This window comes from Halomonas sp. B23F22_20 (genome assembly GCF_043496985.1).
Lineage (GTDB): Bacteria > Pseudomonadota > Gammaproteobacteria > Pseudomonadales > Halomonadaceae > Halomonas.
Genome location: NZ_JBIEKH010000018.1, coordinates 1 through 54728 on the forward strand (window position 1 = coordinate 1; position 54728 = coordinate 54728).

The 54728-nt window shown below is 68.7% G+C and carries 54 protein-coding genes (1 of these 54 running past the window's edge); 29 read left to right on the plus strand and 25 right to left on the minus strand.

The annotated features are described in order from the left end of the window. Nucleotides 1-165 precede the first annotated feature (165 nt). Complete coding sequence (gene fabB / locus ACGTN6_RS15060; protein ID WP_394593000.1) at nucleotides 166-1380, minus strand: beta-ketoacyl-ACP synthase I; 1215 nt, start codon at nucleotides 1378-1380, stop codon at nucleotides 166-168. 13 nt (nucleotides 1381-1393) lie between these two features. Continuing rightward, on the minus strand, nucleotides 1394-1909 hold the full coding sequence (gene fabA / locus ACGTN6_RS15065) for a 3-hydroxyacyl-[acyl-carrier-protein] dehydratase FabA (RefSeq protein ID WP_394593003.1): 516 nt from the start codon (nucleotides 1907-1909) through the stop codon (nucleotides 1394-1396). Between the two features lie 235 nt (nucleotides 1910-2144). Between fabA and ACGTN6_RS15070 the strand changes: the two genes are divergently transcribed. Next, nucleotides 2145-4022, plus strand: coding sequence for a putative bifunctional diguanylate cyclase/phosphodiesterase (locus ACGTN6_RS15070; protein WP_394593005.1), 1878 nt, complete (start codon nucleotides 2145-2147; stop codon nucleotides 4020-4022). Here the strand turns inward: ACGTN6_RS15070 and ACGTN6_RS15075 are convergent. The 9 genes from ACGTN6_RS15075 to ACGTN6_RS15115 form a co-directional block, all read right to left on the minus strand. Continuing rightward, nucleotides 3963-4478 (minus strand): DUF2878 domain-containing protein, encoded by a 516-nt coding sequence (locus ACGTN6_RS15075; protein WP_394593008.1) that lies wholly within the window; start codon nucleotides 4476-4478, stop codon nucleotides 3963-3965. The genes ACGTN6_RS15070 and ACGTN6_RS15075 overlap by 60 nt on opposite strands. Next, the gene (locus ACGTN6_RS15080; RefSeq protein ID WP_394593011.1) at nucleotides 4475-5740 is read right to left on the minus strand and encodes a class I SAM-dependent methyltransferase; all 1266 of its coding nucleotides are present in this window, start codon (nucleotides 5738-5740) and stop codon (nucleotides 4475-4477) included. Before ACGTN6_RS15080 ends, ACGTN6_RS15075 begins: the two co-directional genes overlap by 4 nt. Further along, nucleotides 5737-6501 (minus strand): DUF1365 domain-containing protein, encoded by a 765-nt coding sequence (locus ACGTN6_RS15085; protein ID WP_394593014.1) that lies wholly within the window; start codon nucleotides 6499-6501, stop codon nucleotides 5737-5739. The genes ACGTN6_RS15080 and ACGTN6_RS15085 overlap by 4 nt, the downstream gene beginning before the upstream one ends. Beyond that, a complete protein-coding gene (locus ACGTN6_RS15090) occupies nucleotides 6498-7832 on the minus strand; it encodes an NAD(P)/FAD-dependent oxidoreductase (protein WP_394593017.1) in 1335 nt (444 codons plus the stop codon). The genes ACGTN6_RS15085 and ACGTN6_RS15090 overlap by 4 nt, the downstream gene beginning before the upstream one ends. Continuing rightward, nucleotides 7829-8623, minus strand: coding sequence for an SDR family NAD(P)-dependent oxidoreductase (locus ACGTN6_RS15095; protein ID WP_394593019.1), 795 nt, complete (start codon nucleotides 8621-8623; stop codon nucleotides 7829-7831). The genes ACGTN6_RS15090 and ACGTN6_RS15095 overlap by 4 nt, the downstream gene beginning before the upstream one ends. Nucleotides 8624-8688: 65 nt before the next feature. Beyond that, nucleotides 8689-9132, minus strand: coding sequence for a nuclear transport factor 2 family protein (locus ACGTN6_RS15100; RefSeq protein WP_394593021.1), 444 nt, complete (start codon nucleotides 9130-9132; stop codon nucleotides 8689-8691). A 47-nt stretch (nucleotides 9133-9179) separates the two neighbouring features. Continuing rightward, complete coding sequence (gene phrB / locus ACGTN6_RS15105) at nucleotides 9180-10595, minus strand: deoxyribodipyrimidine photo-lyase (RefSeq protein ID WP_394593023.1); 1416 nt, start codon at nucleotides 10593-10595, stop codon at nucleotides 9180-9182. A 12-nt stretch (nucleotides 10596-10607) separates the two neighbouring features. After that, the gene (locus ACGTN6_RS15110) at nucleotides 10608-11519 is read right to left on the minus strand and encodes a MerR family transcriptional regulator (protein ID WP_394593024.1); all 912 of its coding nucleotides are present in this window, start codon (nucleotides 11517-11519) and stop codon (nucleotides 10608-10610) included. A gap of 94 nt (nucleotides 11520-11613) precedes the next feature. Further along, on the minus strand, nucleotides 11614-11988 hold the full coding sequence (locus ACGTN6_RS15115) for a sirohydrochlorin chelatase (protein ID WP_394593026.1): 375 nt from the start codon (nucleotides 11986-11988) through the stop codon (nucleotides 11614-11616). Nucleotides 11989-12115: 127 nt separating this feature from the next. Between ACGTN6_RS15115 and ACGTN6_RS15120 the strand changes: the two genes are divergently transcribed. Beyond that, nucleotides 12116-13021, plus strand: coding sequence for a TIGR01777 family oxidoreductase (locus ACGTN6_RS15120; protein WP_394593028.1), 906 nt, complete (start codon nucleotides 12116-12118; stop codon nucleotides 13019-13021). A gap of 99 nt (nucleotides 13022-13120) precedes the next feature. Here the strand turns inward: ACGTN6_RS15120 and rapA are convergent, their stop codons facing one another. After that, nucleotides 13121-16060 carry an RNA polymerase-associated protein RapA gene (gene rapA / locus ACGTN6_RS15125; protein ID WP_394593031.1) on the minus strand — a complete coding sequence of 980 codons (2940 nt, stop codon included), beginning with the start codon at nucleotides 16058-16060 and terminating at the stop codon, nucleotides 13121-13123. A 164-nt stretch (nucleotides 16061-16224) separates the two neighbouring features. Further along, nucleotides 16225-17031, minus strand: coding sequence for a redoxin family protein (locus ACGTN6_RS15130; protein WP_394593034.1), 807 nt, complete (start codon nucleotides 17029-17031; stop codon nucleotides 16225-16227). Between the two features lie 130 nt (nucleotides 17032-17161). Here ACGTN6_RS15130 and ACGTN6_RS15135 point away from each other — a divergent pair, with 130 nt between their 5' ends. From ACGTN6_RS15135 to ACGTN6_RS15235, 21 genes are all read left to right on the plus strand, one after another. Continuing rightward, entirely contained in the window at nucleotides 17162-17395 is a 234-nt protein-coding gene (locus ACGTN6_RS15135; protein ID WP_394593036.1) for a hypothetical protein, read from the plus strand. Between the two features lie 113 nt (nucleotides 17396-17508). After that, the gene (locus ACGTN6_RS15140; RefSeq protein ID WP_394593038.1) at nucleotides 17509-17961 is read left to right on the plus strand and encodes a universal stress protein; all 453 of its coding nucleotides are present in this window, start codon (nucleotides 17509-17511) and stop codon (nucleotides 17959-17961) included. A 209-nt stretch (nucleotides 17962-18170) separates the two neighbouring features. Further along, entirely contained in the window at nucleotides 18171-18998 is an 828-nt protein-coding gene (gene phnC / locus ACGTN6_RS15145) for a phosphonate ABC transporter ATP-binding protein (protein ID WP_394593040.1), read from the plus strand. 35 nt (nucleotides 18999-19033) lie between these two features. Continuing rightward, a complete protein-coding gene (gene phnD, locus ACGTN6_RS15150) occupies nucleotides 19034-20068 on the plus strand; it encodes a phosphonate ABC transporter substrate-binding protein (protein ID WP_394593042.1) in 1035 nt (344 codons plus the stop codon). A gap of 55 nt (nucleotides 20069-20123) precedes the next feature. Then, nucleotides 20124-20915, plus strand: a complete 792-nt coding sequence (phnE, locus tag ACGTN6_RS15155) for a phosphonate ABC transporter, permease protein PhnE (protein WP_394593045.1) — start codon at nucleotides 20124-20126, stop codon at nucleotides 20913-20915. Nucleotides 20916-20961: 46 nt separating this feature from the next. Beyond that, on the plus strand, nucleotides 20962-21723 hold the full coding sequence (gene phnF, locus ACGTN6_RS15160) for a phosphonate metabolism transcriptional regulator PhnF (protein WP_394593047.1): 762 nt from the start codon (nucleotides 20962-20964) through the stop codon (nucleotides 21721-21723). Next, on the plus strand, nucleotides 21720-22187 hold the full coding sequence (phnG, locus tag ACGTN6_RS15165) for a phosphonate C-P lyase system protein PhnG (protein ID WP_394593050.1): 468 nt from the start codon (nucleotides 21720-21722) through the stop codon (nucleotides 22185-22187). The genes phnF and phnG overlap by 4 nt, the downstream gene beginning before the upstream one ends. Further along, on the plus strand, nucleotides 22187-22828 hold the full coding sequence (gene phnH, locus ACGTN6_RS15170) for a phosphonate C-P lyase system protein PhnH (protein WP_394593052.1): 642 nt from the start codon (nucleotides 22187-22189) through the stop codon (nucleotides 22826-22828). Before phnG ends, phnH begins: the two co-directional genes overlap by 1 nt. After that, entirely contained in the window at nucleotides 22813-23976 is a 1164-nt protein-coding gene (locus ACGTN6_RS15175; protein WP_394593054.1) for a carbon-phosphorus lyase complex subunit, read from the plus strand. The genes phnH and ACGTN6_RS15175 overlap by 16 nt, the downstream gene beginning before the upstream one ends. Then, nucleotides 23973-24806, plus strand: coding sequence for an alpha-D-ribose 1-methylphosphonate 5-phosphate C-P-lyase PhnJ (locus ACGTN6_RS15180; protein WP_394593057.1), 834 nt, complete (start codon nucleotides 23973-23975; stop codon nucleotides 24804-24806). Before ACGTN6_RS15175 ends, ACGTN6_RS15180 begins: the two co-directional genes overlap by 4 nt. After that, nucleotides 24803-25621 (plus strand): phosphonate C-P lyase system protein PhnK, encoded by an 819-nt coding sequence (gene phnK, locus ACGTN6_RS15185; RefSeq protein WP_394593059.1) that lies wholly within the window; start codon nucleotides 24803-24805, stop codon nucleotides 25619-25621. Before ACGTN6_RS15180 ends, phnK begins: the two co-directional genes overlap by 4 nt. Nucleotides 25622-25631: 10 nt before the next feature. Then, entirely contained in the window at nucleotides 25632-26372 is a 741-nt protein-coding gene (gene phnL, locus ACGTN6_RS15190; RefSeq protein ID WP_394593062.1) for a phosphonate C-P lyase system protein PhnL, read from the plus strand. Then, nucleotides 26372-27520, plus strand: a complete 1149-nt coding sequence (locus tag ACGTN6_RS15195; protein WP_394593064.1) for an alpha-D-ribose 1-methylphosphonate 5-triphosphate diphosphatase — start codon at nucleotides 26372-26374, stop codon at nucleotides 27518-27520. The genes phnL and ACGTN6_RS15195 overlap by 1 nt, the downstream gene beginning before the upstream one ends. After that, entirely contained in the window at nucleotides 27520-28062 is a 543-nt protein-coding gene (phnN, locus tag ACGTN6_RS15200) for a ribose 1,5-bisphosphokinase (protein WP_394593067.1), read from the plus strand. Before ACGTN6_RS15195 ends, phnN begins: the two co-directional genes overlap by 1 nt. Continuing rightward, nucleotides 28059-28856 carry a phosphonate metabolism protein PhnP gene (phnP, locus tag ACGTN6_RS15205; protein ID WP_394593070.1) on the plus strand — a complete coding sequence of 266 codons (798 nt, stop codon included), beginning with the start codon at nucleotides 28059-28061 and terminating at the stop codon, nucleotides 28854-28856. The genes phnN and phnP overlap by 4 nt, the downstream gene beginning before the upstream one ends. A gap of 502 nt (nucleotides 28857-29358) precedes the next feature. After that, nucleotides 29359-30231, plus strand: a complete 873-nt coding sequence (locus ACGTN6_RS15210; protein ID WP_394593072.1) for a nitrilase-related carbon-nitrogen hydrolase — start codon at nucleotides 29359-29361, stop codon at nucleotides 30229-30231. 78 nt (nucleotides 30232-30309) lie between these two features. Beyond that, nucleotides 30310-31821, plus strand: a complete 1512-nt coding sequence (locus ACGTN6_RS15215; protein ID WP_394593074.1) for an NCS1 family nucleobase:cation symporter-1 — start codon at nucleotides 30310-30312, stop codon at nucleotides 31819-31821. Between the two features lie 40 nt (nucleotides 31822-31861). Next, entirely contained in the window at nucleotides 31862-33301 is a 1440-nt protein-coding gene (gene hydA, locus ACGTN6_RS15220) for a dihydropyrimidinase (RefSeq protein WP_394593076.1), read from the plus strand. Between the two features lie 135 nt (nucleotides 33302-33436). After that, nucleotides 33437-34696, plus strand: coding sequence for a cytosine permease (gene codB / locus ACGTN6_RS15225; RefSeq protein ID WP_394593079.1), 1260 nt, complete (start codon nucleotides 33437-33439; stop codon nucleotides 34694-34696). Between the two features lie 65 nt (nucleotides 34697-34761). Beyond that, a complete protein-coding gene (gene codA / locus ACGTN6_RS15230; RefSeq protein ID WP_394593081.1) occupies nucleotides 34762-36009 on the plus strand; it encodes a cytosine deaminase in 1248 nt (415 codons plus the stop codon). Between the two features lie 195 nt (nucleotides 36010-36204). After that, the gene (locus ACGTN6_RS15235) at nucleotides 36205-36855 is read left to right on the plus strand and encodes a TetR/AcrR family transcriptional regulator (RefSeq protein WP_394593084.1); all 651 of its coding nucleotides are present in this window, start codon (nucleotides 36205-36207) and stop codon (nucleotides 36853-36855) included. A gap of 197 nt (nucleotides 36856-37052) precedes the next feature. On the opposite strand, the gene ACGTN6_RS15240 is transcribed toward ACGTN6_RS15235, so the two are convergent. From ACGTN6_RS15240 to ACGTN6_RS15295, 12 genes are all read right to left on the minus strand, one after another. Continuing rightward, a complete protein-coding gene (locus tag ACGTN6_RS15240; protein ID WP_394593086.1) occupies nucleotides 37053-38447 on the minus strand; it encodes an NAD(P)(+) transhydrogenase (Re/Si-specific) subunit beta in 1395 nt (464 codons plus the stop codon). Nucleotides 38448-38450: 3 nt separating this feature from the next. Further along, nucleotides 38451-38738 carry an NAD(P) transhydrogenase subunit alpha part 2 gene (locus ACGTN6_RS15245; RefSeq protein WP_394593089.1) on the minus strand — a complete coding sequence of 96 codons (288 nt, stop codon included), beginning with the start codon at nucleotides 38736-38738 and terminating at the stop codon, nucleotides 38451-38453. Continuing rightward, complete coding sequence (locus tag ACGTN6_RS15250; protein ID WP_394593091.1) at nucleotides 38738-39901, minus strand: Re/Si-specific NAD(P)(+) transhydrogenase subunit alpha; 1164 nt, start codon at nucleotides 39899-39901, stop codon at nucleotides 38738-38740. The genes ACGTN6_RS15245 and ACGTN6_RS15250 overlap by 1 nt, the downstream gene beginning before the upstream one ends. Nucleotides 39902-39930: 29 nt before the next feature. Beyond that, the gene (locus tag ACGTN6_RS15255) at nucleotides 39931-41163 is read right to left on the minus strand and encodes a Zn-dependent hydrolase (protein WP_394593093.1); all 1233 of its coding nucleotides are present in this window, start codon (nucleotides 41161-41163) and stop codon (nucleotides 39931-39933) included. 147 nt (nucleotides 41164-41310) lie between these two features. Continuing rightward, nucleotides 41311-42315, minus strand: a complete 1005-nt coding sequence (locus ACGTN6_RS15260) for a TIGR03842 family LLM class F420-dependent oxidoreductase (RefSeq protein WP_394593095.1) — start codon at nucleotides 42313-42315, stop codon at nucleotides 41311-41313. 53 nt (nucleotides 42316-42368) lie between these two features. Next, the gene (gene npdG, locus ACGTN6_RS15265; protein ID WP_394593098.1) at nucleotides 42369-43034 is read right to left on the minus strand and encodes an NADPH-dependent F420 reductase; all 666 of its coding nucleotides are present in this window, start codon (nucleotides 43032-43034) and stop codon (nucleotides 42369-42371) included. Further along, on the minus strand, nucleotides 43031-43870 hold the full coding sequence (cofE, locus tag ACGTN6_RS15270) for a coenzyme F420-0:L-glutamate ligase (protein WP_394593100.1): 840 nt from the start codon (nucleotides 43868-43870) through the stop codon (nucleotides 43031-43033). Before cofE ends, npdG begins: the two co-directional genes overlap by 4 nt. After that, on the minus strand, nucleotides 43807-44508 hold the full coding sequence (gene cofC / locus ACGTN6_RS15275) for a 2-phospho-L-lactate guanylyltransferase (protein WP_394593103.1): 702 nt from the start codon (nucleotides 44506-44508) through the stop codon (nucleotides 43807-43809). The genes cofE and cofC overlap by 64 nt, the downstream gene beginning before the upstream one ends. Further along, a complete protein-coding gene (gene cofD, locus ACGTN6_RS15280) occupies nucleotides 44499-45470 on the minus strand; it encodes a 2-phospho-L-lactate transferase (protein ID WP_394593106.1) in 972 nt (323 codons plus the stop codon). The genes cofC and cofD overlap by 10 nt, the downstream gene beginning before the upstream one ends. Further along, a complete protein-coding gene (cofH, locus tag ACGTN6_RS15285; protein ID WP_394593109.1) occupies nucleotides 45467-46672 on the minus strand; it encodes a 5-amino-6-(D-ribitylamino)uracil--L-tyrosine 4-hydroxyphenyl transferase CofH in 1206 nt (401 codons plus the stop codon). Before cofH ends, cofD begins: the two co-directional genes overlap by 4 nt. Before the next feature lie 29 nt (nucleotides 46673-46701). Next, entirely contained in the window at nucleotides 46702-47829 is a 1128-nt protein-coding gene (cofG, locus tag ACGTN6_RS15290; protein ID WP_394593111.1) for a 7,8-didemethyl-8-hydroxy-5-deazariboflavin synthase CofG, read from the minus strand. Nucleotides 47830-48096: 267 nt separating this feature from the next. Continuing rightward, the gene (locus ACGTN6_RS15295; protein ID WP_394593113.1) at nucleotides 48097-49290 is read right to left on the minus strand and encodes a GAK system CofD-like protein; all 1194 of its coding nucleotides are present in this window, start codon (nucleotides 49288-49290) and stop codon (nucleotides 48097-48099) included. A 152-nt stretch (nucleotides 49291-49442) separates the two neighbouring features. On the opposite strand from ACGTN6_RS15295, the gene ACGTN6_RS15300 reads away from it, so the two are divergent. The 6 genes in view from ACGTN6_RS15300 to ACGTN6_RS15325 are tightly spaced (at most 5 nt apart) and all read left to right on the plus strand, a layout consistent with a single transcriptional unit that may run on beyond the window. Beyond that, nucleotides 49443-49928, plus strand: a complete 486-nt coding sequence (locus ACGTN6_RS15300) for an NUDIX domain-containing protein (protein ID WP_394593116.1) — start codon at nucleotides 49443-49445, stop codon at nucleotides 49926-49928. After that, nucleotides 49909-51549, plus strand: a complete 1641-nt coding sequence (locus ACGTN6_RS15305; protein ID WP_394593118.1) for a phosphotransferase — start codon at nucleotides 49909-49911, stop codon at nucleotides 51547-51549. The genes ACGTN6_RS15300 and ACGTN6_RS15305 overlap by 20 nt, the downstream gene beginning before the upstream one ends. Continuing rightward, complete coding sequence (locus ACGTN6_RS15310) at nucleotides 51542-52435, plus strand: GAK system ATP-grasp enzyme (RefSeq protein ID WP_394593120.1); 894 nt, start codon at nucleotides 51542-51544, stop codon at nucleotides 52433-52435. Before ACGTN6_RS15305 ends, ACGTN6_RS15310 begins: the two co-directional genes overlap by 8 nt. A 5-nt stretch (nucleotides 52436-52440) precedes the next feature. After that, nucleotides 52441-53532, plus strand: a complete 1092-nt coding sequence (locus ACGTN6_RS15315) for an HprK-related kinase B (protein ID WP_394593123.1) — start codon at nucleotides 52441-52443, stop codon at nucleotides 53530-53532. A 2-nt stretch (nucleotides 53533-53534) separates the two neighbouring features. Then, nucleotides 53535-54512, plus strand: a complete 978-nt coding sequence (locus ACGTN6_RS15320) for an NUDIX domain-containing protein (RefSeq protein WP_394593125.1) — start codon at nucleotides 53535-53537, stop codon at nucleotides 54510-54512. Further along, nucleotides 54509-54728, plus strand: partial view of a histidine phosphatase family protein gene (locus ACGTN6_RS15325; protein WP_394593128.1) — the start only. Its footprint extends 512 nt past the window's final position; only the first 220 of its 732 coding nucleotides appear in the window; its start codon is at nucleotides 54509-54511; the stop codon falls past the right edge of the window. Before ACGTN6_RS15320 ends, ACGTN6_RS15325 begins: the two co-directional genes overlap by 4 nt.

Sequence of the window (54728 nt, forward strand, 5' to 3'; positions counted from 1 at the left end):
GAAGGGGGCAGCAGATCGAGCTGCTCGCGAGACGCGCCGGTGATATAGCGTGCCATGATGAAAACTGCCCATCAGGAAACCTGATGGGCAGTGTGCCAGCCGAGGTTGTGTTTTGACACGGCCTGCGCGGGGCGCCTCTTCGTTTTCCAGCGTCGCGTCGGGCGATCAGTCGCGATACTTCTGCAGCACCAGGCAGGCGTTGGTGCCGCCGAAGCCGAAGCTGTTGGACAGCACGCGCTCGATGCTGGCGTCGCGGGTCTCGGTGACGATGTCGAAGCCGTCGGCCTGCTCGTCGAGCTGTTCCACGTTGGCGGAGGCGGTGATGAAGTCGTTCTCCATCATCAGCAGCGAGTAGATCGCTTCCTGCACGCCGGTGGCACCCAGAGAGTGGCCGGTCAGCGACTTGGTGGAGCTCATCGCCGGTGTGGAGTTGCCGAATACCTCGCGAACCGCCTTGAGCTCGGCGACGTCGCCCACCGGCGTGGAGGTGCCGTGGGTATTGATGTAGTCGATGTCGCCGTCGACCGTGGCCATGGCCTGACGCATGCAGCGCACCGCCCCCTCGCCGGACGGCGCGACCATGTCGTAGCCGTCCGAGGTGGCGCCGTAACCCACCAGCTCGGCGTAGATCCTGGCGCCGCGGGCCTTGGCATGTTCCAGTTCCTCGAGCACCAGCATGCCGCCGCCGCCAGCAATGACGAAGCCGTCGCGGGCCTGGTCATAGGGGCGTGACGCCTTCTCCGGCGTCTCGTTGTAATGGGTCGACAGCGCGCCCATGGCGTCGAACAGGCAGGACAGCGTCCAGTGTTCTTCCTCGCCGCCGCCGGCGAAGACCACGTCCTGCTTGCCGAGCTGAATCTGCTCCATGGCGCTGCCGATGCAGTGGGCCGAGGTGGCGCAGGCCGAGGAAATGGAGTAGTTGACGCCCTTGATCTTGAACGGCGTGGCCAGGCAGGCGGAGACGGTGCTGCCCATGGTCCGTGTGACCCGATAGGGGCCTACGCGGCGCAGGCCCTTCTCGCGCATCACGTCGGCGGCTTCTACCTGGTTGGCGCTGGAGGCGCCGCCGGAGCCGGCGATCAGGCCGGTGCGCTCGTTGGAGACCTGTTCCGGCGTGAGGCCGGAGTCCTCGATGGCCTGGGCCATGCTGACATAGGCGTAGGCCGCGGCATCGCCCATGAAGCGACGCAGCTTGCGGTCGACCAGGGTCTCCAGGTCGATATCGACGACGCCGGCTACCTGGCTGCGGAAGCCCCGCTCGGCGTAGTCATCCTTGAAGCGAATGCCTGAGCGCCCTGACCGCAGGGCGTCGAGAACCTGTTGTGCGTCGTTGCCCAGGCAGGACACGATGCCCAGGCCGGTGACTACCACTCGTCGCATGGGAGCCTCCTGATCAGAAATTCGCGGTGGAGGTGAACAGGCCGACCCGCAGGTCGTTGGCCTGATAGATGTCGCGGCCGTCCACGGACACGGTGCCGTCGGCGATGCCCAGGATCAGGCGCCGGGTGATGATGCGCTTGATGTTGATGCGATAGGTCACCTTCTCGGCATCCGGCAGGATCTGACCGCTGAACTTGACCTCGCCGCAGCCCAGGGCGCGGCCACGGCCGGGATGCCCCAGCCAGCCCAGGTAGAAGCCGACCAGCTGCCACATGGCATCGAGGCCCAGGCAGCCGGGCATCACCGGATCGCCGGGGAAGTGGCAATCGAAGAACCACAGGTCCGGGCGGATATCCAGCTCGGCGATCAGTTCGCCCTTGCCGTGTTCGCCACCCTCTTCATGGATGTGCCTGATGCGGTCGAGCATCAGCATGTTGGGTGCCGGCAGTTGGGCGTTGCCGGGGCCGAACAGCTCGCCACGGCTGCATGCCAGCAGTGCTTCGCGATCAAAGGAATGTTGCTTGGTCACTGAATCGTTCCGAGTGTCGAGGTGATGGTATGCCGTGAGCGAACGGCATGCGGCCGCCCAGGCGGCCCCGCCTAGTCTACTGTTCGCGTCCCGCGAATGCACCCCAGGCAAGGCGTTGGACGCTTTCGGTCGCCCATCGGGGTACAGTTCCGTCAGTATCGGCCGATATAAGTTCGGCGGCATCTCCCTCGCGCAGGGGGATATCATCCATGTTCACCATGCCGAGGCCGAAGCCATGTGGCCCGTCTTTTCGCTCAATCGCCCGTTGATGTGGGGCGCCCTGGCTGTCCTGTCGGCCAGCGTCTGGCTGCCCGACCTCGGGCTGCGACTGGCTGCCGTGCTCATTGCGGCGGTAGGCCTGTGGGATGCCTGGCGACAGGTCCGTCAGGAGCACCTGCGGGCGCGCCTGGGCCAAGAGGCGCTGACCCTGACCGAGGAAGGCGTGATCGTGACCGATGCGGCCAATCGCATCCTGGTGGTCAACCCGGCCTTCACCCAGATCACCGGCTACGAGCAGGATGAGGTGAGTGGACTCAATGTGGCTTCCCTGGCCGCACCGCGTCACGACAAGGCGTTCTTCGAGCGCTACTGGCAGACCCTGCAAAGCACCGGGCGCTGGGAGGGCGAGATCTGGAACCGGCGTAAGCAGGGCGACGAGTATCCCGAATGGCTCAAGGTTCGAGCGGTGACCGACGACAACGGTCGAGTGCGCCACTATGTGTGCCTGTTCTCGGATATCTCCATGCGCAAGGCCCGCGAGCGCGACCTGCGCCGCATCGGTTTCGAGGATCCGCTCACCGGGCTGCCCAATCGGCGGCGCCTGCACGACCTGCTGACCTCGCGGCTGCGCCACCTCCAGGCCGGTGAGAGCTTGGACATGGCGATGATCGACATCGATGGCTTCAAGGAGGTCAACGACGGCCTCGGCGTCGAGCACGGCGACCGCCTGCTGGCGCGGGTCGGCGAGCGTCTGGCGCGCTACGTGGCCGGCGGCGTGGTGGGCCGACTGGGCGGCGACGAGTTCATGGTCATCCGCACCACCACTTTCGACGACCACGAACAATGGGTGGCCAGCCTGCAGGCTCACCTTGGCGAGCCCTTCGAGCTCGATGGCCACTCCCTGCGCCTGGGGGTGACCGTCGGCAGCTGCCGGGCCCCGGAGGATGGCCGCGACTCGGGCGTGCTGTTTCAGCGCCTGGAGTCGGCGTTGTATGCCGCCAAGCGCCACGGTCGCAACCACTGTCTGCGTTTCCGCCCGGCGCTGGATGTTCAGGACAGCCCTCGCCTGGCGCTGGTCAACGAGTTGCGCAACGCGCTGGCCACCGGCGGCCAGTTGGAGCTTCACTACCAGCCCCAGTATCGTCTGGCCGACGATGGCCTGGCCGGCCTCGAGGCGTTGCTGCGCTGGCGACATCCACGCGATGGCATGATCTCCCCGGGGGAGTTCATCCCCCTGGCCGAGCGCCATGGCCTGATGGCGTCGCTGGGCAACTGGGTGATCGACCAGGCCCTGGCGCAGCTCGCCCACTGGCGTCAGCAGTCGATGCTCGAGGTGCCGGTATGGATCAATATCTCGGCCATGCAGCTGTTCCAGGGCGATCTGGAGGCGGCGCTCGCCGCCGGCCTGGCGCGTCACGACGTGCCGGCCCGACTGTTGGGCCTCGAGCTGACCGAATCGGTACTGCTCGACGAACGTGCCGGCGACGTGGCGCCGCGTCTCGAGGCGCTGCGCGAGCGCGGCCATCCGGTCGCCATCGACGACTTTGGCACCGGCTATTCCTCGCTCGGCTACCTCAAGCATCTGCCGCTGGACAAGCTCAAGCTCGATCGCGCCTTCGTGCGGGCCTTGCCCGACAACCGGGCCGATGCCGCCATCGTCGACGCGGTGCTGGCCATGGCCCGTGGGTTGGGCCTTGAAGTGGTGGCCGAGGGCGTGGAGACGCACGCTCAGCGGGATTTCCTGCGCTCGATGGGCTGTGAGCTAGTGCAGGGCTTTCTCTACGACCGGCCGCTGACCGTGCACGACCTGGAGGCGCGCTGGCGTGAGCGCGTATCAGTCGCGCTGGGCGAACCCGCCGCGCCGGCCGAGACGATGGCTCAGCCACAGGCATAGCAGCGCCCAGCAAAGGGCCTCGGCGACCAGCAGCCAGGGGGCGAGGGTGACGCCGGCGAGCTCGGCGCCGGCATAGTAGGAGAGCGGTCCGCTGGTGGCGCCGCCGGCCACTGCCAGCCAGGGGTGGCGCCACAGCCAGGCCAGCGAATGGTGCAGCAGGGTGGCGAACAGCGGCCACAGCAGCCACAGCCATAGCGGCAAGGGTCCCAGAGTGAGCGGATCCGCTGGAAAGCGGAAGCCGCCGGCCAGGGCCAGGCCGCCGTCGACCGCCAGCCCCAACCCCGCAAACCCCGCGAGCCAGCGCCACTCCCCGGGACCTGCCTGCCAGCGTAGGTGGGCCACGAGGATCCCGCCCGCGACCGCCAGCCCCGCCAGGCTGCCGCCCAGCACGCAGCTCAGCCAGCCCAGCTGGAAGCCGGCCAGGTTGGCCAGCGCACGCCAGATCTCGCGCGTCACACCGCCCCCGTGAGCGGCGCCGGGTGGGCGCCGGGTTTGGCCAGTAGCCACTGACTGGTGCCGATGGTGCGCTCCAGGAAACCACCCTCGCAGTAGCACAGGTAGTAGCGCCACATGCGGATGAAACGCTCGTCGTAGCCGAGCCGTCGCACGGTATCCAGGTTGGCCTCGAAGCGGTGCCGCCACTCGCGCAGGGTGCGGGCGTAGTGAAGACCGATCTCGTCCAGGCTCACCAGGTTCAGCGAGGTGCATCGGGTCAGGCCGTCGAGAAGCGCCCGGTGGGAGGGTAGGAAGCCCCCGGGGAAGATGTAGCGCTTGATGAAGTCCATCTCGCGCTTGGCGGCCTCGTAGCGCTGGTCGCGGATGGTGATGGCCTGCAGCATGGCCATGCCGTCGTCGGTCAGCAGCCGGTCAAGGGTGCCCAGGTAGGTGTCCAGATACTGGTGGCCGACCGCCTCGATCATTTCTACCGAGATCAGCCGGTCGTAGCGGCCCTCCAGCTCGCGGTAGTCGCGCTTGAGCAGGGTGACGCGGTCCGCCAGGCCCTCCTCGGCCAGCCGCCGGGCGGTGTGGGCGTACTGCTCGTCGGAGATGGTGGTGGTGGTGACCCGGCAGCCGCGGGTTCGGGCGGCGTGGATGGCCAGCCCGCCCCAGCCGGTGCCGATCTCCAGCAGGTGATGGTGTGGACGCACATCGAGGCGTTCGAGCATCAGGTCGAGCTTGTGGGTCGAGGCTTCCTCGAGGCTGGCGTCGGCGCCGGGGAAGACGGCACTGGAGTACATCCAGTGGTGGCGATCGAGGAAGGTCGCGAACAGCTCGTTGCCGATGTCGTAGTGGGCGGCAATGTTGCGCCGCGAGCCGTTCAGGCTGTTACGCTGCAGCCGATAAAGGGCGCCGAGTAGCCAGCGGCCGGCGCCCGCCAGGCCGCCCTCCATCTCGCCGTTGACCCGCTCCAGGTTGGCGGCAAACAGCCGCACCAGGGCCACCGGATCATCGGCGTCCCAGTCGCCGTCCATGTAGGCCTCGCCGGCGCCTACGGTGCCGCCCAGCGCCAGGCGCCGCCAGGCCCGCGAGTCGCGGACCACCAAGGTCACCGAGAGCGGGCCGCCGCGGCCCAGGCGATGGCGCTGGTGGCCCTCGATCAGGGTGATCTCGCCGCCTTCCAGCCGATCCAGCTGGGTGATCAGGCGAGCCTTGAGCCAGCGCGTCAGGCGGTCGCCTTCGGCCGGCAGTGGACGGGCGTTGGCGGTGCGTGTGTTCACGGCGAACTCTCCTGATGGCGGGGGTGATCGTGGACGGGGACGCGCTTGAGCCACAGGCGCAAGGCCTCGAAGTGGATGCCGGCGACGGTCTTCAGCGCCATGGCCGGGTGGCGGGCGAGGGTGGCCAGCAGCACGCCGCGGGTGGCCGGGCGGGCCTCCAGGCTCAGGGTGGCGTCGAAGTGACGCTCGTCGTCTCGCCAGGTCTCCATGTGCAGGGTCAGGCGCTCGCCGGGCGTGTCGAAGCGCCAGCGATAGCGCATGTCCATGGGATTGAACGGCGAAACGTGCATGGCCTTGTCGAACTCGGCGCGATGGCCGTGGCGCCGCGGCTCGACCCGGCAGGCATAGGTGGTGCGCTCGCCCCAGGGCGTATTGCTGACCTCGCCGAGCAGGGCGCGCAGTTCTCCGCGGGCGTCATAGGCGTAGTACAGCGACACCGGATTGAAGCCCACGCCGAGGGTGCGCAGCTGGGTGAGCAGGCAGATGCGTCCGTCCGGGGCGTCGCCCAGCAGTCGCGTCAGCTCGGCGCGCACGGCGTCCTTGAGCGGCCGGTCGTGGGGCGCCAGGTAGTCCTCGCGACGGAAGCGCGCCAGCGCCGGACGCCGGGCGCTGAAGCCGGGCACGCCGTCGAACAGCTCCGGCAGCTCATCGAGGTCTAGCCAGGCCATCCATAGCCGGTAGCGAAAGGTGTGGGAGCGGGGCAGGAAACGGCGATGGCGTAGCCAGCCGCGGTAGATGCGCGAGCGCGGGGCGCGGATCATGCCGGCACCTCCGTGGCCGCATGGGCGGAGGCGGGGGCGTCGGGATCGCAGCCCAGCGACCGGGCGACCCGCAGAGCGCTCCATACGCCGTCCTCGTGGAAGCCGTTGCGCCAGTAGGCGCCGCAGAAGTGGGTACGCCGGCCCGGCCCGGAGATTTCGGCGTGGCGGGCCTGAGCGTTCATGCCGGCGAGGCTGAACTGTGGGTGGGCATAGGTGTAGCGTCCCAGGATCTTGGCCGGATCGATGCTGTCGTCGTCGTTCAGGGTCACGCAGAAGGTGTGCGGTGCCGTGATGCGCTGCAGGATGTTCATGTCATAGGTCACCGAGACCCGGGCGTCGTCGCCGCGGCCGTCGAGCCGGTAGTTCCAGCTCGCCCAGGCGCGCTTGCGGCGCGGCAGCAGTCGGGTGTCGGTGTGCAGCACCACCTCGTTGTCTTGGTACGGCAGGTCGCCCAGGATCGCCCGCTCGTTGGGGCTGGCATCGTCGAGCAATGCCAGGGCCTGGTCGGCGTGGCAGGCCAACACCACCTGATCGAAGCGTTCCTCGCCGGCGTCGCTGCGCACGTATACCCCGTCGTCGCCGCGGCGAAGGCCGCGCACCGGGGTCGCCAGCCGGATGCGCTCGGCGTAGGGCGCGGTCAGCGCCGGGATATAGGACCGCGAGCCACCGACCAGGGTGTACCACTGCGGCCGTTCGTTGACCGACAGCAGGCCGTGGTGATGGAAGAAGCGCACGAAGAAGCGCGCCGGGAAGGCGCGCAGCTCGCCGATGCTGGCAGACCAAATGGCCGCGCCCATCGGCAGCAGGTAGTGGCGCTGGAAGCCCTCGCCGTAGCCGCCGGCGTCCAGGTACTCGCCGAGGGTCAGGTCCGCCGGCAGCCGGTCGTCGACTATCGCCTCAGTGGCCTCGCGGTTGAAGCGCAGGATGTCGCGCAGCAGGCCGTGGAAGCTCGGCCGCAGCAGGTTCGTCCACTGGGCGAACAGCCGTGGCAGGCTGTGACCATTGTATTCGAAGTCGCGCGCCGTTTCGTGCACCGAGAAGCTCATCTCGGTGGCTTGGCTGGCCACCCCAAGGGTATCCAGCAGGCGCTGGAAGTGAGGATAGGTCCAGTCGTTGAAGACGATGAAGCCAGTGTCGATGGCGTAATGACGGCCCTCGAGCTCGACATCCACGGTAGCGGTGTGGCCGCCGAGCCGAGGGGCGGCCTCGAACAGCGTGACCTCGTGCCGGGATGACAGGTACCAGCCGGCGGCCATGCCGGCGATGCCGCTGCCGATCACCGCGATACGCTGGCGGCGTTGGGGCGAAGAGGGTCCGGCGAGCGACGTCATGACGAGGTCTCCGTAGCGGCGGAATCGCGGGCCAGGCGCCTGCCGAGGCGGAAGCGCAGCCCCGGCGGCAGGATGCCCAGCAGCTTCAGCGCCAGGGTGAAGCGGCGTGGGAAGTGGATGTCCAGGCGATGTGCTTCGAGGCCCTTGAGGATCGCCTCGGCGGCCTGATCGACGCCGACGCGCATCGGCATCGGAAAATCGTTGCGGTCGGTGAGGGGCGTCTTCACGAACCCGGGGTGAATGATGCTGACATCGATCCCCTCGCCAGCCAGGTCGAGGCGCAGGGACTCCAGGAAATGGCTGAGCGCCGCCTTGGAGGCGCCGTAGGCCTCGGCACGCGGCAACGGCAGGTAGGCCGAGGCGCTGGAAGTAGCGGCCAGCAGCGGTCTGATGCCCTGGGCCCGTGCCTGACGCAGCAGCGGTAGCGCGGCCTCCACGCCATGGATGACGCCGAAGAGGTTGGCCGAGAACACGCGCATGAACAGCTCGGAATCGAAATGCCTGGCGTCCAGATACTCGCAGGTGCCGGCATTGAACAGCGCCAGGTCGAGGCGCCCGAAGCGGGCGGCGATGCGGTCACCGGCGGCCAGCACGGCGTCGCGGTCGCTGACGTCCAGCGGCAGCAGCAGGGCGTTGTCGCGGTCGCCGGCAAGTGCCTCCAGAGCGTCGTGGCGGCGGGCGCTGAGGGCGACCCTATGGCCTTGATCGAGCAGCCGCGTCGCCACGGCGTGACCGATACCGGAGGTGGCGCCGGTCAGCCATATGCAGCGGGGCGTGTGGGGTGCCGTCATCTTGCCTCCTCTCATCGTGGCGCATCCTCTCTCTCGGTGGATACGCGAGAGGCGGTGTATCGGTTTCAGCCTCCCGCGGCGTGGCGCTTCGTCCAGCGCACCAGCGAACCCAGCAGCGGCAGTCGTTCGTAGAGCAGCTCGCCGGCATCGAAGTAGTCCCGGTGGTGGCACACTCGCCCCGAACCGTCGGCCGCGAAGACCAGTCTCGAGGCGCCCTCCACCGTGATCTCCTTGCCCCTTGCCAGGCGGCGGTGAGCCAGGTGCATCGTCCAGGTCACGAAGGCGACATTGCCGAGCCGCTGCTGCTCGTGAAAGACGAATCGACATGTCGTCACGTTCTCGTACAAGCCAGCGAAGTCGCGCTCCAGGGCCGACAGCCCGTCGATGCGATGCAACGGATCGACGAAACTGACGTTTTGAGTATATATCTTGTGCAGATTTTTTGTACAGGATTTGTCCAGCTTGTTGTAGAAGGCGCAGAAGGCCTCCAGTGCCGGGTCCGGTGCCATGACGACCTCCTGGGCGGTGAAGAAGAGAGAGGCGGGCGGCGCCCGCCTCAGGAGGCGGGCAGGTTCTTGAACGCGTCCAGCGCCCGGGCGCGGGCGGCCTTGTGCTCGACGATCGGCGCTGGATAGTCGACGCTGCTCAGCAGGTCGCCGTTCGGGGCGTGGCGGGCCTTGGGCGGCAGCTCGTCGAGCTCGGGTAGCCACTCGGCGAGGAACCGGCCCTCCGGATCGAAGCGCTGGGACTGGGTGGTGGGGTTGAAGATGCGGAAGTAGGGCGCGGCATCGGTGCCGGTGGAGGCGGCCCACTGCCAGCCGCCGTTGTTGGCGCCGAACTCGCCGTCGACCAGGTGGCGCAGGAAGAAGGCCTCGCCGCGGCGCCAGTCGATCAGCAGGTGCTTGGACAGGAACATGGCGGTGACCATGCGCAGCCGGTTGTGCATCCAGCCGGTGGCGACGAGCTGGCGCATGGCGGCATCGACGATGGGATAGCCGGTGCGTCCCTCGCACCAGGCCTGGAAGCCGGCCTCGTCGTCGCGCCACGGCAGCGCCTCGGTGTGGCGCTGGAAGGCGCGATGGCGGCATACCCTGGGGAAGCCCGCGGCGATGTGCTGGTAGAACTCGCGCCAGATCAGCTCGCCGACCCAGGCCGTGAGGCCGGCGTCGCCGTCGGCCAGGGCGCCGTCGTTCTCGGCCATCACCGCCTGCATGCACTGCCGATGAGAGATCATGCCCAGCGCCAGATAGGGCGAGAGCTCGCTGGTGCCGCGGATCGCCGGGAAGTCGCGCTGGTCGTCGTAGTACCGGCCGCGAAAGCGCAGGAAGCGCTCCAGGCGATCCGCGGCGGGACTCTCGCCGGCTGGCCACCGGCGGCCGTCGATGGGCGTGTCCTCGAGTTCGGGCAGCTCGGGAATCGGATCGGCGTCGATGGACAGCCTGGCTTGGGGCTCGGGGGCATCGTGCAGTGCCAGGCGGTCGGCGGTGATCGCCTTGTGCCAGGCCTTGGCAAAGGGCGTGAAGACGCCATAGAAATCCCCCTTGCCGGTGAGCAGCTCGCCCGGGGCGAAGGCCACGGCGTCGCGATGGCCGTGGGCGGCCAGGCCGGCGTGCTCGAAGGCCTCGATCACCGCGGCGTCGCGGCGTGCCTCGTCGAGCGGGTACTCGCGGTTGAAGTGCAGGGCCTCGGCGCCGAGCTCCCGAGCCAGGGTTAGCAGCGTCGCCGGGGCCTGGTCGAAGCGCTCGATATCGCGATGCAGCAGGGGAATATTGAGCCCGGCCAGCGATTCGGAGAGCGCTGTGACGCCGCGCCGCCAGAAGTCGAGCTTGTTGGCGCCGTGGCCGTGCTCGCGCCACTGGGGCGCGCAGCGCAGGAAGACGCCGATTACCGGCCCGCGTTGGGCCGCCGCGGCCAGGGCGGTGTTGTCGTGGATGCGCAGGTCACTACGGAACCAGACCAGGGTCGGGGACATCGGCGTCTCCGTTCAGGCGGCTTGGGTCAGGGAGGTCAGGCGCTTCATGGCGTGGGTCAGGTCGTCGCCGAGCACTTCCACGCCGGAGCCCTCAAGATCGCCCTGTCGGATGCGGGCGACCGGCCCGCAGAGGGTCAGCGGCACCTCGAGCTGCTCGGCCAGTCGCGGTAGCTGGCGGCGCACCAGATCGGCGCGCTCGGCGCGGCCGCTGGCCAGCAGCAGGGCCTGGGCATGGAAGCGCTCCACGGCGAGCGGCAGCTCCTGGGCCGGCAGGGGCGCGTCCAGCCACTGCACGCGATAGCCTCGATCGGCGGCGGCCAGGGCGGCGAGCAGCCCCCACAGCGGGCCATCGTCGGGCAGCGGCACGATCAGCAGCGTCGGCCCGCTGGCCAGGGCATTGGCGTGATAGAGGCGCGTGCCGATACGGGTGCGCAGGAAGGATTCGAGGGCGCGGCGCTGAAGGTCTGCGCCCAGGCGATCGTCCCAGCGTTCCTCCAGCTCGCGGAGCACCGGTTGCCACAGCTCATCGAGGCAAGTGGTTACCGGATAGAGCGCCAGTCCCTGATTGAACAGCGCTTCCAGGCGTTCGAGGTCGAGCGCCTCCACGGCGGTGATCAACTGGTGACGCTGGTTCTCCCAGTCGCCAGCCGCGGGGGGCGGCGCCTCCACGGCCTCGGGCTGCTCGAGGAGTTCGCGCACCTGACTGACCGGGACGCCACGATTGAGCCATTGCAGGATTCGCTCGACCCGCGCGATGTCGTCCTTGGCGTAGAGACGATGGCCCTTGGGCGTGCGCTTGGGGCGGATCAGTCCATAGCGACGCTCCCAGGCGCGTAGCGTTACGGCGTTGACGCCGGTCAGGCGCGAGACCTCGCGAATCGGATAGAGCGGCGCATCGGCCGGGTGGTTCGCCTGATCGCTCATGCGCGTCTCTGCCTCGGTAGTGGAGTCGATGACGGGAAAAGGGCGTTCAGTCGATAATTTTGTACAAAATCCGAGCGATGTACAACACGTCGACTCACTCTGGCTCACCGGCCCGCTCGGCGATCACGGCCGCCAGGGCCTCGACGAAGGCGGGATGTTCGCCCACCGGCGGCAGCAGGGTCAGGCTCAGTTCGGGGTGAGCTTCGCCCAGGGCGGCCACCTGGGCGGGCACGTCGCGGCGCAGATGACGGCCGGCGGCGAAGAACAGCGGCAGGATCTCGGCACGGGTGGTCCCTTCGGCCGCGAGTTCCGCCACGGTATCCTCCAATGAGGGGGCGCAGATTTCCATGTAGGCCAGTCGCAGCGGCGTGGAGAGGCGTGCGCTCAGTTGCTCGGCCAGGCGTTCGAAGGGCGCCCGCCAGTTGGGGTCGCTGGAGCCGTGGGCCATCAGGATCAGGGCATCGGTCATCGCGGTGGGTCTCCTCTTGGGTGCCGCCGGCGGGGCTGGTCCTGCAGCGGCGCGACTTTACCGCTAGACTAGCAGAGGTGTACAACAGCTGTATAACACCCATGCATCGCGTGACAGGGAGAATCATATGCGCGTGCTGATCACTGGTGGCAGTGGTTTCGTCGGTCAGGCGCTGTGTCGCCGGCTCGTCGAGGCAGGGCATCGGGTCCAGGTGGTGTCTCGAGACCCGGCGCAGGCTCGGATACGCCTGCCCGAGGGCGCCGACGTTAGACGCTCGGCACTGGACTTCGTCGACGCGCCGCCGGAGGCGCTGGTCAACCTGGCAGGTGAGTCGATCGCCGGCAAGCGCTGGAGCGAGGCGCAGAAGCAGCGGCTGCTCGATTCCCGGCTCGATGCCACCCGTGAACTGGTGCAGCTCTGCGAGCAACTGGAGGCCACCCAAGGGAGTGCCCCGCGGGTGATGGTGTCGGCCTCGGCCATGGGCTACTACGGCGATCAGGGCGACGCGGCAGTGACCGAGGAAACGCCGCCCCACGACGAGTTCGCCCATCGCCTGTGCCGACGCTGGGAGGAGGCCGCGCAAGGCGTCACCGCCCATGGCACGCGGCTTGCGATCCTGCGGCTGGGGCTGGTGCTGGACGCCGGCGGCGGCGTGCTGCAGCGCATGCTGCCGCCCTTTCGCCTGGGCCTGGGCGGGCGCTTCGGCGACGGTCGCCAGTTCATGCCCTGGGTGCATCGTCAGGACCTGGTGGGCGCCATCCTCTTTCTCATCGAGCGCGATGATATCGACGGGGCCTTCAATGGCAGCGCCCCGCACCCGGTCACCAATGCCGTGTTCACCCGTCTGCTGGCCCGTCACCTGCACCGCCCGGCGCTGCTGCCGGTGCCGGCCAAGGCGCTGGAGATCGCTTTCGGCGAGATGTCGCGGCTGCTGCTGACCGGCGCCGACATGCGCCCGGCGCGCCTGGAAGAGGCCGGCTTCACCTTCCGCTTTCCGACCCTGGAGGATGCCTTGACCGATATCCTCGGCTGAGACGTATCTCCATGTTCTGAAACGATGAGCCCCCGCCGGCAGCGTGCCGGCGGGGGCTCTTGGTTGGACGCGGCGACCGGGCTCGTCCGGTCGGATCGCCTAGCGGGTGTTCTCGTCGATGGTGACGATCACTCGCACCGCGTCCAGCCGTAGTCGGGTGCCCTCGATGGCGGCGTCCAGCGCGGCGCGCTCCTCGCGCAGCGCCGTCAGCTCGTCCTCGCGCACCGCCGGGTTGCGCCGGGCCAGGGCCTCCAGGCGGGTCAGCTCGGCATCCAGCGCCTCGCGCATGCGCGCCTGGGCCGCCTCGACGATGCTCGGCAGTTCTCGCTCGGCCTCGGCCTCGGCGCGGTCGAGCAGCTCGCGAAGCTGGTCGTGGCGACTCTTGATCAGGTCGCGGGCTACCGCCTTCTTTACCTTCTGCAGGTTCTTGGAGAGCCCGGTGAAGGAGACCTTGGCGGTCAGGTTGGCGCCGGACTCGTCGAGCAGCACGCGCACTGCGGTGGGCGGCAGGAAGCGGTTGAGGTGCAGCCGCTTGGGCGCCGGGCAGTGGGTGCGGAACACCAGCTCGGTCATCAGTCGGCCCCCGGGGATGGAGGGGTGCTTGAGCAGCGCCAGCGCGGTGTTGCCCATGGTGCCGTCGAGGATGCGCCCCATCATCTCGCGGGTCAGCGGGTGTTCCCAGGACAGGTGCTGGACGTCGTCCCGGGCCAGGGCGCGCTCCCGGGAGAAGGTCGCCGAGAAGCCATCCTCGCCCTTCACCAGCCCCGGCAGGCCGTCGAGCATCTGCGGGCCGGGCACCAGGTGCTGGATGTTGCCGCCCAGATCCCTGGCGTCGACGCCGAAGATGTCCAGCGCCTGGTCGATATAGCGGCGCAGGGCTCGATCCTCATCCAGCTCGCGGATCGCCGCGATGGTGGACTCGGCACGCTGCGGGCGGCAGGCGTTGAGCTCGAGCAGGCGGTTGCGCCCGGCGTCGCGCTCGGCCAGCCGGCGGTCGAACAGCTCGCGGGTCTCGGTGATCACCTCGTCCAGGCTCTCGGCGTCGAGCAGGGCGTCGGCCAGGGCGTCGCCGAAGGCCTCGTAGAGCTCGCCGCCCAGGCCGTGGGGCGCGCTGAAGGCATCCATGCCCTCCTGGTACCAGCGCAGCAGCTGCTCGCCGGGGCTGTCGGCGAACACCGGCACGTGCAGCTCGATGGCGTGGCGCTGGCCGATGCGGTCGAGCCGCCCGATGCGCTGCTCGAGCTGATCCGGATGCAGCGGCAGGTCGAACATCACCAGGTGACGGCAGAACTGGAAGTTACGGCCCTCCGAGCCGATCTCCGAGCACACCAGCACCTGGCAGCCGTCCTCGGCATCGGCGAAGGCCGCCGCGGCGCGGTCGCGCTCGACCAGGGTGAGATCCTCATGGAACACCGGGGCGTGCACGCCGCCCAGCACCCGCAGGCCGTCGGCCAGGCCCTGGGCGGTCTCGCGGTCGTGGGCGATGACCAGGATCTTGTCGTCGCCGAGCTCGGTGAGGCGCTCCAGCAGCCAGGTCACGCGCGGGTCGAACTGCCACCAGGGCTCGGCATTGAGCGGGTCGTCGGCCAGCGCCTGGTACATGGTGTCCAGGTAGATCAGCACCTCGGGGTGGTCGAGGCCGGTCTCGATCAGCAGTTCGTCGAGGTAGTCCTCGTCCCGGGCCAGGCGACGCAGTACCCGACGGTAGGCGGAAGGCGGCTCGAGGCGCTCGACGTGCAGGCGTCGCTCGGGGAAGCCGCCGACGTGGCGGCGGCTGTTGCGAAACATCACTCGGCCGGTGCCGTGGCGGTCGAGCAACTGGTCGCGCAGCTGGTCGCGGGCCGAGGCGCGCTGGGCCTCGTCGCTCTCGGCGTCATCCAGGGTATCGAGCAGCGCCGCGCTGTCGGGATCGTCGGCGACCGCGGCCACCGCATCGCGCGCGGCGGCGTCACCGGGCAGGCGTGTCAGGGCCTCGATAGCGGTGGCCACCTCGACGTAGTGACGCTCCTCTTCCTGGAAGGCCGCCAGGCTGTGGTAGCGGTCCGGATCGAGCAGGCGCAGTCGAGCGAAGTGGCTTTCCTGGCCCATCTGCTCGGGGGTAGCGGTGAGCAGCAGCAGGCCGGTGGCGGCGCCGGCCAGTCGCTCGACGCAGGCATAGCCGGCGCCGACCTCTTCGCCGTTCTCGCGCCACTCCAGGTGGTGGGCCTCGTCGACGATCAGCAGGTCCCAGTCGCCGGCCTCGGCCTGGGCCTGTCGGTGAGGATTGGCGAACAGCCAGTCCTGGCTGGCCAGCACCAGCTGACCGGCTTCGAAGGGGTTGCCGTCGCCCTGGGCCTGGCTCTGCTGCTCGTCGAGCAGGGTGACCTCCAGCGAGAAGCGGCGCAGCAGCTCCACCAGCCATTGGTGGGTAAGGCTCGCCGGCACCAGGATCAGCGCCCGCTCGGCGCGGCCGCTGAGCAGCAGACGGTGCAGGATCAGGCCGGCCTCGATGGTCTTGCCCAGGCCGACCTCGTCGGCCAGCAGCACCCTGGGCGCCTGGCGGCGGGCGACCTCGTCGGCGATGTAGAGCTGGTGCGGAATCAGGTCGATGCGCGGCCCGGCCAGTCCCAGCGCCGGGCTCTGCTCGGTGCGATGATGATGGTGCAGGGTGCGGAAGCGCAGGTCGAACCAGTCGTTGCGGTCGACCTGCCCGGTCAGCAGGCGGTCGCGGGCCTGGTCGAACTGCATGGTGTCGGCCAGCCTGGCCTCGGGAAGTTCGCGGACCTCGCCCTGGTCGTCTTCGCCGATGTAGACGATCAGGCCGCCGGCTTCCTTGCTGTCGTCGACGGTCATCTGCCAGCCCTCGGCGCACTGGATGCGGTCGCCGCTGCCGAAGACCACCCGGGTGAGGGGAGCGTGCTGGCTGCTGTAGGTGCGGGTTTCCTGGCTGGCGCCGAAGAGGACGGTGACGCTGCGGGGGTCGCAGTTGAGGATGGTACCCAGGCCGAGTTCGGCCTCGCCATCGCTGATCCAGCGCTGGCCGGGAGAGAAGTCGCTCATGGTGCCTCGGGGATGCTAGGGATCGGTTCTCGCGCCGCTGGCCACGCCCGGCCTTCGGCGACAGGGCGCGGTATCTTACAGCAATCCCCGGCGTGGCTTAAGAGCCTCCTTGGCGTTTCTCGGGCAATCGCGGCTCGCTCGGGATATCGTCGGGAGCTTGTGCCTTACCCCTCACCGTTATCCAGCCAGTCGTCCAGGAGGGCCCGGGTCAGCTCGCCCACGTGGCGCTCGAGGGTACGGCCCTCGGCGTCGAACAGCAGCGTGGTGGGCAGCCCCGGGGCGTCGGTCTCCACCATCAGCGACTGGCGCGGGTCGAGCAGGGCGTGCTCGAAGGCCAGCCCCTGGGCATCGAGGTAACGCGCCACCGGCAGCAGGTCCTCGCCCTGGTTGACCACCACCACGGTGATGTCGTCCCGGGCATCGGTCTCGGCGAGCAGCGGCAGCTCGCGGCGACAGGGCGGGCACCAGGTGGCCCAGAGGTTGACGATGACCCGTTGGCCCGAGAGCCCGGCCAGGTCGACCGGCTCACCTTCGAGATTCTCGAGGGTGAGGTCGGGCAGGGCGCTCGGCGTGATGCCGCTGCCCAGCGGGGCCCAGCTCATCAGGCCCAGCCACACCAGCGAAGCCCCCAGGGTGAGGCCCAGAGCGCGATACATGGCGCCCAGGCGGTCGCGCAGCGTCCAGGCGCTCCAGGCCAGCGCCGCCACGAGGCCGAACACGCCATGATAGCCCGGCAGCCACAGCTTGAGCGCCGCCAGCGGATCCGCCTGGTAGGCGGCCAGGTTGAGTGCCACATGGCCCAGTCGGGCGCCGACTATCCAGGCGATGACCAGGCCGTTGAACCAGCGGGCTCGTCGGCCTCCGGGCAGGCCCAGCAGCCAGGCGCCGGCGGCGAGCAGCAGCAGGGCGCAGGCGAGGGCGTAGAGGCGGGGCAGCGGGACCAGCACGGGTCCCAGGGCGATGGCGTCCATGGCGTGGCGGGGTCTCTCCTTGGGTTCTCTTTAGCAGGCTCGGCGCGTCGCGCCGGACCGGGTACACTAGGCGGATTTTCCTCGCCAAGCCTACTGCCGGTGGGCGGGGCTGTCATCAGCAGGAGCGTTCATGGCACGACAGGCCTTCGATACCCTGCGGGCCCTGGCGATCGCCAGCCAGGCCCTGGGCTTCATCCTCATCATCACCCTGGAAACCGTCCTCGGCGATGCCGCCCGTCCCTGGCAGGGCTGGACCCTGGCCGCCATGGTGGTGGCGGCGCTGTGGATCGCCCTGGTGAAGCTCTACCGGCGCAACAAGGCGCGCAAGGCCCTGGCGCGACGCCTGGCCGACGACGAGGATTGACGTCGGTCAAGGCGGGTGGGCTTGGTGCTGGTGCCGGTGCCGCCACCGGCTAGGCTGAGAGAGTGAGGCGAGGCCATCCGGCCTCCCGCCAAGGCTTGGCCAGGGGGGAAATCATGTTCACGTCGCTACTGGTGCCTGTCGATGGCTCCGAGCATTCCGTCCAGGCGCTGGGCGTCGCGGCCCAGCTGGCCCGGGGCTGTGCCGCGTCCCTCATCCTGATGACCGTGGCCGAATACCCACCGGGCAACATGGGCCTGTTCACCGGCGGCACCCCCGAGCCCTTCACCGCGGAGAACTGGAACGAGATTGCCGCTTCGTTGAAGGCCGACGCCGAACAGGCCCTGACAAAAGTCCAGGACAGCGTCGACCTGTCCGGCCTCGAGGTCGAGACAGTGATCCGTCAGGGGACCCCTGCCGCCGCTATTCTCAAGGAGGCCGAGCAACGCGGTGTCGATGCCATCGTGATGGGCAGCCGCGGGGTCAGCGACATGCACGGCATGATCTTCGGCAGTACCTCCCACAAGGTCAGCCATGTCGCCCCGTGCCGGGTGATCACCGTGGCCTGATGTCGCCCGGCGTGTGACGCTGACGTGTCGACTGGGTTGCTGTTTCGTGACGCTGCTGCGTAGTCGACTGATTTTGCATGATTTCCTGTCGGCCCTGGAGCTGTGGTGCCGAGCCGGGCGGTGCAGGATGTCACCGTATCGACATTGTCTAGACAAGTTCCCTTCATCTTGAACCACGACACTGACGCCATTCCAAGAGGAGAGGCGTCATGTCGATTCCCAGTATCGTTGTCGAGCGGCTGAGCAAGACCTTCGGGCAGCATCCCGTGCTGCGCGACATCGACTTCACGATCCATGCCGGCGAGATGGTCGCCCTGATCGGGCCCTCCGGCTCCGGCAAGTCCACCCTGCTGCGCCACCTGATCGGCCTGACCCGTGGCGATCGGAGCGGCGCCGGCTGCGTCCGGCTCCAGGGCCGCGAGGTGCAGGCCGGCGGGCGTCTCGCCCGGGCCTCCCGCCAGCAGCGCTGCCGCACCGGCTACATCTTCCAGCAGTTCAACCTGGTGGGGCGTTTGAGCGTGCTCACCAACGTGCTGATCGGTCGCCTGGGCTGCATGCCCCGGGGACGCGCGCTGCTGGGTCGCTTCACGCCCGAGGAACGGGACATGGCGAGGCGCGCCCTGGCCAGGGTGGACCTGGAGGCGCTGGCTGACCAGCGCGCCAATACCCTATCAGGCGGCCAGATGCAGCGAGTGGCCATCGCCCGGGTGCTGATGCAGGACACCGACGTCATTCTGGCCGACGAGCCCATCGCCTCGCTGGACCCGCGCAGCGCCCGGGAGGTGATGCAGATCCTCGAGCGCATCAACGCCGAGGACGGCCGCACCGTGGTGATCACCCTGCATCAGGTCGAGGTCGCCCGTCGCTTCTGCAAACGCGCCATCGCCCTCAAGGCGGGCCGCCTCTACTTCGACGGCCCCATCGGCGAGCTCACCGATGCCCGTCTCACCGCGCTCTACGAAAATGCCGGGCTCGACGAGCTCAGGACCCGCACCCCGTCCGTCGACCTGGCGGCGCCCGTCGGCGCCCTGGGCTGATGCCCGCAAGGCTTTATCACCGAGGAGACCCTCCCATGTCGTTCACGTCCTTCCGTCGCCTGACCCTGCCGCTGATCGCCGGCGTCAGCCTGGCCGCCAGCCCCTTCGTCGCCGCCGAGGAGCCGCTGAAATTCGGCATCATTTCCACCGAGTCGAGCCAGAACCAGGCGCCGCTCTGGGATCCCTTCCTGGCCGACCTGTCCGAGGCCCTGGACCGCGAGGTCGAGCCCTTCTTCGCCACCGACTACGCGGCGGTCATCCAGGCCATGCGCTTCGACCAGATCGACCTGGCCTGGTACGGCAACAAGTCCGCCATGGAAGCCGTGGACCGGGCCGGCGGCGAGATCTTCGCCCAGACCGTGGCCGCCAACGGGGACCCAGGCTACTGGAGCCTGATGATCACCCAGCAGGATAGCGAGCTTTCGAGCGTCGAGGACGTGCTGGCCAACGCCTCCGAGCTGGTGTTCGGCAACGGCGATCCCAACTCCACCTCCGGCTTCCTGGTGCCGGGCTACTACGTCTTCGCCCGCAACGGTGTCGACCCCGCCACCGCCTTCAAGCGCACCCTCAACTCCAGCCACGAGACCAATGCCCTGTCGGTGGCCAATGGCCAGGTGGACGTCGCCACCTTCAACACCGAAAGCATGGAGCGCCTGGAGGAGGTGCACCCGGACAAGGCCGAGCGGATCAAGGTGATCTGGCAATCGCCGCTGATCCCCTCCGACCCGCTGGTGTGGCGCGAGAACCTGTCCGACGAGCTCAAGGGCGAGCTGCGCGACTTCTTCTACGCCTACGGCGAGGGCGAAGGCGAGCAGGCGATCCTCGAGCCGCTGCAGTGGTCCGGCTTCGCGCCGTCCACCAACGACCAGCTGCTGCCGATTCGCCAGCTCGAGCTGTTCAAGCAACGCGCCCAGGTGGCGGAAGACACCAGCCTGTCCGCCGACGAGCGCGAGGCCAAGCTGGCCGAGCTCGACGCCCGTCTCGACGAGCTGAACGCCCGCCTCGACGAGCTGAACGCCCGCCTCGAGGCTGCCGAGGCCGAGCAGGCCGCCGCCGCCCAGGCTAGCTGAACCGAACCACTGGAACCCGGGAGGAGTCCGCTCCTCCCGCCCGGAGCCGAGCATCATGAGTCAGTCTTCCACCTTGAACGCCGCCGCGGCCGGCAAGCGCGGCTGGACCACGCTGCTGGGCTGGGCGGTCGCCCTTGGCGTGCTCTCCTGGGCCTGGCAGGGCGCCGAGATACGCCCCGGCCTGCTGGTCACCAACGCCGACAACATGGCCGATCTGGCCGGCGACTTCTTCCCGCTGGCCTTTGGCAACCTGGGGCACTACGTCGACCAGATGCTGGTCACCGTGCAGATCGCCATCTGGGGCACCCTGCTGGCGGTGCTGGTGGCCATCCCGGCCAGCCTGCTGTCCTCCGAAAACCTCAGTCCCTGGTGGATCCACCATCCGATGCGCCGGCTTATGGATGCCTGCCGTGCTATCAACGAGCTGGTGTTCGCCATGCTGTTCGTGGTCGCGGTCGGCCTGGGGCCCTTCGCCGGCACCCTGGCGCTGTTCGTCCATACCACCGGCGTGCTCGCCAAGCTGTTCTCCGAGGCCGTGGAGGCCAGCGAGGCCGGTCCCATGGAGGGCATCCGGGTCACCGGCGCGGGGCGCATCGAGGAGATCGTCTTCGGGCTGATCCCCCAGGTGCTGCCGCTGTGGATCTCGGTGAGCCTGTATCGCTTCGAGTCCAACATCCGCTCGGCCACCGTGCTCGGCATGGTCGGCGGCGGCGGCATCGGCGTGGCGCTGTGGGAAACCATGCGCGGTTTCCAGTACCAGGAAACGGCCACCATCATGCTGGTGATCATCGTCGCGGTGACCCTGCTCGATATGGCCTCCCAGCGCGTGCGCAAGCGTTTCATCTGAACCGAGACACGGGCGCTTGTTCGCAAGCGCTTTGCCAGGAGGCGAGATGTCTAGACAACTTTCCGCGACCGGCGCCGCTCAACCCCGCTACCGAACCCTGGCCGACACCCTGGCCCGGGAGGTGCGTGCCGACTACGGCCCCGGCGACCTGCTGCCCGCCGAGTCCCAACTGGCCAGGCGCTTCGCCGTCAATCGCCACACCGTGCGCCGCGCCCTGGACGAGCTGGTCGCCGCCGGCATGGTCACCCGCCATCAGGGGCGCGGCACCCAGGTCGTCGACCGCCGCCTGGACTACGCCGTCCACGCCGGCAGCAAGGTGACCCACAACCTGGCCGAGCGGGGCATGGCCACCGAGACCCGCTGCCTCGACCAGGGCCTCGACGAGCCGCCCGAGGCCATCGCCCAGCGCTTCGAGGCGTCCCGCGGCACCCCCTTGCTGAGGGTGGAGACGCTGCGCTGTGTCGACGGCGCCCCGCTGCTGCGGCTGCGCCACTGGTTCGACCCGACGCGAGTGCCGGGCTGGGTCGACCGCTATCGCGGCGGCTCCACCCGGGCGCTGCTCGACCAGCACTACGGCCTGCGCCTGCGGCGTCGTCGGGTGCGCCTCGAGGCCCTCCAGGCCGACCCCGAGGACAGCCGACTGCTGCAGTGTCCCCACCGGGCGCCGCTGCTGGCACTGACCAGCGACAACGTCGACGCGACCGGCCGCCTGGTGGAGGTCTCGGTCAGCCGCGCCCGGGCCGACCGCTTGGCCTATCACATCGATTTCGATCACTCCCTGACGGACCCCGACGAGGTGTTCCCATGAAGCAGACCCCTCTGCCCGAGACCCAGCCCCAGACCCAGGCGCAGCGCCAGCGCCTGCTGGCGCTGACCCCCCGCGAGCGCCTGGAGGAAGGCTGGGCCGAGCTGGCCCTTCCCGTGACGCACCGCTGCGTGCGCGGCCCCGAGACCGGCATGGCCATGGTGCGCGGCCGCATGGGCGGCACCGGCAACGCCTTCAATCTCGGCGAGATGACCCTGAGCCGGGCCAGCGTGACGCTGGACGACGGCGCCACTCTAGGCCACGGCTGGGTGGCCGGCCGCGACCATCGCCACGCCGAGTTGATCGCGCTGGTCGACGCCTGCGCCCATCGCCCCGAGTGGGCCGAGCGCATCGACGCCGAGCTGATGGCCCCCTTGGCCCGGGAACTGGACGCGGCCCGCGAGCAGGCCTCGCGCGCCGCGGCGGCGACCCGGGTGGACTTCTTCACGATGGTACGAGGCGAATGATGATGCGCTGGCAAGCCTTCTCCGACCCCGTCCAGGACGGACAACGCCACTTCCGCCGCGTGCTCGCGGCCATGGCCGAGCCGGGCACCCTGCATGACGCCGCGGCGCCGGCGGTGCCCGAGGACGCGGCCATCGGTCCGGCGCTGTGGGCGACCCTGCTGTCGCTGTGCGACCTGGACACCCGGCTGTGGATCGCCCCGGGCCTCGAGGCCGGCGGCCTGGTGGAGGCGGTGACCTTCCATACCGGCTGCCGGAGGGCCGCCACGCCCGAGGAGGCCGACTTCGCCCTGGTCACCCCGGCGACCCTGGTAGCTCCGGGCCGGGACTCAAGCCCAGCCTTCGCCGAGGGCAGCGATGCCTACCCCGACCGCAGCACCACCCTGCTGGTGGTCCTCGGCACGCTGGCCGGGGGTGGTCCCTGGCGGCTGGCCGGGCCCGGCATCCCCGACACCCGCGACCTGGACGTGGGCGAGGCGACGCCGTTGATGACCCGGCTGGCCGCCAACCGGGCCCGCTTCCCGCAGGGCCTGGACGCCATTCTCTGTTGCGGCGAGCGCCTGGCGGCGATTCCCCGCAGCACACGCATCGAGGCTTCCATTTCCGCTACCCCCGAGGAGGATCGCGCATGTACGTCGCAGTGAAAGGCGGCGAGCAGGCCATCGCCAACGCCCACCGCTGGCTGGCGGACCGCCGCCGCGGCGACCGTGACCGGGACGCGCTCTCGGTGGCCCAGCTCGCCGAGCAGATGAACCTGGCCGTGGACCGGGTGATGGCCGAGGCCTCGCTCTATGACCCCGAGCTCGCCGCCCTGGCCCTCAAGCAGGCCAGCGGCGACCTGGTCGAGGCGGTGTTCCTGCTGCGCGCCTATCGCACCACCCTGCCGCGACTGGCCAAGACGCTGCCGCTGGACACTGGTGCCATGCGGCTCGAGCGGCGAGTCAGCGCCACCTACAAGGACGTTCCCGGCGGCCAGGTGCTCGGCCCGACCCATGACTACACCCATCGGCTGCTGGATTTCCTGCAGCTGGCCGACGGCGAGGTACCCGAGCCGGCTCGCGCCGAGCAGGCGCTGGAGGCCTGTCCGCCGATCCTCGAGCAGCTCGATGCCGAGGGGCTGATCGAGCGCGAGACGGACGACGGCGCCGAGCCCTACGACATCACCCGGGACCCGCCGGACTTCCCGGTGGATCGCGCTACCCGCCTGCAGATGCTGGCCCGGGGCGACGAGGGCTATCTGCTGGCGCTGGGCTATTCGACCCAGCGCGGCTACGGCCGCAACCACCCCTTCGCCGGCGAGATCCGCATCGGCACGCTGGAGGTGGAGATCGCCGTGGAGGAATGCGAGGCCCCGGTGTGCATCGGCGAGATCGCGCTCAGCGAGTGCCAGATGATCAACCAGTTCGCCGGCTCGCGGGATCGGGCGCCCCAGTTCACCCGCGGCTACGGCCTGGCGTTCGGGCGCAACGAGCGCAAGACCATGGCCATGGCGCTGGTCGACCGGGCGCTGCGCGCCGAGGAGCTCGGCGAGCCGGTACAGGGCCCCGCCCAGCAGCCCGAGTTCGTGCTGGCGCATGCCGACAGCGTCGAGGCCTCGGGCTTCGTCTCCCACCTCAAGCTGCCCCACTACGTGGACTTCCAGTCCGAGCTTGAACTGCTTCGCCGGCTGCGCCGCGCCCATGGCCAACCCGACGGTGCCGAGGACAGTCGCGAGACGGTCGATGACGGGGGCAAGAAGAAGGAACCCGCAGTTGAGCAGGACACCAACGAATCCGAGCAGGTGAGCCCATGAACGGATACAACTTCGCCTATCTCGACGAGCAGACCAAGCGCATGATCCGCCGCGGCCTGCTCAAGGCGGTGGCCATCCCCGGCTACCAGGTGCCCTTCGGCGGCCGCGAGATGCCCATGCCCTACGGCTGGGGCACCGGCGGCATGCAGCTCACCGCCAGCATCCTCGGCCAGGACGACGTGCTCAAGGTGATCGACCAGGGCGCCGACGACACCACCAACGCGGTCAGCATCCGCGCCTTCTTCGAACGGGTGGCCGGCGTCGAGACCACCACCGCTACCACCGAGGCGGACGTCATCCAGACCCGCCACCGCATTCCCGAGACGCCGCTGTCGGCCGACCAGATACTGGTCTTCCAGGTGCCGATTCCCGAACCGCTTCGCTTCATCGAGCCAAGCGAAGAGGAGACCCGGGTGATGCACGCCCTTGAGGAGTACGGGGTGATGCACGTCAAGCTCTACGAGGACATCGCCCGACACGGCCACATCGCCACCACCTACGCCTACCCGGTGAAGGTCGACGGCCGCTACGTGACCGATCCCTCGCCGATTCCCAAGTTCGACAATCCCAAGCTGCACATTAGCGAGGCGCTGATGCTGTTCGGCGCCGGACGCGAGAAGCGTCTCTATGCCATCCCGCCCCACACCCGGGTCGAGAGCCTGGACTTCGAGGACCACCCCTTCGAGATCCAGGCGTGGGACGAGCCCTGCGCGCTGTGCGGCGCCCGGGACAGCTTCCTCGACGAGGTGATCACCGACGATGTGGGCGGACGCATGTTCGTCTGCTCGGATACCGACTACTGCCAGCGCCGTCAGGAGGAAGTGGCATGAAGCGTCCGCAACTGGAACGCCCCGCGCTGCTGGAGGCCCGGGGCGTCACCCGGCTCTACGGGCCCGGCAAGGGCTGCGAGGATATCGACTTTCGCCTGCATGAGGGCGAGGTGCTGGGCATCGTCGGCGAGTCGGGGTCCGGCAAGTCGACCCTGCTGCGCACCCTGTGCGGCATGGAGACGCCCGATGCCGGCCGGGTCGTCTATCACTCTGATGTCGAGCGGTGCCTCGACGGGGCGTCCGACGACGGTGAGCTCGACCTCTACGCCATCGGCGAGGCCCGGCGCCGGGCGCTGCTGCGCATGGAGTGGGGGCTGGTGCACCAGAATCCCCGCGACGGCCTGCGCCTCGGCGTCTCCGCCGGGGCCAACATCGGCGAGCGGCTGATGGCCCTGGGCGATCGCCACTACGGCCAGCTGCGCGCCGCCGGCCAGGACTGGATGGGTCGGGTCGAGCTCGACCCGGGACGCATCGACGACGCTCCCCGGCACTTCTCCGGCGGCATGCAGCAGCGGCTGCAGATCGCCCGCACCCTGGTCACCCGGCCGCGGTTGGTGTTCATGGACGAGCCGACCGGCGGCCTGGACGTCTCGGTGCAGGCGCGGCTGCTCGACATGCTGCGCACCCTGGTGCGTGAACTGGGCCTGTCCGTAGTGCTGGTGACCCACGACCTGGCCGTGGCCCGGCTGCTCGCCGACCGGCTGATGGTGATGCGCCGCGGTCGAGTGGTGGAGGCCGGCCTGACCGACCAGATCCTCGACGATCCGCAGCATGCCTATACCCAGCTGCTGGTGTCGTCGGTGCTGACGCCCTGAGGAGATCGAGATGACCGCCATGACCCAACCCTTCCTGAGCGTCGCGTCGCTCGACAAGACCTTCGTGCTCCACGGCCAGGGCGGCCTGCGCCTGGAGGTGATGCGCGACCTGTCGCTGACGCTGGCGCCGGGCGAATGCCTGGTGCTGGCCGGCCGCAGCGGCATCGGCAAGAGCACCCTGCTGAAGATGCTCCACGGCAGCTACCGGGTCTCGGGAGGCAGCCTGCGGCTGCACTTCGAGGACGGCGAGCTGGAGCTCGCCGACCTTCCGCCCCAGGCCTGGCCCGCGCTGCGCCGCGAGGTGATCGGCTACGTCAGCCAGTTCCTGCGCGTGGTGCCCCGGGTGCCCGCCGTGGAGGTGGTGATGGAACCGCTGCTGGCCCGCGGCGTCGACGCCGCTGAGGCCCGGCCTCGAGCCGAGGCCCTGCTGGCGCGGCTCAATCTGCCCGAGCGGCTGTGGTCGCTGCCCCCGGGCACCTTCTCGGGTGGCGAGCAGCAGCGGGTCAACATCGCCCGCGGCTTCATCGGCGAGCATCCGCTGCTGCTGCTCGACGAGCCCACCGCTTCGCTGGACGCCGCCAACCGCGACGTCGTCGTCGAGCTGATCCGCGAGGCCAAGGCCCGCGGCACCGCCATGCTCGGCATTTTCCACGATGAGGACGTACGCGAGCGTGTCGCCGACCGTTTGCTGCCGCTGGACCGCCATATGCTGGCCCGCGCCAGCGCCCCCGACTCCCAGGAGACGCCGTGATGACCGCCCCCGAACAGATCCTGACCAACGCCCGCCTGGTGCTCGACGATGAAGTGGTCGAGGGCAGTCTGGCGATCCGCGACGGCGTCATCGCCGCCGTCGACGTGGCTCCGAGCCGCTCGGCCGCGGCCATCGACTGCGGCGGCGACTATCTGCTGCCTGGGCTCATCGAGCTGCACACCGACAACATGGAGAAGTACTTCCAGCCGCGGCCCAAGGTGGCCTGGCCGGGGCGCCAGGCGGCGCTCGCCCACGACGCCCAGATGGCCGCCAGCGGCATCACCACGGTGTTCGATGCGGTGTCGATCGGCGACGTGGACGAGCAGAGCATGCGCCACGGGGCGCTGCACCAGATGGTCGCCGCCCTGGGCGACATCGTCGACGACGGCCTGGCCCGGGTCGACCACCGCCTGCATCTGCGCTGCGAGGTCAGCCACCCGGAGACCCTGGCGCGCTTCGAGGCGCTGGCCGATGCGCCTCTGCTGGGGCTGGTCTCGCTGATGGACCATGCCCCGGGCCAGCGACAGTTCGCCAGCCTCGAGGCCTACCGCACCTACTACCAAGGCAAGTACGGCCTCGACGACCGGGCGCTGGAGGCCTTCATCGCCAAGCAGCTGGCCAACAGCGAGCGCTACAGCGGTGAGCACCGCCGCGCCATCGCCGAGCGCAGCCGAGCGCTGGGCCTGGCGCTCGCCAGCCACGACGACGCCACCGTCGCCCACGTGGCCGAGAGCCGTGAGTATGGCACCCGGGTGGCCGAGTTCCCGACCACCCGCGAGGCCGCCGAGGCCTCCCACCGCCAGGGCATGGCGGTGATGATGGGCGCGCCCAACGTGGTGCGCGGCGGCTCGCACTCCGGCAACATCGCCGCCAGCGAGCTGGTGCGCCTCGGCGTGCTCGACATCCTCTCCTCGGACTACTACCCGGCGGCGCTGCTCGACGCGGTGTTCCGCATCGCCGACATGGAGGGCGGCTATTCGCTGGCCCGCGCCGTGGCCACCGCCACCCGCCAACCGGCCGAGGCCGTGGGTCTGGCCGACCGGGGCCGGCTGGCCGAGGGGCTGCGCGCCGACCTGCTGCGGGTCAGGCCGGTGGACGGCCATCCCCTGGTGCAGCGGGTGTGGAGCGCCGGCAGGCAGGTGCACTGATGGGTCGCCTGGTCTACGTGATGGGGGCCAGCGGCGTCGGCAAGGACTCCCTGCTCGACGCCGCCCGGGTCCGCCACCCCGACTGGCTGGTGGCGCATCGCTACGTGACCCGCGACAGCGGGTCGTCCGAGAACTCCGTGGCGCTCAGCGTCGCGGAGTTCGCCTCGCGCCGGCGGCTGGGGCTGTTCTGCCTGACCTGGCGGGCCCACGGGCTGGACTACGGGCTCGGCATCGAGCTCGAGGCCTGGCTGTCCCGGGGCCGGGCGGTGCTGGTCAACGGCAGCCGCCGGGCCCTGCCCGACGCCCGTGCGCGCTTCGGGGATGCCCTGCTGCCGGTGCTGGTCACCGCCCCCGAGGCGGTGATCGCCGCGCGGCTGCGGGGCCGTGGCCGCGAGGACGAGGCCGGGATCGCCGCTCGACTGGCGCGCCACCGCGAACTGGCCGAGGCCCTGCCCGAGGTGGCCCGGGTCGACAACGGCGGCACGCTGGCCGAGACGCTGGTCGGGCTGGGTGCGCTGCTCGAGGAGGAGTGTCGGGCATGAACTTCCGCTTCGTGGGCACCGGCAGCAGCGCCCAGGTGCCGCGCTTCGGCTGCGACTGCCCGGCCTGTGCCCGGGCCCGGGTGCTGACCAGCCATCGCCGCGGACCCTGCTGCGCCGAGGTGCGCATCGGCGGGCGGCGCTACCTGCTCGACGCCGGGCGCATGGACCTGGCCGACAGCTGCGAGGCCGAGCGTCCCGCGGCCATCCTGCTGACCCACTACCATGCCGACCACGTCCAGGGGCTCTTCCACCTACGCTGGGGCAGCGGCGAGTCGATCCCGGTGCACGGCCCCAAGGATGCCCAAGGCTGCGCGGATCTCTACCGCAACGCCGGGATCCTCGATTTCCGGCCGGGTCTCAAGCCCTTCCGTCCGCTCGAGCTAGAGGGGCTGACGGTGATCCCGGTCCCGCTCAATCACAGCAAGCCGACCCTGGGCTATTGCCTGGACGACGGCGGCGGCCGGCTGGCCTATCTCACCGATACCCTCGGCCTGCCCGTCGAGACCGAGCGCTTCCTGCGCGACTGGGCCCCCGACGTGGTGGTGCTGGACGCCACCCATCCGGCCTCGCATCTCGAGCCGCGCAACCACAACAACCTGCCCCTGGCGTTACAGATCATCGAGCGTCTGGCGGTGCCCCGGGCCTATCTGACCCACATCGGCCACGATCTCGATGCCGAGCTGATGGCGGGTGGCCCGGCGCTGCCGGCCGGGATCGAGATCGCCCGCGACGGCCTGGCGCTGGACGTGCTGCGGGGCGGTGTCATGGCGGGAGAAGCCGCGCTCGCCCGCTGAGCCGGCCGCCGCGCAGGGGAGGGGGGTCACCATCACGGGCCTCGCCGTTCGTCGCCTCCGCCGTATCGGAGGCGATGCCTTACCGTGTTGGCCGCGCTGCCGAAGGCATGCCCCGATGTGGTGCCTGTTCGGCCCGAAGGCCCATGGCTGGTGCATGCCAATAAAAAGTTTGACCAAACGTAAAAATCGTCCTTGACCATCCCGGAAACGACTCTTACCTTTACCAAAAGGTAAAAAAACAAAGACAACATTCACGGCCGTTTTCCTCATAAAAATATGATTTATTTCATAAGGTTGGATAACGGTTTGGCTTTGGAGATGCTCATGAAAGCATGGATTGACCTGCCTGAACCCACCGGATGACCCTCCCGGGATAGCACACGATTTTCTGACTTTTACTGGCCGCTCTCAGGGCGAGAGCCGGGCGATGACGGCCGGCCTTTTCCAGGGGAAATGTCGGGCGGCCGGAAACTCGGCACGCAATACAATAACGAGGTGCAGCATGACGACACTCAAGTGTGGCCTGATCCAGATGGGCCTCAAGGGCGAGACGTCGATGAGTCCCGACGATATCCGCAACAGGATGCTCGAGGCACATCTTCCCCTCATCGACGAGGCTGGCCGGCAGGGCGTACAGGTTCTCTGCTTCCAGGAAGTCTTCACCCAGCCCTATTTCTGCCCGAGCCAGGACGGGAAATGGTATGACGCCGCGGAGCGCATTCCCGATGGCCCCACCACCCGGCTGATGCAGGAGTACGCGAAGCGCTACCGCATGGTCATCGTGGTGCCGATCTACGAGGAGGACGTTACCGGGGTCTTCTACAACACCGCCGCGGTCATCGATGCCGACGGCACCTACCTGGGCAAGTATCGCAAGAACCACATCCCCGACACGGCGCCCGGCTTCTGGGAAAAGCTGTATTTCAAGCCGGGCAACAGCGGTTACCCAGTCTTCGACACCGCCTACTGCAAGCTCGGGGTGTACATCTGCTACGACCGTCACTTCCCCGAGGGCTGGCGCGCCCTGGCGCTCAAGGGCGCCGAGTACATCGTCAATCCCTCCGCCACCGTCAAGGGCAAGAGCCGCTATCTCTGGGAACTCGAGCAGCCGGCCTCGGCGGCCGCCAACGGCGTGTTCATCGGTGCCATCAACCGGGTCGGCCGCGAGGCGCCCTGGGACGAGCAGATGGGCGAGTTCTACGGTTCGAGCTACATCGTCAACCCGCTCGGCAAGATCGAGGCCCAGGCCAGCGAGGATGGCGACGAGCTACTGGTCCACGAGATCGACCTCGACATGATCCGCGAGGTCCGGAAGGGGTGGCAGTTCTTCCGCGACCGCCGGCCGGAGTCCTACGAGGAACTCGCCGAGCAGTGACGACGCGGCGCCACCGCGGCGATGCCGCCGGGGTGTCACGCATCCCGGAACGACAACAACAATACGATGGGTTGAACGATGAGTCATACGACGAGCGAGACGACGGGGGCGGCCCAGGCCGCTCCCAAGCCGGGCTTTTGCCCCGAGCTGTGGAATGCCGACCTGGCCCCGGTCGGTGAGGAGGATCGAACCTGGAGCTGGCAGAACATCGCGGGTCTATGGGTCGCGATGGTGGTGTGCGTGCCGGCCTACATGCTGGCCGCCAGCCTGGTGCCCGAGGGCATGTCCTGGTGGCAGGCGGTATTGACGGTGTTTCTGGGTAACCTGATCGTGCTGGCGCCGATGCTGTTGATCGGTCATGCCGGCGCCAAGCACGGCATTCCTTTCCCGGTGCTGCTGCGCGCTTCCTTCGGCACCTCCGGCGCCAAGCTGGCGGCGATGATGCGCGGCGTCGTCGGCTGCGGCTGGTTCGGCATCCAGACCTGGGTGGGGGGCTCCGCCATCTACGTGATCCTCAATATCCTGACCGGCCGGGCGCTGGTCGGCGAGCCCCTGCCGGGGCTGGGGATCGATCTGGCCCAGTTCCTGTGCTTCCTGGCCTGCTGGGGCATGCATGTCTACTTCATCGCCCGCGGCACCGAGTCCATCCGGGCGCTGGAGACCTACGCGGCACCGTTCCTGATCGCCATGTCCTTCGGGCTGCTGATCTGGGCGGTGATCAAGGCCGGCGGCTTCGGGCCGATGCTGTCGACGCCCTCGGCGTTCGTCGAGGGCGGGGCCCGCGAGGGCGAGTTCTGGCAGGTCTTCTGGCCTGGCCTGACGGCGATGGTGGGGTTCTGGGCGACGCTGGCGCTGAACATCCCGGATTTCACCCGCTTCGCCAAGAACCAGCGGCACCAGTTCATCGGTCAGGCGGTCGGCCTGCCGATCCCCATGGCGATGCTGGCCTTCATCGCCGTCGGCGTCGCCTCCGCCACCGTAGTGATCTACGGCGAGGCGCTGTGGGACCCGGTGGCCATCACCGAGCGCATGGGCGGCTTCGCGGTGATCATCGCGCTGGTTGCCCTGGTGATCGCCACCGTGACCACCAACCTGGCGGCCAACGTGGTGGCGCCGGCCAACGGTTTCTCCAACCTGAGCCCGCGGCGTATCTCCTTCCGGATGGGGGGCTACATCACCGCCGGTCTGGGCATCGCCATCATGCCCTGGAAGCTGCTGGAGAGCACCGGCGCCTACATCTTCACCTGGCTGATCGGCTATTCGGCGCTGCTCGGCCCCCTGGCGGGCATCATGCTGGCCGACTACCTGCTGATCCGCCGGACCGAGCTGTCCCATGACGACCTGTTCAAGAACGACGGTCGCTACAGCTATCGCAACGGCTGGAACGTCAATGCCTTCATCGCCTTCGTGATCGCCGTGCTACCCAACCTGCCCGGTTTCCTCGCCGCGGCCGGCCTGATGGACGGCGTACCGAGCCTGTTCAGCACTCTCTACAACTATGCCTGGTTCGTCGGAGTCGCCATCGGCGCCGTGGTCTATCTGGCGCTGATGCGCATGACCCGACCCAGCGTGGTGACTGCCACGTCGTGAACCCTGACCGGGTGAGCCAACACCAGAAAGGAGAAGCACCATGTCCGTACTGATCAAGGGCGGGACCGTCGTGACCGCCGACCACAGCTTCCGTGCCGATGTCTACTGCGAGGAAGGGCGGATCGCCGCCATCGGCGATAACCTGGACGTGCCGGATACCGCCGAGGTCGTCGATGCGAGCGGGCAGTACGTGATGCCCGGGGGCATCGACCCGCATACCCACATGCAGTTTCCCTTCATGGGCACCGTGGCCAGCGACGACTTCTACACCGGCACCGCGGCGGCGCTGGCCGGCGGCACCACCAGCATCATCGACTTCGTGATTCCCAAGCCCGGCCAGCGACTCATGGAGGCCTACGAGCAGTGGCGCGAATGGGCCGAGAAGGCCGCCGCCGATTACACCTTCCATGTGGCAGTCACCTGGTGGGACGACTCCGTCCGCGAGGACATGGGCACCCTGGTGCGTGACCACGGGGTCAACAGCTTCAAGCACTTCATGGCCTACAAGAATGCCATCATGGCGGACGACGAGACCCTGGTGAAGAGCTTCCGTCGCTGCCTGGAACTGGGCGCCATGCCCACCGTGCACGCCGAGAATGGCGAGCTGGTCCATCAGCTCCAGCAGGAGATGCTGGACAAGGGCATCACCGGGCCCGAGGCGCATCCGCTGTCGCGCCCGCCGCTCGTCGAGGGAGAGGCCGCGAACCGGGCGATCCAGGTGGCGCAGGCGATGAGCACGCCGATCTACCTGGTGCACGTGTCGTGCAAGGATTCGCTGGAGGCGATCACCCGGGCCCGCACCGCCGGACAGCGCGTCTACGGCGAGGTGCTGGCGGGACACCTGACCATCGATGACAGTGTCTATCGTCACGAGGACTTCGACGTCGCCGCCGGTCACGTCATGAGCCCTCCCTTCCGTCCCAAGGAACACCAGGAGGCGCTGTGGCACGGCCTGCAGGCCGGCAACCTGCACACCACGGCCACCGATCACTGCTGTTTCTGCAAGGACCAGAAGGCCGCCGGCCGTGACGACTTCACCAAGATCCCCAACGGCACGGCCGGCGTCGAGGATCGCCTGGCGATCCTCTGGGACGAGGGCGTCAACGGTGGGCGGCTGACCATGAACGAGTTCGTGGCGGTCACCTCCACCAACACGGCCAAGCTGTTCAACCTCTATCCGCGCAAGGGCAGCATCTCGGTCGGCGCGGATGCCGATATCGTGGTCTGGGATCCGAACGGCACGCGCACCATCTCGGCGGAGACCCATCACATGAACGTCGACTTCAATATCTTCGAAGGACGTACCGTTCGGGGCATTCCGACCCACACCCTGAGCCACGGCAAGATCGTGTGGCGCCAGGGCGAGCTGATGGCCGAGCGCGGCGCCGGACGCTACCTGCATCGCCCGCCCTTCACCCCGGTGTTCGAGGCCATGGCCCGCCGCACCGCTCTCCAGGAGCCTCAGCCGGTCGAGCGTTGATAGCGATCCCCCCGCTGGCGGGACGGTGATCCTGCCAGCGGGGCCCGCCCCTGCCATACTCGGTCGGTTCCCCGCGCAGCCAGCGGAGGGAACGACCGTTCGTTCGCTCAACAATAACAAGACAGGACCAGGCACATGTCTCATTCTGACTACCCCCTGAGCGAGGTGCCCTGGGCATCGCGCAAGGGGTTGCTGTCCACGTCGGCGGTACTGCTAGGCTTCACCTTCTTCACCGCGACCATGTGGGCGGGTGGCAGCATCGGTACCGCCTTCGCTTTCCAGGACCTGATCCTCGCCATCGTGATCGGCAACGTGCTGCTGGGGAGCTATGCCTCGGCGCTGGCCTATATCGCCTGCAAGAGCGGCCTCAACTCCGTGCTCATGGGGCGTTTCTGCTTCGGCGAGATGGGCAGCAAGCTGTCCGACATGCTGCTGGGCTTCACCCAGATCGGCTGGTATGCCTGGGGGACCGCCACCATCGCCATCGTGCTGGTCAAGACCACCGGGGTGCCGGCCTGGTCGGAGGCGCCGCTGATGGTGTTCTTCGGCATCGCCTTCTGCCTGACCGCCATGGTGGGCTATCGAGGCCTTGACTGGCTGTCCCGTTTCGCCGTGCCGGCCATGCTGCTGTTCATCCTGATCAGCTTGTTCACCGGGCTGGCCGACGCCGGCGGATGGGCCGGGCTGGTCGCCCAGACGCCTAGCGGGGAAATGACCTTCGCCGCGGCCGTGACCGTCATCATCGGCACCTTCGTCAGCGGGGGCACCCAGGCCACCAACTGGAGCCGCTTCGCGCGCTCGCCGCGCATCGCGGTCATCGCCACCATGCTGGCCTTCTGTGTCGGCAATGGCCTGATGGTGATCACCGGCGCCTTCGGCGCCCTGGTCTATCAGCAGGCCGATATCGTCGACATCATGCTGGCGCAGGGCTTCGTGGTCCTGGCCGTGCTGATGCTGTTCCTCAACATCTGGACCACCCAGGACAACACCATCTACAACTTCGCCGTGGCCGGCTGCAACCTGGTCCGCACACGGCGGCGCCGACTGGTGACGCTGGTCGGGGCGGCGATCGGTACGCTGCTGGCCGTGTTCGGCATGTACGACATGCTGATCCCTTTCCTGGTGCTGCTCGGCACCTTCATTCCGCCCTTCGGCGGCGTCATCATGGCCAACTTCTGGGTGCGCTATCGCGGCCGGTATCCGGCCATGGCCGAAGCGCGCCTGCCCAACTTCGACTGGGTGGGGCTGGGCGCCTACGGCCTGGGGTCGTGCGCGGCGCTGCTCTCGCCGATCCTGCCGCCGCTGGTCGGGGTCGGCGCCGCCGCTCTGGCCTACACCGTCCTGCAGGCCTGCGTCCGACGATCGGACGTAGGCGATGTCGCCAGAGATTCATGATCGAGGCCCAGGCGCCGCGGATGGGGCGCCTGGGCCGAGTATTGTCACCATTCCGAGGAACAGCGATGAGAATCGTCAATGCCAGGCTGCGTGGGAAGCCTGACCTGCATGAGATCCGGATCGAGCGGTCACGCTTCGCGAGTGTCACGCCCCAGCCCGACCGCCGCCCCGCGGAGGACGGCGTGGTCGACGCGCAAGGCAGGCTGCTCTGCGCGCCCTTCATCGAGCCGCACATCCATCTGGATGCCGCCTTGACCGCTGGGGAGCCGCGCTGGAACGAGAGCGGCACCCTGTTCGAGGGCATCGAATGCTGGGCGGAGCGCAAGCCCATGCTGGATCGGCGTGACATCCGGCGTCGCGCCCTGGAGACCCTGGAACTGCTGGTCAGCCAAGGCGTGCAGCACGTGCGGACTCACGCCGATGTCAGCGATCCCAGCCTGGTCGGCCTGACGACCCTGTGCGAACTGCGCGACGAGCTGAGTGACCGCCTGCAGATCCAGGTCGTGGCCTTTCCCCAGGAGGGCATCCTGTCCTATCCCGACGGGCTGGCGCTGATGGAGCGAGCGGTCGAGGCGGGGGCCGACGTGGTCGGTGCAATCCCGCACTTCGAGTACACCCGGGAGCTGGGGGAGGCGTCCCTCAAGGAGGCGATCCGCCTGGCCCGGACCCATGATCGCCTGGTGGACGTGCACTGCGACGAGATCGACGATCCCAACTCGCGTTTCCTGGAGGTGCTGGCCGCCGAGGCGCTGTTCGCCGAGATGGGCAGTCGGGTGACGGCCAGCCATACCACCGCCATGCACTCCTATGACAATGCCTATTGCTCGAAACTCTTTCGCCTGCTCAGGAACTCGGGCATCAATTTTATCTGCTGCCCCACCGAGAGCATTCACTTGCAGGGGCGTTTCGACAGCTACCCGAAGCGGCGAGGCCTGACCCGGGTCAAGGAGTTGGACGCCGCCGGCCTCAACGTCTGTTTCGCCGAGGACTCGATCCGTGACCCCTGGTACTCGCTGGGCAATGGCAGGCTGCTGAGGACGCTGGATTTCGGCCTGCATATCTGCCAGATGATGGGCTATGCGGACTTCAGCCGCGCGCTGGATTTCATCACCGACCATGCCGCCCGTACGCTGGGCATCGAGCACGACTACGGGATCGCCCCGGGCAAGCCGGCCAACTGCATCCTGCTGGATGGCGAGGACGACTACGACGTGCTGCGTCGCCAGAGCGAGGTGCTGCTTTCCATCCGCGAAGGACGGATCATCCTGCAACGGGAGCCGGCGAAGATCGTCACTCCCCGCTACCTGTTCTAGCCTTCGTCAGCCCTGGCCGCCCGAAAGGGCGGCCTGCCCCTGCCACCCGGTTTCCCGTGTCGACGTTGCCCCGGCCTTGTCCACTCCGGGGGGCGGCTTATGATATGTTACGCAGCCCCGAGGCGCCGGGGCGCGCATGGACTGTGCAAGCCCCCGGGCCGTGTGGGGAGTCATGTATAACGGCCGGGATCCGAGATGAGCAATGTCGAGCGCAAGCCCCGCAAGCGTTCTGCCGCCCGTGAGGCCCAGGAGCAGAGAATCCTGGAGGCGGCGGAGATCGCCTTCGCCGAACTGGGCTTCAATGGAGCGTCCCTGGAAGGCATCGCCGAACGCGTCGGCCTCTCCAAGCAGAACATGCTCTACTATTTTCCTTCCAAGGAAAGCCTCTATCGCCATGTCCTGAAGAACATCCTCGACCTGTGGATCGAGCACATGGCGCTGATGGAGCAGGAGGGCGATACGCCGGCGGCGATGCTCGAGAACTACATTCGTGGCAAGCTCGAGATCTCGCGCACCCGCCCCCACGGTTCCAAGGTTTTCGCCAACGAAGTCATCAGCGGCGCCGAGCACCTCCAGGACTACCTGCGGCATAACCTGCTGCCCCAGCTGGATGCCGACGTCGCCCTGGTTCGGCGCTGGATCGACCAGGGCCAGATGGACCCCATCGACCCGGAACACCTGTTCTTCAGCATCTGGGCCTCGACTCAGACCTACGCGGATTTCGCCGCCCAGATCAGCCTGGCGTTGGGCAAGGCGTCGCTCGACCAGGACGACTTCCAGCGCGCCGGCGACTTCCTGACCCATGTGCTGCTCAAGGGCACCGGCCTGCAGCGGACTGCCGATTAGCGCTGCCATCCCGTCGCTCCGCTCACCGCGTCGGCGTGCTCGATCGTGCGCCCGGGGTGTCGCCGTCCCGGCCTCGGGGACGCGCCTGCTGTCCGCGATAGAGGTAGGAGATAGGTAGGAGATGCGGTGGGTAGCGGCAAGCCTCCCGGCGAAGACGCCGGAAGGCGGTGGAGTCCGAGGGAACGACTTCCCCCGCGTCAGGCGGCTTCGTTGAGGGCCCCGGTCAGGTCGAGGATCGCTTGCTTGCCGTCACCGAACAGCATCAGGGTATTGTCCTTGGCGAACAGCGGGTTGGGCAGGCCGGCGAAGCCCGGACTGAGGCTGCGTTTGACCACCACCACGGTCCGCGCCTGGTCGACGTCGAGGATCGGCATGCCATAGATGGGGCTGCCCTTGTCCTCCCGGGCCATGGGATTGGTGACGTCGTTGGCGCCGATCACGATCACCACGTCGGTCTGGGCGAAGTGCGGATTGATCTGTTCCATGGGCTGCATCTTGTCGTAGTCGACCTCCGCCTCGGCGAGCAGCACGTTCATGTGCCCCGGCATGCGTCCGGCGACCGGATGCAGGCCGTAGATCACCTCCGCGCCGCGGCGCTCCAGGGTATCGGCCAGGTCGCGGACCGCGTGCTGGGCCTGGGCCATGGCCAAGCCGAAGCCGGGCACGATCACCACCCGCTGGGCGGTCTCCAGCAGCATGCCGATCTCCTCCGGCGAGGAAGACTTGACCTTGCCGGCATAGGCCTCGTCGGCATCCATGCCGGGGCCGCCGTCCTCGGAGAGCGAACCGAACAGCACGCCGGCCAGTGAGCGGTTCATGGCCACGCACATGATGCGGGTCAGGATCAGGCCCGAGGCGCCCACCAGGGCGCCGGACACGATCAGCACCGTATTGCCCATGATGAAGCCCGCCGCGGCTGCGGCGATTCCGGAGTAGGAGTTGAGCAGCGCGATCACCACCGGCATGTCGGCGCCGCCGATCGGCATGACCAGGGTCACGCCCAGCACCAGGGCCAGGACGATCAGCAGCACGGCAAGGCCGATGCCGCCGTGGCCCGCGGTCAGGGTGGCGACGCTGCCCAGGGCCACGATCAGCAGTGCGCCGTTGACCAGCGTGATGCCGCGGAAGCCCAGCGGACGGCCCGGCAGCAGCTCCTGCAGCTTGGCGAAGGCCACCGCGCTACCGGTCAGGGTCACCGCGCCGATCAGCAGGGTCAGGCCGATGGCCGTGAGGCCGATAGCGCCCGAGGCGGCCACCGGGCCGCCGCTCGACAGGAAGCTTGCCGCGGCCACCGCCAGCGAGGCGCCGCCGCCGAAGCCGTTGAGCAGCGCCACCATCTGCGGCATGGCGGTCATCTGGATGCGGACCGCCAGCAGCACGCCGATCAGCGACCCCAGCACCACGCCGGTGAGGATCCAGCCGTAGGACAGGATCGAGCGGTCGAGCAGCGTCACCACCACCGCCAGCAGCATGCCGACGGCGGCCATCAGGTTGCCGCGCACCGCGGTGCGCGGGCGTGTCAGCCCCTTGATGCCGCCGATGAACAGCACGGCCGAGAGCAGGTAGCACAGGTTGACGATTGACAGGCTCATGGGTCATCTCCTCCGCTGGAACATGCGCAGCATGCGGTTGGTGACCAGAAAGCCTCCCACCACGTTGATGGTGGCCAGGGTGACGGCGACCAGCCCCAGCACCGAGACCCACAGGCTGCTGGCGTCGCCGGAGCCGGCAGCCAGCAGGGCACCGACCAGGGTGATGCCGGAAATGGCGTTACTCCCCGACATCAGCGGGGTGTGCAGGGTGGCCGGGACCTTGGTGATCAGTTCGACCCCCAGGATCACGGCCAGCACGAACAGCGAGAGCTGCATGATCAGGATATCCATCAGGCGATCTCCTCCCGGGCGGCCGGGGCGGGGGCGAGGCGGTCGCGAATACGGGCGGCGCGAATCTCGCCGGCATGGGTGACGACGGTCTCGGCGACGATCTCGTCCTCGAAGTCCAGCCGAAGCCGGCCGTCGTCATCGAGCAGCAGGCGCAGCAGGTTCTCCAGGTTGCGGCCGTACATCTGGCTGGCGTGATGGGGCAGGGTGGCGGCGATGTTGGCGGGGCCGAGGATGGTGACCCCGTAGGCCTGCAGCGTCTCGCCGGCCCGGGTCAGCGCACAGTTGCCGCCGCGCTCGGCGGCCAGGTCGACGATCACCGCCCCGGGCTTCATGCCCTTGACCATGTCCTCGGTGATCAGCACCGGCGCCGTGGCCCCGGGGATCGCCGCGGTGGTGATCACCACGTCCTGCTGGGCCAGCACGGCGCCCATCTGCTCGCGCTGGCGGGCGAGGAAGGCGTCGTCCTGCTCGCTGGCGTAGCCGCCCTGGCCCTCGGCGGCCGAGGTGTCCAGGTCCAGCTCGACCGGCTTGGCGCCCACCGAGAGGATCTGTTCCCGGGCCGCCGGACGCACGTCGTAGGCCTCGACCACGGCGCCCAGCCGCTTGGCCGTGGCGGCGGCCTGCAGTCCGGCGACCCCGGCGCCCATGATGAACACCCGTGACGGGTTCAGGGTGCCGGCGGCGGTCATCATCATCGGGAACAGGCGCGGTGCCTGGGCGGCGGCCAGCAGCACGGCCTTGTAGCCGGCCAGGGTGGCGATGGAAGACAGGGCATCCATGCTCTGGGCGCGGCTGATGCGGGGCACCAGTTCCAGTGCCAGGGTGGTGATGCCGCGTTCGGCGAGGGCCGTGAAGCGCTCGCAGTGGCCGAGCGGATCCATCAGGCCGATGCCGACCTGCCCGTCCGAGAGGTCGGCCAGGCTGTCTTCTCGTGAGGCATCGACGCAGAGCACGATCTCGCCACGCTCCAGCAGCTGGGCACGGGTCTCGAGGATCTCGGCGCCCGCCTCGCGATAGGCGGCGTTGGAAAAGCCGGCGGCGTCGCCAGCGCCGGTCTCCACGAAGACCTGGCAGCCGAGGCCTGCCAGCGTCGAGACATTCGCGGGGGTGAGCGCCACCCTGGCTTCGCCGGGGGAGCGCTCCCGCATGATCGATATGCGCATGGTGATTCTCCTGGGTCCGGAGGGACTCGTCAGTCGTTGGCGCGTTCGAGCACCGCCTTGAGCAGGACGTCACAGCCGGCGGCCAGATCGGCCGGGGCGGCGCGCTCGGCCTCGTTGTGGCTGATACCGTCTTCGCAGGGCACGAAGATCATCGAGGTGGGCGCGACCCGCGAGATGTAGCAGGCGTCGTGGCCGGCGCCGCTGACCATCTCCCGGTGGCTGAGGCCCAGCGACTCGGTGGCCTGGCGGACCGAGGCCACGCAGTCGCGGTCGAAGGGCGCCGGCGGCGAGTACCAGATCTGCTCGAAGTCCATCTCGAGGCGCTGGTCCTCGACGATGCGCCGGGCGCCCTCCTGCAATGCCTGGTCCATGCGCGCGAGGACCTCGGCATCCGGGTGGCGGAAGTCCACGGTGAAGAACACCTGGCCGGGAATGACGTTGCGCGAGTTGGGAAACACCTGCATCAGGCCGACCGTGGCGCAGGCATTGGGCTGGTGCTCCATGCCGATGCGGTTGACCAGGTCGACGATGCGGGCGGCCCCCACCAGCGCGTCGCGACGGGTCGGCATGGGTGTCGGGCCGGCGTGGGACTCCTGGCCGGTGAGGGTGATCTCGTACCAGCGTTGCCCCTGGGCATCGGTCACCACGCCGATGCGCTTGCCCTCCGCCTCGAGGATCGGGCCCTGCTCGATATGCGCCTCGAAGAAGGCCTTGAAGGGGCGACCGCCGACTTCCGCGCTGCCGGCATAGCCGATGCGGGCCAGCTCCTCGCCCATGGTCTTGCCGTCCAGGTCGGCGCGGCTGAGGCCGTATTCCAGGTCGAACGCCCCGGCGAAGACGCCCGACGACACCATGGCCGGCGGGAAGCGCGAGCCCTCCTCGTTGGTCCACACCGAGGCTTCGATGGGAGCCCGGGTTTCGATGCCGTGGTCGTTGAGGGTTCGGATCACCTCGAGCCCGGCGAGCACGCCATACACGCCGTCGAACTTGCCGCCGGTAGGCTGGGTGTCCAGATGGCTGCCCATCACCACGGGCGGCAGCGAGTCGTCCTGGCCGGCGCGGCGCGCGAAGATGTTACCCATCCTGTCGACGGTGATCGTGCAGCCGGCTTCCTCGCACCAGCGCACGAAGAGGTCGCGTCCCTGCTTGTCGAGGTCGGTCAGCGCCAGGCGACAGCAGCCGCCCTTCTCGGTGCCGCCGATCTCGCCCATCTCCATCAGGCTGTCCCACAGGCGTTGCTGGTTGGTGCGGATGTCTTGCATGGTCGGTGCCTCGTGAAAACGTGGTTCGAATGGCGTATTGCCGTGCACAGGACGCAGGGGTGCCTTTCCCCAGGGGGCCCGGCCCTGTGGCGTCGTAGCGTGTCGTGGGAAAGGGGAGCGCCGGCGATGCGCCGCCGGCCCCCCGGATCAGTCGCGGAAGCGCGGGATGATGTGCTCGCCGTACTGGGCGATGATGTTTTCCTCGTCGCCGTTATCCAGATAGATGTTGAAGTGGGTCATGCCCGCTTCCTTGAGATGATTGAGCTTGGTGACGTGGTCCTCGGGCTGGCCCAGCACGCAGAAGCTCTCGACGATCTCGGGGGTAATGAAGTCGAGGTAGGGATTGTCGCTCTGGCCATGCTTGGAGTAGTCGTAGCCCTTGCGCTTCTCGATGTAGTCGGTGAGGCTCTTGGGCACCAGGCCGCTGTCGGTGCCGTACTTCTCGACGATATCGGCCACGTGGTTGCCGACCATGGCCGGGAACCACTTGGTGGACTCGATGCAGCTGGCCTTGTCGCCGAAATAGGCCGGGGCGGCGACGATCACCTTGTAGTCGGCCATGTCGCGTCCTGCCTCCTGGCCCGCGGCGGTGGCCTGGCCGGCCAGCCATTCCACCAGGTAGGGATCGCCGATCTGCAGGATCACCCCGTCGCCCACCTCGCCGGCGGTCTTGAGCGCCTTGGGGCCGTAGGCGCCGATATGCACGGGCAGTTCGTAGCCGTCGGCCCAGGGGAACTTGACCGGTTCCGGGCACTCGCCGTAGATCACCTCCTCGCCGCGCACCATGGCCTTCACCTTGTGGGTGAATTCGGCCACCCGCGCCAGCGGGGCGGGCTTCTTGCCCATCACCCGCACCGAGCTGTCGCCGCGGCCCAGGCCGATGTCGAAGCGCCCCCCGCTCTGCTTGGCCAGGCTGGCGAACAGGCTGGCGGCCAGCGACCAGTCGCGGGCATTGGGGTTGGTCACGCAGGGGGCGAAGCGCATCCGGGTGGTGTGTTCCATGCACATGGCGATGGCCGGGTAGCACTCGCGCCACAGGATGTGCGAGTCATAGAACCAGCAGTAGTCGAAGCCGGCTTGCTCGGCCTGCTTGACCAGGTTGCGAGCGCGATCGGGGCTGACGAAGCCCTTGAAACAGATACCGAATTCCATCGTCTTTCTCCTTGCCTGTTGTGATTGTTGGCGGTCTATCGACGGCAGGGGCGTCAGGCGCCGGGCGCCCAGATACGCAGCCCTGCATGGGTGAAGGGGACCTTCTTGGAGATGTTGAGGCGGATCAGGATCGGGGTGATGGCCTCGATGCAGCGGGCGTTGACGGCCGGGCCGGCGTTGTAGGCGGCCACGTCGAGCCGGCGGACCAGCTCGATCACCTTCTCCTTGGCCGCCAGGTCATTGCCGCAGACCAGTACGTCGCAGTTGATCGGGTGATCCAGATCGTTGAGGGTCACGGCCGAGACGTTGTGCAGGGCGCCGACCACCGGGACGGCGTCGCCGAGCAGGGCCTGGGCTGCCTCGGTGGCGGAGCCCGCCGCCGGCATGTCGACCCGCTTGGGATCGCCGTCGGCCAGCGGTACCACGATATCGACCAGGACCTTGCCGGGAAGCAGGTCGCGGATCGCCTCCAGGGTGGCGTCGTGGGCCGCATAGGGCACCGCCAGGATCACCATCTCGTCGGCGGCCGCCACGGCGCCGCGCAGGTCGTCGCCGCCGATGGCGGCCGCGTTCTCGAGCCGGGCGTTGAGCTCGTCGGCGGCCGCCTGGGCGCGGCCGGCGTCACGGGAGCCGATCACCACCGGCGTGCCGGCGCGGGCCAGTCGCAGGGCCAGGCCGCGGCCCTGGGGGCCGGTACCGCCTAGGATTGCAATGCTCATCGGAACAGGTCCTCTTGTTGGGGGCGGATCAGTTCGCTCGCCGAACTGTCGCAGGGTTGCCAATCGACGCCGCGGAACAGCACCACCGGCGTCTTGTCGCGCTTGCCCATCAGCAGGCCCGAGGCCGCGGCCAGCTCGTCGGCCAGGGCCGGCATGGTCACCGACAGCTCGCGACCGAAGGCGTCACGTTCGCCGACCAGGTCGACGCGGGCCGGGACCCGGGACAGGCCGATGGCCACGTTGACCAGGCCCATGCGCCAGGGGCGACCGAAGGTGTCGGTGATGACGATGCCCAGGCGCACGCCGAAGGCGGCCTCGAGGCGCTCGCCGAGGCGCCTGGCGCTGAGGTCGGGGTCCTCCGGCAGCAGGATGATGGTGTCCGCGGCGCCGACGTTGGATTCGTCCACCGCGGCGTTGGCGCAGATGAAGCCCAGGCGGTGCTCGGCGATCAGCGTGCCCTCGCGCTGGTCGGGGCGCTTGACTGCCCGCACTACTCGGGTCGACTCGCGCAGGATCGCCTCTACCTTGCGCGGATCCTTGTCGATGCGCTCGGCCAGTTCCCGGGCCTCGTCGCCGGGGGTGACATCGGCCAGGGCGATGACCCGCCCCTCTGCCTTGGAGACCACCTTGTGGGCGATCACCAGGATGTCGCCGTCCCTGGGCGTCAGGCCCTGCCGACCCAGCGCCTCGATGAGGATCGCGGCCAGGTCGTCGTCCGGCCGAATGTCGGGCAGGCCCGCCAGGACGCGCAGGTCGACGCCACCTTGAGGCGTCACGGCATCGTCAGCCAGGCCGCTTCGGGCGTCATGGCGGGTCGGTTCGAGCACAGGTTCCATAGCCGGGTCAGCTCCTGCGGCGTGTCGCCGCCTTGTCGTTGGATGAGGGCATCGAGGGCGCCCAGGTCGTCCGGGGTGTCGAGGTCGAAGCGCAGGTGCTCGAGCTCGATCACTCGGCAGGGCAGGCCGAGGCGTCGGGCCGATTCGCGGTGGGCCTCGCTGGAGCGCTCGCCGAAGCGGAACGGCAGCGCATCGGGCGGTGAGGTGAGCAAGGCATTGGTGCCGCCATCGCTGGCCGGGCAGATCACCACGCCCGCCCCGGCGGGGCGCGCCGCCAGCAGGTGCCGGATCTCGCCCTCGTCCAGCCGGGCAATGTCCGCCGGAATCAGCAGTTGAGCCGTATAGCCGTGGCGACGGCTCCAGGCCGCGGCACGCCGGGCGGCGGCGCAGAGCCCGGCGGCACGCGGCTCCTCGAGCACCCGGGCGCCATGACGGCGGGCCAGCGCGGCGATGGCCGTCGAGGCGGTGACCACCAGCAGGTCGTGATCCGGCAGCCGTCGGCGGCAGAAACGCAGGGTGCGCTCGCACAGGCGCCGGGCCAGGGCCGCACGCCGGCCCGCCGGTAGCACGCCGGCCAGGCGGCTCTTGGCCTCGCCGAAGTCCTTGACCGGGATGACGATGAGGGGATTCACGGGCATGCCAGCGCCTCCTCGCTGAGCGTCTCGGCGAAGGCCAGCAGCTCGCCGGCGAGACGCGCCTTGTCGGCGGCGTCGGCCATCAGGGTGCGGGTCGTGGCGACTCGCAGCCCTCGGGCCTCGAGGCGGTCGCGATCCGCGGCGTCCGCGTGGTCGATCATCAGGCCGTCGAGCCACGGGGCATAGCCGTGGGCCACGCCGAGGTTGCTGCACTCCCGGCCGGCGGCAATCAGCATGCGGTCCGCTGGCCCCTTGACCGTGCGCCCGCCGATCAGCGGCGAGACGGCGAGGCAGGGGGCCGGGGAGGCTTCGATCGCCGCGCGAATGCCGGGCACTGCCAGGATGGGAGCGATGCTGACCACCGGGTTGCTGGGGGCGATCAGCAGCAGGTCGGCGTCGGCGATGGCGGCCAGGGCCTCGGGCGTCGGACGGGCCGTTTCCACGCCGTCCAGGCGCACCTCCAGCACCTCCGGGCGGCAGCGCTCGCGGACGAAGTATTCCTGGAAGGCTAGCCAGCCCTCGGGCGTGCGGATGCGGGTCTGGAGGCGGTCGTCGGTGGGCAGCAGCAGCTCGACCTCCACGCCGAGGGCGGTGGCGATGTGCCGGGCGATGTCGCTGGGGCGCATGCCCTGGCGGCGCAGCTGGGTGCGCAGCACATGGGTGGCCAGGTCGCGGTCGCCCAGAGACATCCAGGTCTCGCAGCCTAGCGTGGCGAGGCCCTCGAGCAGCCGATGGCTTTCCCCCGCCAGCCCCCAGCCCTGCTGGCGGTCGATCAGGCCGGCCAGGCTGTAGGTCAGGGTATCGATGTCCGGTGATACCCAGAGGCCGTGGAACTCCTGGTCATCGGCGACGTTGCCGATGATCGACAGCCGCTCCGGGGGGCAGACCGCCGCCAGCCCCTCGGCGAGCTTGGCACCGCCCACGCCGCCGGCCAGCAGGGTGATGCGCGGCACCGGCGCGCTCATGCCAGGCCTCCGGCGAGGCGCGGCTCGGCGAGCGGAGCGTCGAACGCCTCGACGTGCCCGTAGAGGGTGTTGCGGCGGACCGGGCGCCGGCCCATCTCGCGGATCATGCGCGCCATGTCGTCGGGCAGCATCTCCTGGCCGTGCTGACCGCCGGCGGCGCGGGAGATGCTCTCGTTCATCAGCGTGCCGCCCAGGTCGTTGACGCCGGCCGCCAGCATCTGGCGCGCCAGGTCGGGCCCCAGCTTCACCCAGGAGGCCTGGATGTTGTCGATCCAGCCGTCGAGCATCAGCCGCGCCACGGCGTGCATGCGGATGTGCTCGAGCCGGGTCGGCCCCGGTCGCACGCCCTCGTGCTCCAGGAACAGCGGCGTCTTGTAGTGGATGAAGCCCAGCGGCACGAACTCGGTGAAGCCGCCGGTACGCTTCTGGATATCGCGCAGCAGCGCCAGGTGGGCGGCCCAGTGCTCGGGCCCGTCGATGTGCCCGTACATGATGGTCGCGGTGGTCGGCAGGCCCTGCTCATGGGCGGCGGTGATGATCTCGACCCATTGTTCGGTGGTGAGCTTGTCGCGGGTCAGCTGCTGGCGGATTTCGGTGTCGAGGATCTCCGCAGCGGTGCCGGGCATGGACCCCAGGCCGTGGTCGATCAGGTCGCGGAGGAAGTCGCGATGGGACATCCGGCTCTTGCGCGCGCCGAACCAGATCTCGAAGGGTGAGAAGGCATGGATGTGCATGTCCGGCAACACGCCCTTGATGGCCTTGAGGATGTCCCGATAGAAGTGGCCCGGGATGCTCGGGTGCAGCCCGCCCTGGATGCACACCTCGGTGGCGCCACGGTCCCAGGCTTCCTGGGCGCGACGGGTAATCTCGTCGAGGTCGAAGAACTCGGCCTCGGGATCGTCCTTGCGCTTGGCGAAGTTGCAGAACCGGCAGCCCATGTAGCAGACGTTGGTGTAGTTGATGTTGCGGGTGACGACGAAGGTGGCATCGTCGCCGACGCGGCGGCGGCGTAGCTGGTCGGCGGTGGCGGTGAGAGCGTCCAGTTCGGCGCCCTCCACGCGGAACAGGGTGGCGGCTTCGGCCTCGCCGAGTTCGTGGCCGTTCAGCACCTCCGTCAGCAGCCGGCGCACCGGCTGCCCCACATCGGGGTGATAGAGCTCATCGGGCAACAGGGGAGAGTGAAGGGTCGTGGTCGGGGTCATGGGGGTTCTCCTGTTCGCGGGGCAAGGGCCTAGACGCACTGGGCCAGGGCCAGACCGTCGGTGCGGGCGATACCGGCCAGCCGGGAGGCGAGGGGAGCGCTGAGGAAGCGCTCGGGACGCCGCAGATAGCGGGGATAGACCGCCAGGCGCTCGGCCAGGCCGTAGCCGCAGCGCTCGGTCGATCGGCGCAGGGCATCGATCTGCGGCCAGGCGCGCTCGGGATTGATGTGATCGACGGTCACCGGCGAGATGCCGCCCCAGTCGTTGATGCCTGCGTCGAGGTAGGCGGCGAAGCGCGCCTCCAGGTTGGGGGGCGCCTGCAGGCTGATCTCGGGATCCAGCAGCAGACGGGCCAGCACCAGGGTGCGGACCATGTCGTCGAGGCTCGGCTCCGGGTGGCCGGCCATGGCGGTGCCGGGCTTGGCGCGGAAGTTCTGGATGATGACCTCCTGCACATGGCCGTAGCGACGGTGCAGGTCGTTGATGGCCAGCAGGCTGTCAACGCGCTCGGCCCAGGTCTCGCCGATGCCGATCAGGATGCCGGTGGTGAAGGGCACGCCGTGTCGGCCGGCCCGCTCCAGGGTGCGCAGGCGCTGGACAGGCACCTTGTCGGGGCAGGCGAAATGCGCCTGGCCGCGCTGCAGCAGCCGCCGGCTGACGTTCTCGAGCATCATGCCCATGCTGACGCTGACCGGCTTCAGGCGGGCGATCTCGTTGTCTTCCAGGGTGCCGGCGTTGACGTGGGGCAGCAGCTCGCTCTCGCGCAGCACGCGGTCGCACATCTCGACCAGGTAGTCGGTCATGCTGCGGTGGCCGAGCCGCGCCAGCGCCTCCCGGGCCTCGGGGTAGCGGCGCTCCGGCTTCTCGCCGAGGCTGAACAGCACCTCTTTGCAGCCCAGCCTCTCCCCCTCGCGAACCACCGCCATGACCTCGTCCGGGGTCATGATCCGGGCGCCCGGGGTGCCCGGCTTCTGCACGAAGGTGCAGTAGCCGCAGTCGTCGCGACACATGGTGGTCAGCGGGACGAAGACCTTGCGGGAATAGGTCAGGGTGCGGCCCCAGTGCGCGTCGCGCCGCGCGGCGGCGGCCTGGCTCAGGGACTCGAATTCGCCGCTGGACGCCTTCTCCAGCGCCACGGCTTGCTGGCGGGTCAGCATGATGATCGGCGCCTCCTATTGTTGTTGTGCGCTCGTCGTATCGGGTCTGGTGTGACGGCGATGCCGTTTTACCAGTTGGTAAAAAATAACCTAGGCCACTTTTTACCTTTTGGTCAAACTTTTTTCGTGCGTGGTTTTTCCCCGTGATTGCGGGGCGAGAAGTGGGGCCAGGAAGGGAGGCGTGCATGTTCCGCCCCGGCCCGGTTGGGCTCGAGGTCGGGGAGGTAAGGGCCGGAAAGGTGGCGGAACGGTGGTGCTAGGGGCGGTCTACACCAGCGACAGCAGGGCGGTTACCAGCAGGTCCGGGTCGTAGTGGGGAGCGCCTTCCTCGCCGATCAGCCGGGTGTCGATCAGGGTCACGCCCTGCTCGACCAGGAAGTCGGCGGACAGCCTGCCGGAGTAGTCGCCGCGCTCGCTGTCGATGAGCACGAAGTCCAGCAGCTCCCGGGCGGGGCAGGTTTCGCCGACGTCGCGGCGCAGGGTGTCGAGCAGCACGGTGACCTGGCGCTCCAGGTCCATGCCGGTCTGCTCCGGGTCGGGGCTCGGGTTGGGAATGAAGACCTTGGGACAGCGGTTGGCGCGGATCGCCCGGCCGACGCCTTGCGGCAGCAGGTTGGCCAGCAGGCTGGAGTAGAAGCTGCCCGGGGGATAGCAGATCAGCTCGGCGCCGGCGATCAGCCGGCGGTTCTGCTCGTGCAGCGTGGCCGTGACGGGGACGTGGGCGTCGCGCTCGGCCGAGAGCTCGAGCGCGGCGATGGGCGTGGCCAGGGGCGCGACCTCCTTGCCGGTGATGCGGTGCTGGCCCAGTACCCGTCGTCCGTCCTCCAGGGTGGCCGACAGGTGATAGTCCTTGTCGACCACGGCGCGGACCGTGCCGCGCACGTGCACCAGCTTCGAGAACAGGAAGATGATCGGATCGAGCTGCTGGTGGTTGTTCAGGTAACCGCCGGCCAGGATCAGGTTGCCGATGCTGGCGCCGCGCAGATCGAAGCCCGCGGGCATCGACTCGCGGAAGTAGCCGAGCTGGTGGCAGATCAGCTGGCGCATGGGGTTGGGAACCGCATCGACCAGTGGGTGTCGTCCCGCCGCCAGTGCGTCGAGGGTCTCCCGCAGGGCGGCCGCCTCCGCGCTCTTCGGCAAGCGGTGGGTGAACAGGCGGTAGACTTCCGGGTGGCCGAGGATGGAGTCGTCGGCGAGCGCCATCAGCCGGCTGCGCAGGTCACCGATGGCGGGCATGCCGAAGGCTTCTCGCAGCTTGGCGGAGCTGCCGCCGGAGTCGAAGGGCGTCACCAGGTGGATGGAGTGATGGGTGTAGTGCTGGAGCCGCCGCGACATCCCGTTCAGGGCCGAGCCGCCGCTGAAGAACAGCAGCCGCGGGCCCAGCTCCGGAGCCCTCTGGTAGCGTCGAACTCGCAGCGAGTCGGGTACCCGGGCGGTGCGGGTGACGCGGACGTCGACCATGCCTTCTATCTTCTCTGTAGTGGAATGTTACGAGCCAAGAGTGCCTGTTTTTCACGGGCTTGTCGCCTGGCTGGGGGGAGGGGGTGAATGTCACATAAATTTCATGTTTTTTTGGCATCCTTTTCTGCCTGTGACGTTCGAGTGACTCGAGTATGGCCGAGCTGATTCCCGGTGTGCGCAATTCGGCCAGGGCGTTGATCTTGCGCGATGGTTACCTGCTTTTGCTGAGGAAGGAGGGCGATGTCTATGCCTTGCCCGGCGGCGGACAGGACACCGGTGAATCCCTGGAGGGTGCCCTGCAGCGCGAGTGCCGCGAGGAGATCGACACCGACGTACTGTCGCCTTCTCTGGTGCAGGTCTGCGACTACTTCAAGCTCAAGCGGACCGAACCGCCGACGCGGCGCCATCAGGTCGACTTCCTGTTTCGCGCGACCGTTCCCGACGACTACACGCCGCGCAATGGCGCGAGCCCCGACAAGCGCCAGCTCGACGTGCTGTGGGTCGAGGTCGATGTCCTCGCGCGGCTGGCGTTCTCCCCTTACTACCTGGCCTCTGTGCTGCCGCGCCTGATCAGTACCGGTAACGCCGCGGCCGGGCCCCTCTACGCGGGCGTGTACCATGACTCACCGGATTCCTGAAAGCATTCAGGACAATCTACGTTTTCTGTGCGTCGAGGTGGACTCCCAGCTGGCCAGCCTGCAGGCCTTCTTCGTCACTCCGACGGCGGCCATCGCTCGACGCGTCTCTGAGCGCGACGGCTACGCCCGCAACCTCAAGATGCGCATCCACGCCGACTGCATCAGGCGGCTGTCGCACAAGAAGACCCGTGAGGCGCGGCGACGCATCCTGCGTAGCCTGGAGCTGGTGGCGACGGACCTGGACCGTCTCACCGAACTGGGGCGCGATAGCGTGCGCCAGCTGGTCGACGTGGACGACCTGGCGGCGCTGGCGCCGAAGGACTTCCCGCCGATGCTGGCGCTGGTGCGCTCCGGCGTGGCCCAGGTCGAGCGCGCGGTCACCGACAGCGACACCCAGCGTGCCCTGCAGATCGGCCGTCTCCAGGAGACGCTGCACAAGCGCGTCCAGCAGCGGGTGAACGACGGCGTCACCGCCCTCAAGCAGCGTGACAACAGCACCGAGGACTTGACCCGGGCGCTGTTCGTGGCCCAGACGATCCGCCAGATGGGCGATGTGCTGCTGCATCTCAGCGAGGTCATCATCTCGGCCAACCTGGGGCAGTCGATGAACTTCGAGCGCTATCATTCGCTGCACTCGCTGGTCGAGGAGCTGGCCGACGGCGAGGACGGGGCCTTCAGCATGGCGCCGATCGCCGAGACCCGCTCGGGCAGCAGCATATCGGGCATCTCCACGGGCAATGACGACGACTACGTGGCGATCTTCAAGGACGGCCTCAAGCGTAAGGTCAAGGAAGAGCGCCAGGGGGTGGAAAGCTGGCACGAGATCTATCCCGGCCTCGCGCCCAAGATCCTCTCGTACAAGAAGCGCGGCCAGTCGGCGGCGCTGCTAATCGAGCACCTGCCCGGCTTCACCTTCGAGCATATCCTGCTCAACGAGCCCAACGAGCTGCTCGACGAGGCCCTCAAGCGGCTCACCAGAACGCTGAGGTCGGTGTGGCAGGAGACCCATACCGACACCCCGGTCGCCGCTGGCTACATGCAGCAGCTCGAGAAGCGCCTCGGCGAGGTGTACAAGATCCATCCCGAGTTCAGGAACAGCGGCGCGACGGTATGCGGCGTCGACCTGATTGCCTTCGATGCGCTGGTTGAGCGCGCCAGGGCGCGGGAGGCCGCTCTGGAAGCGCCTTTCTCGGTGTACATCCACGGCGACTTCAACGTCGACAACATCATCTATGATTCGCTCGAGCGACGGATCAACTTCATCGACCTGCACCGATCCAGCTACATGGACTACGTGCAGGACGTCTCGGTGTTCATGGTCTCCAACTATCGGCTGCAGATCATGGATGCCTCGCTGCGCCGGCGCATCATGCGCCTCGCCCAGGATTTCTATCGCACGGCGCGGCGCTATGCGGTGTCCCGGGGCGACACCACCTTCGAACTGAGGCTGGCGCTGGGGCTGGCGCGTTCCTTCGCGACCTCCACGCGTTTCATCCTCGACCCGTCGCTGGCCAGCCGCATGTTCCTGCGGGCGCGCTATCTGCTCGAGCTGGTCCTGGCGGCCGATCTGGAGAAGGCCGACCGTTTCCGACTTCCCATGAAGGAGATTTTCGTTGACTGACCCCAATCCCAGGATCGGCGTGGTGGGTATCCCCGGCAAGTGGTCCACCGAGGTGCTGGCCGATGCCATCCAGGCGCGCACCGGGTTTCGTGCGGTGATCGACCTTCAGCACGTCAGCCTCGATCTGACCACTGGCCGCCTCGATCACAGGGGCCAGGATCTGGGCGAGCTGGATGGCCTGATCGTCAAGAAGATCAGCGCCGAATATAGCCCCGACAGCCTGGATCGTCTGGAGCTGCTGAGGGCGGCTGAGGCCCGAGGCGTGCGGGTGTTCAGCGGTGCGGAGAAGATGCTGCGGCTGATCAACCGCCTGAGCTGCACTCTCACTCTGCGCCACGCCGGGATTCCGATGCCGGAGACGGTCGTCACCGAGGACGTCGATGCCGCCTGCGAGGCCGTCGGGCGCTTCGGCGAGGCGGTCTTCAAGCCGCTGTTCTCGACCAAGGCCCGGGGCATGTGCGTGATTTCCGCCGACCAGCCGCCCGAGGCGCTGCGCCGCGAGGTGGAGGCCTTCCGCCGCGACAACCCGATGATGTATCTGCAGCGCAGGGTCGAGCTGCCCGGCCGCGACCTGGGCATGGTGTTCGCCGGCGGGCGCTACCTGGGCACCTACGCCCGGGTTCCCCAGAGCGGTGACAGCTGGAACACCACCATCCACAGCGGCGGGCGCTACGAGGCCTTCTCGCCCTCGGAAGCGCTGATCGACCTGGCGACCCGAGCCCAGGCGCCCTTCGACCTGGATTTCACCACCGTGGACGTGGCCGAGACGCCTGACGGCCCGATCGTCTTCGAGGTATCCGCCTTCGGTGGCTTCCGCGGTGCCCTTGAGGGGGCGGGCATCGATGCTGCCGGCGCCTACCTCGACCACGTGATGGGCGAGCTATGAGCGCCGTGAAGGCATCTCAGGCGGCGCTGGCCGAGACGTTGATCGGCGATGCCGAGCCGCTCGAGCGTTCCCTGGTGCTCGACATGGGGCGGGCGACGCTGGCGATTCGCTCCAATTCGGCTGCGCTGCTCGATGTCCTCGGCGACTACTTTGCCCACTGCCGGTCCCCGGAAAGCACGGCCGACGTCGAGGTGCTCGCTATCGAGCGTGAGGCGCCCGAGCTCGGTGTGGCCTTCCTCGACTGGTCCCGGGAGCCCGGCAAGACCGGCCGCAAGGACAGCATTCTCGACGTGCCGAACGGCAGGCTGGTGCGCAAGGTGCGCACCGGAATGGTCTTCCTGCAGAGTGCCGCTCGGCGTATCGCGGCGGGCCCTTGCCTGGCCAACGACAATCAGGTGGTTAACTTCATCGTCTCCCAGTACATGAACCACCTGCAGCAATCGGGCTGGCGGATCTGTCATGCGGCGGCCCTGGCGCGCGGCGATCGGGCCGTTGCCATCGCCGGCTTCTCCGGTGGCGGCAAGTCCACGGCCATGCTGCATGCCCTCGAGCATCCCGGCAGCGCCTTCCTGACCAACGACCGGCTGTTCCTCAAGCGCGAGGGCGGCGGCGTGCGGGCGGCGGGCGTGCCCAAGCAGCCGCGCATCAATCCCGGCACCGTGCTGAACAATCCTCGTCTCGAGACGTTGATACCGGCGCCGCGCAGGGAGGCGCTGCGGGCGCTGCCGGCGGCCGAGCTCTGGGAGCTGGAAGAGAAGTACGACGTACCGGTCGCTGCGTTCTACGGACCCGAGCGTCTCGTGGCGGAGGCGTCGCTGGCAGCCGCTATCATTCTCAACTGGCGGCGCGACGATCCTGGCCCGCCGCGGATCGCTGCCGTGGATCTGATGCAGCGCCGCGAGCTGCTGCCTGCAATCATGAAGTCGCCGGGTCCCTTCTACCAGCATGCGGATGGGCGCTTTCAGGCCGACGGTGAGCCCCTCGACGAGGCGGCTTACCTGGAGGTGCTGGCCGGCGTGCCGGTCTTCGAGGTCAGCGGTGGCATCGACTTCAACGCCCTGGTAAGGCGCCACCTCATTCCCCTGCTGGAGGGCTAGCCATGCCTCGCGAGCTTGCGCTGCTGCGCCACGGCAAGTCCGACTGGTCGGTGCCGGTCGGCGATCTCGAGCGCCCGCTGAAGAAGCGTGGCAAGCTCGGCGCCCAGCGCATGGGGGCTTGGCTCGCCGAGCAGGGTTGGGTGGCGCAGCGCATACTGACCTCTCCCGCGGAGCGTGCCCTGGCCACTGCCGAGAAGTGCGCCAAGGCCATGGGCCTGACCCGCGACGTCGTGACGGTCGAGCCGAGCCTCTATGAGGCCGGCCCTGAGGCGCTGGCGGCGGTGGTGCGGCGCTGTCCGGAGGACATCTCGCGCCTGATGGTCGTGGGCCACAACCCCGGCCTCGAGGCCTTTCTCGACTGGCTATTGCCCGCGTCGCCCGCCGTGCCTGACGACGGCAAGGTGCTGCCCACCGCGGCCATGGCGCGCCTGTTGCTCGATGATGACTGGGCTGCGCTGGACGCCGGCGGCGCTCGCCTGGTCGAGATCCGTCGCGTGCGTGCGCTGCCCGAGGGCTTTGCCTATCCCTTTCCGGACGGTGCCGAGCGCCGCGAGCGCCCGGCCTACTACTATACCCAGTCCGCCGTGCTGCCCTATCGCTGGCGCGCTGGCGCGCTCGAGCTCCTGCTGATCGGCTCGAGCAGCAACCGCCACTGGAGCCTGCCCAAGGGCATCGTCGAGCCGGGCTTGAGCCCCGAGGATTCCGCGCTGAGGGAAGCCGGTGAGGAGGCCGGCGTCAGCGGCGCGATCGCCGCCGTGGCGCCGGGCCGCTATCGCCAGGCAAAGTGGGGGGCGAGCTGCGAGGTGACGCTGTTCGCGATGCACGTCGAGGCCGAGCAGCCGGAGCATGCCCGCGCGGAGCCGCATCGGGCCCGTCGCTGGTGCTCGCCCGAGCAGGCCGCCGAGTCGGTCAAGAACGAAGCCCTGAGGCGCGAGCTCCGGGCGATGGCGGCGCGAATCGCGGCCGAGGGCGCGCCGTGAGCCGGCCGCCGCGCACCATCGCGGCGCTGGTCCGCCATGGCGACTATCATCAGTTGCCCGATACGCCGAGCGCCCACCAGCCGTTCCCGCTGACCGAACGCGGCGAGGCTCAGGCCGCCGCGGCCGGCCATGCAGTGGCCAGTACGCTGGCCGCCGAGGGCTGGCGGCTGGACGAGACGATCGATGCTTCCCAGCTGCTGCGCGCCTGGCAGACCG

What these genes read in the sequence shown, in the direction of transcription:
- phrB (WP_394593023.1), bottom strand. Translation starts at nt 10,595, where the DNA reads ATGTCCCCGACCCTGGTCTGGTTCCGTAGTGACCTGCGCATCCACGAC.
- ACGTN6_RS15255 (WP_394593093.1), bottom strand. Translation starts at nt 41,163, where the DNA reads ATGCAAGACATCCGCACCAACCAGCAACGCCTGTGGGACAGCCTGATG.
- phnE (WP_394593045.1), top strand. Translation starts at nt 20,124, where the DNA reads ATGAGTCAGTCTTCCACCTTGAACGCCGCCGCGGCCGGCAAGCGCGGC.
- phnN (WP_394593067.1), top strand. Translation starts at nt 27,520, where the DNA reads ATGGGTCGCCTGGTCTACGTGATGGGGGCCAGCGGCGTCGGCAAGGAC.
- ACGTN6_RS15135 (WP_394593036.1), top strand. Translation starts at nt 17,162, where the DNA reads ATGGCACGACAGGCCTTCGATACCCTGCGGGCCCTGGCGATCGCCAGC.
- phnG (WP_394593050.1), top strand. Translation starts at nt 21,720, where the DNA reads ATGAAGCAGACCCCTCTGCCCGAGACCCAGCCCCAGACCCAGGCGCAG.
- phnH (WP_394593052.1), top strand. Translation starts at nt 22,187, where the DNA reads ATGATGCGCTGGCAAGCCTTCTCCGACCCCGTCCAGGACGGACAACGC.
- phnL (WP_394593062.1), top strand. Translation starts at nt 25,632, where the DNA reads ATGACCGCCATGACCCAACCCTTCCTGAGCGTCGCGTCGCTCGACAAG.
- ACGTN6_RS15175 (WP_394593054.1), top strand. Translation starts at nt 22,813, where the DNA reads ATGTACGTCGCAGTGAAAGGCGGCGAGCAGGCCATCGCCAACGCCCAC.
- ACGTN6_RS15195 (WP_394593064.1), top strand. Translation starts at nt 26,372, where the DNA reads ATGACCGCCCCCGAACAGATCCTGACCAACGCCCGCCTGGTGCTCGAC.
- ACGTN6_RS15305 (WP_394593118.1), top strand. Translation starts at nt 49,909, where the DNA reads ATGACTCACCGGATTCCTGAAAGCATTCAGGACAATCTACGTTTTCTG.
- ACGTN6_RS15250 (WP_394593091.1), bottom strand. Translation starts at nt 39,901, where the DNA reads ATGCGCATATCGATCATGCGGGAGCGCTCCCCCGGCGAAGCCAGGGTG.
- fabB (WP_394593000.1), bottom strand. Translation starts at nt 1,380, where the DNA reads ATGCGACGAGTGGTAGTCACCGGCCTGGGCATCGTGTCCTGCCTGGGC.
- cofC (WP_394593103.1), bottom strand. Translation starts at nt 44,508, where the DNA reads ATGCCCGTGAATCCCCTCATCGTCATCCCGGTCAAGGACTTCGGCGAG.
- ACGTN6_RS15140 (WP_394593038.1), top strand. Translation starts at nt 17,509, where the DNA reads ATGTTCACGTCGCTACTGGTGCCTGTCGATGGCTCCGAGCATTCCGTC.
- codA (WP_394593081.1), top strand. Translation starts at nt 34,762, where the DNA reads ATGAGAATCGTCAATGCCAGGCTGCGTGGGAAGCCTGACCTGCATGAG.
- phnC (WP_394593040.1), top strand. Translation starts at nt 18,171, where the DNA reads ATGTCGATTCCCAGTATCGTTGTCGAGCGGCTGAGCAAGACCTTCGGG.
- ACGTN6_RS15120 (WP_394593028.1), top strand. Translation starts at nt 12,116, where the DNA reads ATGCGCGTGCTGATCACTGGTGGCAGTGGTTTCGTCGGTCAGGCGCTG.
- phnF (WP_394593047.1), top strand. Translation starts at nt 20,962, where the DNA reads ATGTCTAGACAACTTTCCGCGACCGGCGCCGCTCAACCCCGCTACCGA.
- codB (WP_394593079.1), top strand. Translation starts at nt 33,437, where the DNA reads ATGTCTCATTCTGACTACCCCCTGAGCGAGGTGCCCTGGGCATCGCGC.
- ACGTN6_RS15210 (WP_394593072.1), top strand. Translation starts at nt 29,359, where the DNA reads ATGACGACACTCAAGTGTGGCCTGATCCAGATGGGCCTCAAGGGCGAG.
- ACGTN6_RS15300 (WP_394593116.1), top strand. Translation starts at nt 49,443, where the DNA reads ATGGCCGAGCTGATTCCCGGTGTGCGCAATTCGGCCAGGGCGTTGATC.
- npdG (WP_394593098.1), bottom strand. Translation starts at nt 43,034, where the DNA reads ATGAGCATTGCAATCCTAGGCGGTACCGGCCCCCAGGGCCGCGGCCTG.
- ACGTN6_RS15320 (WP_394593125.1), top strand. Translation starts at nt 53,535, where the DNA reads ATGCCTCGCGAGCTTGCGCTGCTGCGCCACGGCAAGTCCGACTGGTCG.
- ACGTN6_RS15295 (WP_394593113.1), bottom strand. Translation starts at nt 49,290, where the DNA reads ATGGTCGACGTCCGCGTCACCCGCACCGCCCGGGTACCCGACTCGCTG.
- ACGTN6_RS15260 (WP_394593095.1), bottom strand. Translation starts at nt 42,315, where the DNA reads ATGGAATTCGGTATCTGTTTCAAGGGCTTCGTCAGCCCCGATCGCGCT.
- ACGTN6_RS15085 (WP_394593014.1), bottom strand. Translation starts at nt 6,501, where the DNA reads ATGATCCGCGCCCCGCGCTCGCGCATCTACCGCGGCTGGCTACGCCAT.
- rapA (WP_394593031.1), bottom strand. Translation starts at nt 16,060, where the DNA reads ATGAGCGACTTCTCTCCCGGCCAGCGCTGGATCAGCGATGGCGAGGCC.
- phnK (WP_394593059.1), top strand. Translation starts at nt 24,803, where the DNA reads ATGAAGCGTCCGCAACTGGAACGCCCCGCGCTGCTGGAGGCCCGGGGC.
- ACGTN6_RS15180 (WP_394593057.1), top strand. Translation starts at nt 23,973, where the DNA reads ATGAACGGATACAACTTCGCCTATCTCGACGAGCAGACCAAGCGCATG.
- ACGTN6_RS15245 (WP_394593089.1), bottom strand. Translation starts at nt 38,738, where the DNA reads ATGGATATCCTGATCATGCAGCTCTCGCTGTTCGTGCTGGCCGTGATC.
- ACGTN6_RS15215 (WP_394593074.1), top strand. Translation starts at nt 30,310, where the DNA reads ATGAGTCATACGACGAGCGAGACGACGGGGGCGGCCCAGGCCGCTCCC.
- hydA (WP_394593076.1), top strand. Translation starts at nt 31,862, where the DNA reads ATGTCCGTACTGATCAAGGGCGGGACCGTCGTGACCGCCGACCACAGC.
- cofG (WP_394593111.1), bottom strand. Translation starts at nt 47,829, where the DNA reads ATGCTGACCCGCCAGCAAGCCGTGGCGCTGGAGAAGGCGTCCAGCGGC.
- ACGTN6_RS15100 (WP_394593021.1), bottom strand. Translation starts at nt 9,132, where the DNA reads ATGGCACCGGACCCGGCACTGGAGGCCTTCTGCGCCTTCTACAACAAG.
- cofH (WP_394593109.1), bottom strand. Translation starts at nt 46,672, where the DNA reads ATGACCCCGACCACGACCCTTCACTCTCCCCTGTTGCCCGATGAGCTC.
- ACGTN6_RS15115 (WP_394593026.1), bottom strand. Translation starts at nt 11,988, where the DNA reads ATGACCGATGCCCTGATCCTGATGGCCCACGGCTCCAGCGACCCCAAC.
- phnP (WP_394593070.1), top strand. Translation starts at nt 28,059, where the DNA reads ATGAACTTCCGCTTCGTGGGCACCGGCAGCAGCGCCCAGGTGCCGCGC.
- cofD (WP_394593106.1), bottom strand. Translation starts at nt 45,470, where the DNA reads ATGAGCGCGCCGGTGCCGCGCATCACCCTGCTGGCCGGCGGCGTGGGC.
- ACGTN6_RS15090 (WP_394593017.1), bottom strand. Translation starts at nt 7,832, where the DNA reads ATGACGTCGCTCGCCGGACCCTCTTCGCCCCAACGCCGCCAGCGTATC.
- ACGTN6_RS15110 (WP_394593024.1), bottom strand. Translation starts at nt 11,519, where the DNA reads ATGAGCGATCAGGCGAACCACCCGGCCGATGCGCCGCTCTATCCGATT.
- ACGTN6_RS15240 (WP_394593086.1), bottom strand. Translation starts at nt 38,447, where the DNA reads ATGAGCCTGTCAATCGTCAACCTGTGCTACCTGCTCTCGGCCGTGCTG.
- cofE (WP_394593100.1), bottom strand. Translation starts at nt 43,870, where the DNA reads ATGGAACCTGTGCTCGAACCGACCCGCCATGACGCCCGAAGCGGCCTG.
- ACGTN6_RS15070 (WP_394593005.1), top strand. Translation starts at nt 2,145, where the DNA reads ATGTGGCCCGTCTTTTCGCTCAATCGCCCGTTGATGTGGGGCGCCCTG.
- ACGTN6_RS15235 (WP_394593084.1), top strand. Translation starts at nt 36,205, where the DNA reads ATGAGCAATGTCGAGCGCAAGCCCCGCAAGCGTTCTGCCGCCCGTGAG.
- phnD (WP_394593042.1), top strand. Translation starts at nt 19,034, where the DNA reads ATGTCGTTCACGTCCTTCCGTCGCCTGACCCTGCCGCTGATCGCCGGC.
- ACGTN6_RS15095 (WP_394593019.1), bottom strand. Translation starts at nt 8,623, where the DNA reads ATGACGGCACCCCACACGCCCCGCTGCATATGGCTGACCGGCGCCACC.
- ACGTN6_RS15130 (WP_394593034.1), bottom strand. Translation starts at nt 17,031, where the DNA reads ATGGACGCCATCGCCCTGGGACCCGTGCTGGTCCCGCTGCCCCGCCTC.